At 44.8% G+C, this 57,671-nt stretch carries 52 protein-coding genes and 1 tRNA gene (2 of these 53 running past the window's edge); 21 read left to right on the top strand and 32 right to left on the bottom strand.

The genetic code is table 11. The features are described from left to right. Nucleotides 1–1,815 carry the 3' portion of a molecular chaperone HtpG gene (gene htpG, locus KIH41_RS01345; RefSeq protein ID WP_214161244.1) on the top strand. Its footprint begins 69 nt before the window's first position, so only the last 1,815 of its 1,884 coding nucleotides appear in the window; its start codon lies off the left edge, out of view; the stop codon is at nt 1,813–1,815. Nucleotides 1,816–1,917: 102 nt separating this feature from the next. Further along, nucleotides 1,918–2,121: a hypothetical protein gene (locus KIH41_RS01340; RefSeq protein ID WP_214161243.1), complete on the top strand. Its 204-nt coding sequence runs from the start codon at nt 1,918–1,920 to the stop codon at nt 2,119–2,121. Nucleotides 2,122–2,224: 103 nt separating this feature from the next. Here the strand turns inward: KIH41_RS01340 and KIH41_RS01335 are convergent, their stop codons facing one another. Next, a complete protein-coding gene (locus tag KIH41_RS01335) occupies nt 2,225–3,889 on the bottom strand; it encodes an ABC1 kinase family protein (protein WP_213945142.1) in 1,665 nt (554 codons plus the stop codon). Between the two features lie 139 nt (nt 3,890–4,028). On the opposite strand from KIH41_RS01335, the gene KIH41_RS01330 reads away from it, so the two are divergent. Further along, nucleotides 4,029–4,412 (top strand): hypothetical protein, encoded by a 384-nt coding sequence (locus tag KIH41_RS01330; RefSeq protein ID WP_214161242.1) that lies wholly within the window; start codon nt 4,029–4,031, stop codon nt 4,410–4,412. 114 nt (nt 4,413–4,526) lie between these two features. On the opposite strand, the gene KIH41_RS01325 is transcribed toward KIH41_RS01330, so the two are convergent. Next, on the bottom strand, nt 4,527–5,090 hold the full coding sequence (locus tag KIH41_RS01325; protein ID WP_214161241.1) for a helix-turn-helix domain-containing protein: 564 nt from the start codon (nt 5,088–5,090) through the stop codon (nt 4,527–4,529). A 214-nt stretch (nt 5,091–5,304) separates the two neighbouring features. Between KIH41_RS01325 and KIH41_RS01320 the strand changes: the two genes are divergently transcribed. Together KIH41_RS01320 and KIH41_RS01315 are read left to right on the top strand one after the other, a co-directional pair. Then, nucleotides 5,305–7,308 (top strand): alpha-ketoacid dehydrogenase subunit alpha/beta, encoded by a 2,004-nt coding sequence (locus KIH41_RS01320; RefSeq protein WP_214161240.1) that lies wholly within the window; start codon nt 5,305–5,307, stop codon nt 7,306–7,308. Nucleotides 7,309–7,398: 90 nt separating this feature from the next. Continuing rightward, nucleotides 7,399–8,091, top strand: a complete 693-nt coding sequence (locus KIH41_RS01315) for a hypothetical protein (RefSeq protein ID WP_214161239.1) — start codon at nt 7,399–7,401, stop codon at nt 8,089–8,091. A 37-nt stretch (nt 8,092–8,128) separates the two neighbouring features. On the opposite strand, the gene KIH41_RS01310 is transcribed toward KIH41_RS01315, so the two are convergent. Together KIH41_RS01310 and KIH41_RS01305 are read right to left on the bottom strand one after the other, a co-directional pair. Continuing rightward, a complete protein-coding gene (locus KIH41_RS01310; RefSeq protein ID WP_213945147.1) occupies nt 8,129–8,353 on the bottom strand; it encodes a lipoprotein in 225 nt (74 codons plus the stop codon). Nucleotides 8,354–8,418: 65 nt separating this feature from the next. Then, a complete protein-coding gene (locus KIH41_RS01305; RefSeq protein WP_214161238.1) occupies nt 8,419–9,600 on the bottom strand; it encodes a hypothetical protein in 1,182 nt (393 codons plus the stop codon). 155 nt (nt 9,601–9,755) lie between these two features. On the opposite strand from KIH41_RS01305, the gene KIH41_RS01300 reads away from it, so the two are divergent. Continuing rightward, nucleotides 9,756–10,832 (top strand): cytochrome-c peroxidase, encoded by a 1,077-nt coding sequence (locus KIH41_RS01300; protein ID WP_246538882.1) that lies wholly within the window; start codon nt 9,756–9,758, stop codon nt 10,830–10,832. Nucleotides 10,833–11,045: 213 nt separating this feature from the next. On the opposite strand, the gene KIH41_RS01295 is transcribed toward KIH41_RS01300, so the two are convergent. The 8 genes from KIH41_RS01295 to KIH41_RS01260 all read right to left on the bottom strand — a co-directional run bounded on the left by KIH41_RS01295 (nt 11,046) and on the right by KIH41_RS01260 (nt 24,299). After that, nucleotides 11,046–12,116, bottom strand: a complete 1,071-nt coding sequence (locus KIH41_RS01295; protein WP_214161237.1) for a BF3164 family lipoprotein — start codon at nt 12,114–12,116, stop codon at nt 11,046–11,048. 83 nt (nt 12,117–12,199) lie between these two features. Further along, a complete protein-coding gene (locus tag KIH41_RS01290; RefSeq protein ID WP_214161236.1) occupies nt 12,200–13,381 on the bottom strand; it encodes a hypothetical protein in 1,182 nt (393 codons plus the stop codon). Between the two features lie 154 nt (nt 13,382–13,535). Then, nucleotides 13,536–14,084: an REP-associated tyrosine transposase gene (locus tag KIH41_RS01285; RefSeq protein ID WP_214161235.1), complete on the bottom strand. Its 549-nt coding sequence runs from the start codon at nt 14,082–14,084 to the stop codon at nt 13,536–13,538. Nucleotides 14,085–14,451: 367 nt separating this feature from the next. Beyond that, nucleotides 14,452–17,544, bottom strand: coding sequence for an efflux RND transporter permease subunit (locus tag KIH41_RS01280; protein ID WP_214161234.1), 3,093 nt, complete (start codon nt 17,542–17,544; stop codon nt 14,452–14,454). Between the two features lie 3 nt (nt 17,545–17,547). After that, on the bottom strand, nt 17,548–20,577 hold the full coding sequence (locus tag KIH41_RS01275; RefSeq protein WP_214161233.1) for an efflux RND transporter permease subunit: 3,030 nt from the start codon (nt 20,575–20,577) through the stop codon (nt 17,548–17,550). Nucleotides 20,578–21,099: 522 nt separating this feature from the next. Continuing rightward, complete coding sequence (locus KIH41_RS01270) at nt 21,100–22,182, bottom strand: efflux RND transporter periplasmic adaptor subunit (RefSeq protein ID WP_213945153.1); 1,083 nt, start codon at nt 22,180–22,182, stop codon at nt 21,100–21,102. 304 nt (nt 22,183–22,486) lie between these two features. Next, nucleotides 22,487–23,569: a hypothetical protein gene (locus KIH41_RS01265; RefSeq protein ID WP_214161232.1), complete on the bottom strand. Its 1,083-nt coding sequence runs from the start codon at nt 23,567–23,569 to the stop codon at nt 22,487–22,489. Between the two features lie 220 nt (nt 23,570–23,789). After that, nucleotides 23,790–24,299: a septal ring lytic transglycosylase RlpA family protein gene (locus tag KIH41_RS01260; protein WP_213945154.1), complete on the bottom strand. Its 510-nt coding sequence runs from the start codon at nt 24,297–24,299 to the stop codon at nt 23,790–23,792. A gap of 128 nt (nt 24,300–24,427) precedes the next feature. Between KIH41_RS01260 and sbcD the strand changes: the two genes are divergently transcribed. Beyond that, the gene (gene sbcD, locus KIH41_RS01255; protein ID WP_214161231.1) at nt 24,428–25,657 is read left to right on the top strand and encodes a metallophosphoesterase family protein; all 1,230 of its coding nucleotides are present in this window, start codon (nt 24,428–24,430) and stop codon (nt 25,655–25,657) included. Beyond that, nucleotides 25,654–28,686, top strand: coding sequence for an SbcC/MukB-like Walker B domain-containing protein (locus tag KIH41_RS01250; RefSeq protein WP_214161230.1), 3,033 nt, complete (start codon nt 25,654–25,656; stop codon nt 28,684–28,686). The genes sbcD and KIH41_RS01250 overlap by 4 nt, the downstream gene beginning before the upstream one ends. A gap of 59 nt (nt 28,687–28,745) precedes the next feature. Here the strand turns inward: KIH41_RS01250 and KIH41_RS01245 are convergent, their stop codons facing one another. The 3 genes from KIH41_RS01245 to KIH41_RS01235 form a co-directional block, all read right to left on the bottom strand. Further along, nucleotides 28,746–29,873 (bottom strand): hypothetical protein, encoded by a 1,128-nt coding sequence (locus KIH41_RS01245; RefSeq protein WP_213945157.1) that lies wholly within the window; start codon nt 29,871–29,873, stop codon nt 28,746–28,748. 135 nt (nt 29,874–30,008) lie between these two features. Further along, nucleotides 30,009–31,220, bottom strand: coding sequence for an ATP-binding protein (locus KIH41_RS01240; protein ID WP_317194902.1), 1,212 nt, complete (start codon nt 31,218–31,220; stop codon nt 30,009–30,011). 115 nt (nt 31,221–31,335) lie between these two features. Next, nucleotides 31,336–32,019 carry an arylesterase gene (locus KIH41_RS01235; protein ID WP_214161229.1) on the bottom strand — a complete coding sequence of 228 codons (684 nt, stop codon included), beginning with the start codon at nt 32,017–32,019 and terminating at the stop codon, nt 31,336–31,338. Nucleotides 32,020–32,167: 148 nt separating this feature from the next. Between KIH41_RS01235 and KIH41_RS01230 the strand changes: the two genes are divergently transcribed. Next, a complete protein-coding gene (locus KIH41_RS01230) occupies nt 32,168–32,845 on the top strand; it encodes an ABC transporter ATP-binding protein (RefSeq protein ID WP_213945160.1) in 678 nt (225 codons plus the stop codon). Further along, nucleotides 32,838–35,360 carry an ABC transporter permease gene (locus tag KIH41_RS01225; protein ID WP_213945161.1) on the top strand — a complete coding sequence of 841 codons (2,523 nt, stop codon included), beginning with the start codon at nt 32,838–32,840 and terminating at the stop codon, nt 35,358–35,360. Before KIH41_RS01230 ends, KIH41_RS01225 begins: the two co-directional genes overlap by 8 nt. Here the strand turns inward: KIH41_RS01225 and KIH41_RS01220 are convergent. Together KIH41_RS01220 and KIH41_RS01215 are read right to left on the bottom strand one after the other, a co-directional pair. Beyond that, complete coding sequence (locus tag KIH41_RS01220; RefSeq protein ID WP_213945162.1) at nt 35,341–35,652, bottom strand: nucleotidyltransferase family protein; 312 nt, start codon at nt 35,650–35,652, stop codon at nt 35,341–35,343. The two genes, KIH41_RS01225 and KIH41_RS01220, sit on opposite strands and share 20 nt — an antisense overlap. Continuing rightward, nucleotides 35,652–36,086: a nucleotidyltransferase substrate binding protein gene (locus KIH41_RS01215; protein ID WP_213945163.1), complete on the bottom strand. Its 435-nt coding sequence runs from the start codon at nt 36,084–36,086 to the stop codon at nt 35,652–35,654. Before KIH41_RS01215 ends, KIH41_RS01220 begins: the two co-directional genes overlap by 1 nt. Before the next feature lie 112 nt (nt 36,087–36,198). On the opposite strand from KIH41_RS01215, the gene KIH41_RS01210 reads away from it, so the two are divergent. The 5 genes from KIH41_RS01210 to KIH41_RS01190 all read left to right on the top strand — a co-directional run bounded on the left by KIH41_RS01210 (nt 36,199) and on the right by KIH41_RS01190 (nt 40,710). Continuing rightward, nucleotides 36,199–37,782, top strand: coding sequence for an amidohydrolase family protein (locus tag KIH41_RS01210; protein ID WP_214161228.1), 1,584 nt, complete (start codon nt 36,199–36,201; stop codon nt 37,780–37,782). Nucleotides 37,783–38,013: 231 nt separating this feature from the next. Next, a complete protein-coding gene (locus tag KIH41_RS01205) occupies nt 38,014–38,463 on the top strand; it encodes a MarR family winged helix-turn-helix transcriptional regulator (RefSeq protein ID WP_214161227.1) in 450 nt (149 codons plus the stop codon). A 63-nt stretch (nt 38,464–38,526) separates the two neighbouring features. Further along, nucleotides 38,527–39,042 carry a YceI family protein gene (locus tag KIH41_RS01200; RefSeq protein WP_214161226.1) on the top strand — a complete coding sequence of 172 codons (516 nt, stop codon included), beginning with the start codon at nt 38,527–38,529 and terminating at the stop codon, nt 39,040–39,042. Nucleotides 39,043–39,146: 104 nt separating this feature from the next. Beyond that, a complete protein-coding gene (locus KIH41_RS01195; RefSeq protein WP_214161225.1) occupies nt 39,147–40,097 on the top strand; it encodes a ring-cleaving dioxygenase in 951 nt (316 codons plus the stop codon). Next, nucleotides 40,090–40,710, top strand: coding sequence for an alpha/beta hydrolase (locus KIH41_RS01190; protein WP_214161224.1), 621 nt, complete (start codon nt 40,090–40,092; stop codon nt 40,708–40,710). Before KIH41_RS01195 ends, KIH41_RS01190 begins: the two co-directional genes overlap by 8 nt. Nucleotides 40,711–40,844: 134 nt before the next feature. Here the strand turns inward: KIH41_RS01190 and KIH41_RS01185 are convergent, their stop codons facing one another. The 10 genes from KIH41_RS01185 to KIH41_RS01140 all read right to left on the bottom strand — a co-directional run bounded on the left by KIH41_RS01185 (nt 40,845) and on the right by KIH41_RS01140 (nt 50,158). Next, the gene (locus KIH41_RS01185) at nt 40,845–41,429 is read right to left on the bottom strand and encodes an OmpH family outer membrane protein (RefSeq protein WP_213945169.1); all 585 of its coding nucleotides are present in this window, start codon (nt 41,427–41,429) and stop codon (nt 40,845–40,847) included. Between the two features lie 27 nt (nt 41,430–41,456). Further along, nucleotides 41,457–41,975: an OmpH family outer membrane protein gene (locus KIH41_RS01180; RefSeq protein WP_213945170.1), complete on the bottom strand. Its 519-nt coding sequence runs from the start codon at nt 41,973–41,975 to the stop codon at nt 41,457–41,459. 3 nt (nt 41,976–41,978) lie between these two features. Continuing rightward, nucleotides 41,979–44,729 carry a BamA/OMP85 family outer membrane protein gene (locus KIH41_RS01175; protein ID WP_214161223.1) on the bottom strand — a complete coding sequence of 917 codons (2,751 nt, stop codon included), beginning with the start codon at nt 44,727–44,729 and terminating at the stop codon, nt 41,979–41,981. 4 nt (nt 44,730–44,733) lie between these two features. Beyond that, complete coding sequence (locus KIH41_RS01170; RefSeq protein WP_262897952.1) at nt 44,734–45,501, bottom strand: isoprenyl transferase; 768 nt, start codon at nt 45,499–45,501, stop codon at nt 44,734–44,736. A gap of 48 nt (nt 45,502–45,549) precedes the next feature. After that, nucleotides 45,550–46,305, bottom strand: a complete 756-nt coding sequence (porG, locus tag KIH41_RS01165) for a type IX secretion system protein PorG (RefSeq protein ID WP_246538880.1) — start codon at nt 46,303–46,305, stop codon at nt 45,550–45,552. A gap of 218 nt (nt 46,306–46,523) precedes the next feature. Further along, nucleotides 46,524–47,399 (bottom strand): NAD kinase, encoded by an 876-nt coding sequence (locus tag KIH41_RS01160; RefSeq protein ID WP_213945174.1) that lies wholly within the window; start codon nt 47,397–47,399, stop codon nt 46,524–46,526. Nucleotides 47,400–47,516: 117 nt separating this feature from the next. Continuing rightward, nucleotides 47,517–48,182: a CBS domain-containing protein gene (locus KIH41_RS01155; RefSeq protein ID WP_213945175.1), complete on the bottom strand. Its 666-nt coding sequence runs from the start codon at nt 48,180–48,182 to the stop codon at nt 47,517–47,519. Between the two features lie 390 nt (nt 48,183–48,572). Then, complete coding sequence (locus tag KIH41_RS01150) at nt 48,573–49,175, bottom strand: anthranilate synthase component II (RefSeq protein WP_214161221.1); 603 nt, start codon at nt 49,173–49,175, stop codon at nt 48,573–48,575. Further along, complete coding sequence (locus KIH41_RS01145) at nt 49,156–49,704, bottom strand: CvpA family protein (protein WP_213945177.1); 549 nt, start codon at nt 49,702–49,704, stop codon at nt 49,156–49,158. Before KIH41_RS01145 ends, KIH41_RS01150 begins: the two co-directional genes overlap by 20 nt. A 4-nt stretch (nt 49,705–49,708) precedes the next feature. Next, nucleotides 49,709–50,158, bottom strand: coding sequence for a GatB/YqeY domain-containing protein (locus KIH41_RS01140; RefSeq protein ID WP_214161220.1), 450 nt, complete (start codon nt 50,156–50,158; stop codon nt 49,709–49,711). A 62-nt stretch (nt 50,159–50,220) separates the two neighbouring features. Here KIH41_RS01140 and KIH41_RS01135 point away from each other — a divergent pair, with 62 nt between their 5' ends. Genes KIH41_RS01135 through KIH41_RS01115 form a run of 5 tightly spaced genes read left to right on the top strand, consistent with a single transcriptional unit; the run spans nt 50,221 to nt 54,202 of the window. Beyond that, a complete protein-coding gene (locus tag KIH41_RS01135; RefSeq protein WP_213945179.1) occupies nt 50,221–50,937 on the top strand; it encodes a pyridoxine 5'-phosphate synthase in 717 nt (238 codons plus the stop codon). A gap of 10 nt (nt 50,938–50,947) precedes the next feature. Beyond that, nucleotides 50,948–51,712 carry an alpha/beta fold hydrolase gene (locus KIH41_RS01130; protein WP_213945180.1) on the top strand — a complete coding sequence of 255 codons (765 nt, stop codon included), beginning with the start codon at nt 50,948–50,950 and terminating at the stop codon, nt 51,710–51,712. A 2-nt stretch (nt 51,713–51,714) separates the two neighbouring features. Further along, a complete protein-coding gene (locus KIH41_RS01125; protein ID WP_214161219.1) occupies nt 51,715–52,437 on the top strand; it encodes an SAM-dependent methyltransferase in 723 nt (240 codons plus the stop codon). A gap of 60 nt (nt 52,438–52,497) precedes the next feature. Then, entirely contained in the window at nt 52,498–52,782 is a 285-nt protein-coding gene (locus KIH41_RS01120) for a DUF427 domain-containing protein (RefSeq protein WP_213945182.1), read from the top strand. Between the two features lie 28 nt (nt 52,783–52,810). Beyond that, nucleotides 52,811–54,202 (top strand): mercuric reductase, encoded by a 1,392-nt coding sequence (locus KIH41_RS01115; RefSeq protein WP_214161218.1) that lies wholly within the window; start codon nt 52,811–52,813, stop codon nt 54,200–54,202. A 233-nt stretch (nt 54,203–54,435) separates the two neighbouring features. Here KIH41_RS01115 and KIH41_RS01110 read toward each other — a convergent pair whose 3' ends face one another. The 5 genes from KIH41_RS01110 to KIH41_RS01090 all read right to left on the bottom strand — a co-directional run bounded on the left by KIH41_RS01110 (nt 54,436) and on the right by KIH41_RS01090 (nt 56,875). Then, on the bottom strand, nt 54,436–54,903 hold the full coding sequence (locus KIH41_RS01110; RefSeq protein WP_214161217.1) for a DUF4252 domain-containing protein: 468 nt from the start codon (nt 54,901–54,903) through the stop codon (nt 54,436–54,438). A gap of 27 nt (nt 54,904–54,930) precedes the next feature. Further along, nucleotides 54,931–55,464 carry a DUF4252 domain-containing protein gene (locus tag KIH41_RS01105; protein WP_213945186.1) on the bottom strand — a complete coding sequence of 178 codons (534 nt, stop codon included), beginning with the start codon at nt 55,462–55,464 and terminating at the stop codon, nt 54,931–54,933. An 85-nt stretch (nt 55,465–55,549) separates the two neighbouring features. Next, complete coding sequence (locus tag KIH41_RS01100; RefSeq protein WP_214161216.1) at nt 55,550–55,975, bottom strand: hypothetical protein; 426 nt, start codon at nt 55,973–55,975, stop codon at nt 55,550–55,552. Further along, nucleotides 55,959–56,456: an RNA polymerase sigma factor gene (locus KIH41_RS01095; RefSeq protein WP_214161215.1), complete on the bottom strand. Its 498-nt coding sequence runs from the start codon at nt 56,454–56,456 to the stop codon at nt 55,959–55,961. Before KIH41_RS01095 ends, KIH41_RS01100 begins: the two co-directional genes overlap by 17 nt. Nucleotides 56,457–56,802: 346 nt before the next feature. After that, nucleotides 56,803–56,875, bottom strand: a tRNA-Phe gene (locus tag KIH41_RS01090). 101 nt (nt 56,876–56,976) lie between these two features. Between KIH41_RS01090 and KIH41_RS01085 the strand changes: the two genes are divergently transcribed. Continuing rightward, nucleotides 56,977–57,671: the 5' portion of a 4Fe-4S dicluster domain-containing protein gene (locus tag KIH41_RS01085; RefSeq protein WP_214161214.1), read on the top strand. The gene runs 640 nt beyond the window's last position; 695 of the gene's 1,335 nt are visible here — the first part of the coding sequence; its start codon is at nt 56,977–56,979; its stop codon lies off the right edge, out of view.

Here is a 57,671-nt window from a genome sequence, read left to right as displayed (position 1 = left end):
TCAGACAATGAGATTTTCCTTCGGGAATTGGTATCCAATGCCGTGGATGCTACCCAAAAAATCAAGCGCTTAGCGACATTAGGTCAGTATAACGGCGATTTGGGTGACACAACTGTCGAGGTTAGCTTCGACAAGGATAAGAAGACCATCACCATCTCTGACAGAGGCCTTGGCATGACTGCCGAGGAGATCAAAAAGTACATCAACCAGATTGCTTTCTCCGGTGCTGCTGAGTTTGTTGAGAAGTTCAAGGACGCAAAAGATGCCAATGAGATCATCGGTAAGTTCGGTCTTGGTTTCTACTCTGCCTTCATGGTGGCCCATACTGTGGAAATCAACACCCTATCCTATCAGGATGGAGCTGAGGCAGCCAGATGGACTTGTGACGGAAGCACCGAATTTGAGATCAGCAAAGGTGACAGAACCCAGAGAGGTACAGATGTGATTCTTCACATCAATGAGGAATCTGAAGAGTTTTTGGACAAATGGAAACTTCAGGGCATCTTGGACAAATACTGCAAATTCCTCCCTGTTCCGATCAAGTTTGAAACTAAAACCGAGTCTGTAGAAGACGGCAAGGACGACAAAGGCGAAACCAAGTACAAGTCCGTTGAGGTAGACAACATTATCAACACCACTGACCCCATTTGGACCAAATCACCGAATGAACTGAAGGACGAAGATTACCTCGCTTTCTACAAGGAGCTTTATCCTATGAGTGAAGATCCTTTGTTCTGGATCCACCTCAATGTTGATTATCCTTTCAACCTTACTGGTGTACTTTATTTCCCTAAGGTGAAAAACGAATTTGAACTTCAGAAAAACAAGATCAAATTATTCAGCCGCCAGGTCTTCATCACCGATGAGGTAAAGGACATCGTTCCTGAATTCTTGATGTTGTTGCACGGTGTGATTGATTCTCCAGATATCCCGTTAAACGTGTCTAGAAGCTTCTTGCAGGCTGACAGCAATGTGAAGAAAATCAACAACTACATCACTAAGAAAGTGGCGGATAAGCTGGGTGAACTTTATAAGAAGGACCGCAAGGCTTACGAAGAGAAGTGGAATGATATCGGATTGTTCGTGAAGTACGGAATGATCTCCGAGGAGAAGTTCTACGAAAAAGGTAAAGACTTCGCGTTGCTGAAAAACACCAAAGACGAATACTTCACTTTGGAGGAATACAAAGAAAAAGTGAAAGTGGCCCAAACCGATAAGGATGATAATGTCATCTTCCTTTACGCTACTGATGCTGAAAAGCAGGATACTTTCATACAGTCTGCCAACAAGAAGGATTACGATGTTTTGGTATTGGATTCACCAATCGACAGCCACTTCATCAACCAATTGGAGCAGAAACTGGAGAAGACCAACCTGAAGCGTGTGGATGCCGATGTGGCCGATAAACTCATCAACAAGGACCAAAGCTTTAGCAACGTCCTGACCGAGGAACAGTCGACTAAGGTGAAGGGAATCTTCGAAAAAGCCATCAATAACCAAAACTTCACCGTGGAGGTTGAAGGCTTAAATCCTGAAGAGCTTCCCGTGACCATCACCATGGAAGAATTCATGAGAAGAATGAAGGACATGGCGCAAACCGGCGGAGGCATGGGCTTCTACGGCTCGCTTCCTGACCAATATAAAATTGCCGTGAACGGAAACCACAAAGTGGTGGACAAAATCTTGAATGCTGAAAACGAGGAGGCCCAGACCAAAATCGCCAAGCAGGCAGTAGACTTGGCCATGCTTTCACAAGGCATGCTAAAAGGCAAGGACTTGACTGAATTCGTGAAGAGAAGCGTGGATTTGATTTAACCAAACGCTGATTAAAAATAAAACTAAGCCCCGCCGATTGGTGGGGCTTTTTTATTATGGCAAAATAACCACTCTAAGCAATTTATCGTTAAATTAGTCATCATGAAGATAGAGAAAATTGATAATGAAATTGTAATAAGGGTTTCGGATGAAACTGATCTTACGGGCTTGGAGAGGTTATTGGACTTTCTGAAACTAAGGGAAACCACCTCAAAAAGTAAAATAACCGCCGATCAAATTGATGAGCTTAGCAAAGACATCAAAACAAGCTGGTGGGAAAAGAATAAAGCCAAATTCCTGAAGTGAAGGTAGTAGTTGATTCGAACATAATCATCAGCGCTATCTTGACTTCTACAGGGATTTCACCAAGATTTTTATTTTCTTGAAAGCCTCCCTCTGGGTCAGCCCTCTACTTATCAAAATGATCATGATGGATCAATATCTGATAGATCAAATAAAAGCCAATACAGGCTGCAGTCAGGAATAATATTATCGCCAGGCCGGGATAACCTAATATAGTCCAGTCTGTAGGTATCTGGATAAGCATGGCTGCCCCGATAATCATAGATGCGACAATTAGCCCAAGCGTGATCCTATTGGCCACTTTTTCAAAAGCATCCGTAAACCTTCTCTCATCTATCGCATCAATCTTCAATTTGAGCTCGTTGTCCGCAAGCTTCTGGGTGATTTTATCCAACCGCTGGGGAATGTTTTCCATCAGCCCTTTGGCATCCAATAGCATCTGGAAGAAATTACCAGGCCTCAGCTCCTTCCACATCATTTTCTGCATGAGGCTTTCTACATAGTCCCTCACCGTTTTCTGCAGGTCATAATCCGGTGTCAACACAGCTACGATCTGGTCCATATTCAGCAAAATCTTACCCAAAATATTCAGTTCAACGGGAATATGGATACCGGCTTGAGCCGCCACCCTGTTGATATGAATAAGTAGCCTGCCGGTTTGCATTTCGGTCGCTTTGGCATGCTCCCCTTCCTGTACCAGACGGAGAATATTTTTGCGGAAAGTGTGAATATCAGCTTCATGTTCATCAAATTCACTCATCTCTACCAAAAGATCCGCCACCTTATCCCCTTCATAATCGCTCAAGGCAATCATCAATCGCATGATTTTCTCTTTCAACTTATGGGAAAAGTGTGCTACCATGCCCAGGTCCATCAGGGCCAGGTGCTTGTCTTTGGTAATATGTATATTCCCCGGATGTGGGTCGGCATGAACAAATCCATCTACAATACATTGCTTTAGGTAAGCCTGCACCAAATCATCCACCATGGGTTTGTAATCGGTCTCGGTGCGGCTATAGCCAGAAACTTTCGTGACCTTTTTCCCCTCCACCAATTCCATAGTCAACACCTTGCTGCTACAAAATGACTTAATGGGTGCCGGCACAAATAGGTATTCAAATTCCTCCAGATTCTTTTTGAGAGTTTCAAGGTTTTGGGCCTCCGTAGTATAATCCAGCTCTTTCAAAAGTATATACCTCAACTCTTCTATCACTTCATCCACCGCATATTTTTTGGCCGAATCAGTATACTTGACGGCAAGTTTGGACATCTCAAACAGCGCATCCAAATCCTCCACAAAGCGTTTACGGATCCCAGGCCTTTGGATTTTTACCGCTACAGACTGACCCGAATGCAACACGGCCAAATGGACCTGACCTATGGAGGCACTGGCCATAGGCTCTTTGGTGAAATCCTTAAATGCTTTGGAAATACTCACGCCGAGTTCTTCGTGAAAAATACCTTCCACCTCCTGATAGGAGATTTCCTCCACATCATCCTGCAAATGGGCAAGCTCTTCCAGATATTCATCAGGCAACAGATCCGGCCTGGTGGAGAGCAGCTGCCCCAGCTTCACATAGGTAGGCCCCATTTTTTTGAGGTCTTCAGCAAACTCTTTGGGTTCTGAGGCTTCATGCTCCTTGTGCTCCTCCTCTACCTCTGAATCAACCACCGCCGAAGAGCTTTGTGCAAATACATCACTGTTCCAGTATTTGTATATAAATCCAAAAAACCGGACATACTTCTCGTAATTGTCTGGCAATAGTCCCATAATATGTAAGTGGTTAGTATAAAAAGCTTAAAATGTGAGCAATCCCCTATATATAAGCAATAGCCTTTCCAATTTTTGCGGAAATGCAAAAAATCTACCAAGACATTCTCTTAAGCAGACACGTCTGGATTAAAAACTTATGAAAACAATTATCTTTTTAGCTTTACTGTTTTCTGCAACTTCTTCCTTTGCACAAGAAAAAAGCCTAACATTGGTGCTTTACCCAGAAATTGTAGAGGTAATTGAGCTGGACCAAAATTCCACCCTCAGCATGGCAACGCTCCAGACCTTCTGTGAACAAAAAGGTTACCAGCTTTTAATCGAAGATTTCAATATCTTTTTGGTAAAAGCCCATAAGCCCAATTTCCAGATCGAGCCCCACAAAAATGAATTGCCAGAGGTATTAAAAAGCTATATGGGCCAATCCGCCCAAATCAAAAATATCAACTACTACGGCTGGGAATACCTCCCCTCCACCTACAAAAGCCTATTGGGTCCCTCAAAAGTAAAAAAGCCACAGTAAGTCTTCCATAACCCGAATGGGGACACAGTCACGGAGTTTTTCTTCGCAAAGAATCAGGGGAAGCCTTTGTGTAGACTTAGAGCCCTTCGTGACCCATTTCACATTTCACCCCCCCTACACCTCATCGAGCCCCTTTCTCGGCTTATGCTTCAGCTTTTTATATTCCGAAGGCGTCATGCCGGTCACTTTCTTAAACTGCGTGGAAAGGTGTTGCACACTGCTATAACCCAGCTCCCAAGCCATCTCGCTAAGAGTCAGTTCCTGGTAGAAAAGCAACTCCTTAACCTTTTCTATCTTGAGATTTATGAAATACTTTTCGATGGTCATCCCTTCCAGGCTACTAAACATGTTGCTTAGGCGGCTATAATCTTCTGCCAAGTCGCTCTTAATCATATCTGAAAGATTGAAGTCATCATTTATCTTATCATGCTGAAGCTTTTCCTGAAGCAGGATTTTGATCCGCTCGATTTTCTGAACATCCTTATCTTTCAGGATTTCAAAGCCCATTGACCTAAGCCTTCCTTCAAGTTCAAGCATTTTATCGGGGCTGAGGGGTTCATAAATCACAGCCTTGCCTAGTTCCACCCTTTCAAAACCAATATCCATCTTGGCCAAAATCTCCTCCACGGCCATCACGCAGCGTGGACAAACCATGTTTTTTACAAAAATTTCTGTCATAACCATTCAACAATGCCCTGCAAAATATAAGTTCTAAAATTCGGTATTTTTTATTAAACCACCCTGCTGTCGGTTCTTTTTTCGGTTAAAAATCAAAATACAGAATTTTCAACCCATACCCAAAATCCAAGCCTATCACACCCAAATATCAACTGTTTGCTTTCAGGCAATTAAGGCTTAATTTGGCAGCGTCATTAACAAGCTAACACTACCCATGGATCAGGAAACATTATCGCCAGCGATTAATTTTGACCGAAAAGACTACTCCAATGAAACCCTCATACAGCTATACGAGTCCCTGCTCATGCCGAGAAGGATCGAAGAGAAAATGCTGATTCTTTTGCGCCAGGGCAAAATCTCCAAATGGTTTTCCGGATGGGGCCAAGAGGCCATCTCCATAGGCGCTGTCAATGCCTTAAAAGAGGAGGAGTACATTCTCCCCATGCATAGAAATCTGGGGATTTTCACGGGGCGCAATTTGCCGTTGGAAAAACTATTTGCCCAATTCCAGGGTAAAAAATCAGGCTATACCAAAGGCCGAGACCGTTCCTTCCATTTTGGCACCAACGAACACCATATCGTGGGCATGATCTCCCACCTCGGTCCCCAGCTCGCCATTGCCGACGGGATTGCTTTGGCCAACAAGCTATCCGGTGAGCAGCAGGTTACCTTGGTTTTTACCGGGGACGGGGCGAGCTCTGAGGGAGATTTCCACGAAGGGCTAAATGTAGCGTCGGTGTGGCAATTACCGGTTATCTTCATGGTGGAGCATAATGGCTATGGTCTTTCCACTCCAAGTGAGGAGCAGTTTAGATTCAAGAATTTTGTGGACAAAGGTCCCGGCTACGGCATAGAGACCATCAAAATAGACGGCAACAACGTTCTGGAGGTCTATGACACCATCAAAAGGCTGGCAGAGGACATACGCCAAAATCCTAGGCCAATATTGGTAGAAGCCATGACATTCAGGATGCGTGGTCATGAGGAGGCTTCAGGCACCAAGTATGTTCCGCAACATCTATTTGACACCTGGGTGAAAAAAGACCCGGTAACCAATTACGAAAAATTCCTGATGGACAGCGGAATCCTAAACCAGGAGCAATGGGAATCCATCAATAAACGAATTAAAGCAGAGATCAATAAAGGATTGGAGATCGCTTTTGGCGAAGAAGCAGTGCAGGCCGATACTACGCAGGAGCTGGCCGATATGCACAAACCCTTTCAGCAGGAGGTTATTTTCCCCAAAACCCAAAAACAAACCGAAAGAAGATTTGTGGACGCCATCAGCGATGCACTCAGGCAAAGCATGGTAAAGTACCCTAATCTGGTCCTAATGGGCCAGGATATCGGCGCTTACGGCGGTGTTTTTAAGATCACCGATGGGTTTTTGGAAAAATTTGGCAATGGCAGGGTACGCAACACGCCACTCTGTGAAAGCGCCATCATCGGCACGGCCCTTGGCCTCTCCATCAAAGGCTACAAAGCCATGGTGGAAATGCAGTTTGCCGACTTTGTCACCTGCGGATTCAACCAGATTGTCAACAATTTGGCAAAAAGCCATTACCGCTGGGGACAAAATGCGGATGTGGTGGTAAGAATGCCGACTGGAGCCGGAGTGGCTGCGGGGCCTTTCCACAGCCAGTCCAATGAGGCTTGGTTTTTCCATACCCCAGGTCTGAAAATTGTTTACCCCTCAAACCCCTACGATGCCAAAGGCTTGCTCAATGCAGCATTGGAGGATCCAAACCCATACCTGTTCTTTGAACATAAAGCGCTCTACCGCTCTATTTCTGAAAGCATCCCAGAAGATTATTACACCATCGAAATCGGCAAAGCCAACCTAGTAGCCGAAGGGGATGAGGTAAGCATCATCACTTATGGGATGGGAGTCCATTGGGCTAAAAAAGCTGTGGAGGAGAGTGGAATCAAGGCGGATATCCTGGACCTGAGGACACTTTTGCCCTGGGACAAAGCCGCAGTGGCGGAGACAGTCAAAAAGACCGGGAAAGCCATCATCCTTCACGAGGATTGCCTGACCGGAGGGATAGGCGCCGAGCTTTCGGCTTGGATCAGCGAGCATTGCTTTGAATCCCTGGATGCACCTGTGATGAGGGAGGGCAGTTTGGACACCGCGGTGCCTTTTGCCCCAAGCCTAGAGAAGAATTTCTTGCCCGAAAACAGATTTAAGGAAAAACTAAAATATCTAGCGGCTTATTAACGTTTTAGAAGCGGTTTTCACTGATTCCGCCTATTATACTTGGCATAGGAATTGGTGCGAGCTGCGAAGAAAACTAAACTGATTACTTTTATGAAAAAGCGAATTTTATCCCTTTCCCTTTTATCAGCCATGGCTGTTTCCCTCTTTTCTTGCAACAATAACGAGCAGGATCAATTGGTATCCAACGTGACTGTTAGCGCTCGTGCTATAGCGGTCAACGCGCCTGGACCAAACCAGCGTACCATCAATGGTGCTACCTTTGTGACCATGGATGTAGGTCTTCGTGATGTTGGGCTTTTGGAGCAGGGCGACCAGCCAAATGCTGCCAAAACCATCAGCAACGGACCTCACCACTTCCGTTTGATGAGAAATACAGCTCCTCAAACCGAGCAAATCGGATCTGCTCAGATAAGACATGGGGAATTTGACAGGTTGGCCGTAAGATTAGACCGAAACCAGTCTTTCGGAGTGGATGGAAGTGATGGCACTTCTCTCTTTATTGTAGGAAGTGTAAATGACAGAGATCTTCACATATTCACTACTGCTGAGACCGTACTTAGTGTGGACGCTGATGGCGGTCCGTATTCAATTACTAGCGATGAGCAATTATATTTAAACGTGGATATGAACACCCTCTTCACCGGAATCAATTTTAACGATGCCACAGATGGAAACGGTGATGGAACAATTGAAATTGAGCCTGACAATGTAGATGGCAATGCTGCACTTTATCAGCAGATAATGGGCAACCTCCCTAGCGCAGTGTCGCTGACAAGAGAATAAAAAAAAGGCCCTAACCGGCCTTTTTTTATTTCTATACTTATGGCTCCACTTTTGGGAAGGGGTCTCCAACTTTATAGCTGTGACCATCTTCAAAATAATAAGTGTTGCCCACCCTGTCCCCAAAATTTCGGGTGACGACTTCGTAGTAGACGGTGACGGTTTTATCCGTAACTTCCTTGACCTCTCCTACCGGTCTGGTCATTATTTTATTGCCACATCCTGCCAGCAAAACGATGGACAGGATTGCCAATAGTTTTTTCATATTTTTAAGAAATAGTTGGTCGTCTCCTAAAAACCAAGTGAGCACCTAAACAGTTCACCATCGGATTAATCGAGCAGTCTGTATTTATAAAACACGTTGTAATCCCTTTCAAAATCCGTATTGGTGTTTCCATCAAAAAATAGGTGACCATCTTCCGTTGCTAAGTTAAATATCCCCTGCTGTGGCAGCTGATCTATGCTACCGATCTGCTTTCCATCTTTAATCACCAAAATATAAGGTTTTACATACTTCCTGGCGGCTTCTTTATATTCATCCGACCTGAAATACATATCATCTTTAGCCACAAATTGCTGCATGATATCCGATGGGATTTTGGTAGAAAACATGACCAAAATGTATTCACCCATATGCCTTAAATCCGTGAAATTGGGATAATCAGACGTTCTTCTATCGCTATCACCGGATATTTCCGGTGCAGAAGCAGGTCGATGTCTGTGCGTCAACTCTACGGTGCTTTTCAGAAGAGGAGAATCATCGCTATAATCATAAATAAATAGCTGGTTTCCGACCGAAGGCAAGATCGCGATTTCATTTGTACCACCATGATAGCTCACAAAGGGCAAGCTTTCACCCACATATTTATTCTCAGAACGGGCCGTCCAGTTCTCCGGATATGATTCCAGCATCTGGGTTTCCTGTGACTCCAGGTTATAGGCATATAAAGTATTTGCTTTTCCGTAAAAATCATTCCCCAACTTTTGATGGTTGATGTCCGCAGGGTTGTAGGCATTGACTTCTTCCCCGATCACCATAGGCCTGCCATCTTTTAGAAAAGGAGAAAAGGTAGTTCGGTGCTTATAAACGATTATCCGGTGGATATCCGAGGTAATCGTAGGTGTTTCAGCAATCTTATTGCCATTTAGGTCCAGTCTGTGGAACCTGAAATTAAAACCTTGGGCGACCACCTGCTTATCGTCCAAAAACCTATACCCCCAAGCACCCGAGGCCCCAATGCCATCGGGACCATCATTGAGCACATCGAGTTTTGTCATTTCCCCGGTTGGGGAAACCAGGAAGGGCTGCCGGGTTTTAGAGCCTTTCAAAAGAAATAGGTCCTTGCTAGGCAGATAATCATCCATCAGCAAAGGCTCCAAATAGTCTACTACCAAGGAATCTACAAGCTCAAGCCTCAATCCTTCCACACCCTGAACGGTCTCACTTTTTCCGCAGGAGTAAAATATGCTGCTACCTAGTAGCATCAAACCAAAACCAAATATTCTATACATAATCCCCATAACGTGGTTTTACTTGTCGCGTTGCCCATAGATTAAATAAATCAATGATAGAAACTATCTATAGAATTTCAATTAAATTATGATTTATATCACCCTTTAAAAATACCAGTTTTATTAGTTTTGCATCAGAATAAAACTAAAGTAAAATGACAAGAGGAATAATTATCGCGGGTTTTACCGCGGCTTTTTTAACATTTTTGGTATTTAGAATGGTTTCCGTGGATGAGACCCAAATTACTCCCCGCAAAACCACCCAAATAGCAAAAGAAGACATCCAACTCTGGGCTATCGCCAACAAAGCGCTTAAGGGACTTCCTTCCGTGGAAAGTGTGACCGCTTCCATTGATAATCTGGAGGAAAAATACGAATTGGGTAAAATGCTCTATTACGACCCCAGACTAAGTGTAAACGGCGAGCAAAGCTGTAACTCCTGCCACGACCTGAGCACATTTGGGGTAGATAACCTGTCGACTTCACCAGGTGCCATCAAAGGCAAAATGGGTGACAGAAATTCCCCAACCGTTTTGAACGCAGTGCTACACGACAGCCAGTTTTGGGATGGAAGGGCCAAAACCTTGGAGGAGCAGGCTAAAGGCCCTATCCTCAATCCTGTGGAAATGGCCATTCCGCATGAAGACCTGCTAATTGATAGACTGAAAGAAGTGGAAGACTACGTGAAGAGGTTTAGAAGTGCCTTCCCTGAAGAAAGCAATCCGATCACCTATGACAACGTGGCCAATGCCATTGCTGCCTTTGAAAGCACCCTACTTACCCCATCCAGGTTTGATGACTTTATGGATAGAGATTTTACGGCCCTCAATGACCAGGAAAAAAGAGGCTTAACCGTATTTTTGGATGCCAATTGCCAAAGCTGTCACGATGGTGCAGCCCTAGGCGGCATGCAGTACAGAAAGTTTGGAGAGATCAACGACTTCTGGACCGTAAACAATAAAATCGGACGTGACAAGGGCATGGTCACCCTTACTGACAATCCTGGCGATCTTTATAAATTCAAAGTCCCATCCCTGAGAAACATCGAAAAAACCTACCCATACTTCCACGACGGAAGCATCTGGGATCTGGAGACCTCCATCCACGTGATGGCCAAAAGCCAGCTCAACCTGGACATGAGCAACGAGGAAATTGAAGACCTGGTTGCCTTCCTAAAGACCCTCACAGGGGAAGTGCCTGAAAGGGCAATGACAGTGCCGGAGTTGCCGTAAGATTTCAATTGGGCACAATGGGCTCAAAGAGAATGAAGGACACGAAGGGAATATTAAAAGCCAAGGTTAGGAGCCTTGGCTTTTTTTGGAGGCCCGCCGGAACCGCCGTTGTTCCAATGCTGTGCCTTGGAACAATGAAAATAGAGGCTGTGCTTCTCCTTATCACCCTTCAAGCTGAGAGGATTCGGCAGTCATTACTAAGAATTCTCTTCATCAAAATTGAAATTCCACAATATCTTCGTCTTCTTCAGAAGACAAGCCATACAGAATTTGATTTTCTTCGTCTACGGTAAAATACTTTATTGGTGTATCCAATTCAAACTGTCTTATCATATTTCCTTTATAATCAAAAACAAACACAATTCGACTTTCCACCATGCCAGTTGATCTGATTTTTGAAACTTTATCTCCGCTATATAGCATATAGATATTATCTTCTCCCAAGAAAGAGTCTTGATAGGTTCTTACAGCTTCAGGGTCATTCATATAGTAATATGGATCATCAGCAGACCTATATTCTACCGTATATTCTGGAACCTCAAAAAAAGGCCCCTCTACCACCAATATTTCTTTAGTTGCGTAATCCAGGACCTCAAAATGATCCCGATCCATGGAGTAAAAGCCAAATTTGCTTTTACTTTGGTTTGAAGTGAATTGCATTGCAAAAACACCTAATGCTACATTTGATGGGGGATCTCCCGGGAGCATTCCTTTCCAGCTTCCATAGCCAGCTAAAACCTCTCCCTCTTTACTATATTCTACAAATTTTTCTTCGCTCGACACACGAATTGCCATTAACGTGGTGTCAGTCAGCCATGTAATATCTGTAGCCATAATAAATTCAGGATTTCTTTGTTTTACTTGTTTACCTGCAAGTTTAGCAGTACTGTCTTCTAACGTGAATTCAGAAAAAACCTTGTCGAAATTATATGCCCAAAATTTTCCGGGGGAGGAGCTGTAATCGAACGTCCAAATATAGGAGATCTCGCCTGGACCATATCCTTCTACTCCCAGCCCATAAGCCCATTTTCTATTCTTCACATCAATTACATGAAGGGGTGGTGACATGGCTTTGTCTGAAACAATAATATGCCCATCGACCAAGAAGGGCTTTCTGGTACTATAAAATTTTTCGATCCCAAATGGGATTCCTGTTAAATACTCCTTTTCTGGAAGGTCCCCCTCAATTCTCACCCAAGTTTCTCCTTCTCGATATGCGGAGTATTTATCAGATGTACATTGACATAATATTAAAACAATAAACAGTAATGAAATTCTTAACATGATTTTTGATTAATAGAATTTAAAATAGTGGAGGAGTAATCTTCCACCAACAGTTTGGAATCTCCTGACTCCACTGATTATAATCACTCTCTTATTTTCACCTTATAAAACACATTATAATCCCGCTCTACTGACGGCTTGCGGTTGTCATTGAGATACACCACCCCATCCGAGCTGACATAGTCCATATGCCCAGGAACAGGGAAGTTATTGATGATACCCACCTGTTTACCTGCTTTGGCAAGGATGTAATAAGGCCTGAAATATTTTTCCAAAGCTTCTCTCCATTCCGGACTGACACCATAATTTTCATTGCCTGCCTTCAACTCCCTATGGACGGAAGCCGGAACCTGAGTATTGAACTTTACTATTTGATAATCCCCAAACATTCTCAAGTCATTGAATCTTGGATATGAACCAAATTGGTCATTGAAACCATCTGTGATCCACTCTTGCAAGGGCGCCCTCTCTGGGTGACGAAGGTCAATAGCATATTTAAGGGAATTGCTCCCCAACCCTTCATAAACAAACAGTTGATCGCCCACTCCATGAAGCAAGGCGTACTCCATGGTAGACCGGTTGAAATCAGATAAAGGATAACTTTCTCCCACATAAACTCCTTCTCTTTTTGGCATCCATTGATCAGGGTAGCTCTCCAGGAACTCCAACTCCTCTTCTTCTACCGCATATTGAAAAGCCACTTTTGCCTTTTTATAAAAATCCTCTTTTAATTCAGTGGGATTAATATCACTATAAGAAAATGAATTAATTTCCACCCCAAAAATTGAAGGTTTTTCATTTGCTGCAGCGGTCCTAAAGTTTAACCGGTAATTGTTTATCACTAAGGTGTTGAGTCCTTTCATAGGTGAGGCCAACACGTTGATTTTATTTTTAAACTCGGAATCATAAATATGGAATTTAGAAGAAGCATCCATACACACAATTCTATCATCACCTAAAAATTGGCAACCCACTGCTCTTCCACCAACCTGATCAGGCCCATTTCCGATGATATCAGGTTCTTGCAGCACTTCCCCTTCTTCGTTGACCAAATAAATCTTCCTACTCTTCCCCCTCATCAAATAAAGCCCCTTCTCTTCATGATAATCATCCATTTCCAAAGGATCCAAGACATCCACCACCAAAGAGTCGAGCAATTCGAGGGATACTTCTGATATTTCGGAATGTCCCAGTGTCTCGGACTGACTGCAACTCTGACAAACTAATAAGACGCAAAAGATTGCAAGAGTAAATATTCTAGTCATGAAAATATGGATTTAGTACTCCTAAAAATATAGGAATGAGCTCATATTAACAAGTATTTTAGTTATAAAATTAAGATACATTGTTGTACCAAGTTTTCAGACTTGGTGCCATGAGTTGGGAGTCTCCTGACTCCTCCAATCTTATAATTTCAGTTCAATACAAACTCACCTTCACCAAACCCTTCACCCCGGCATAGTCTCTGGCCGAACTGAACAGATAATGGTGGTCCTCCTCCACGATCATTACGCGGACAGGATTTTGGTGGATGTAGTGGAGTTTTTGTTCGAAGAATTTTGGAGAGAAGATTTCAATAGCATGCACCCCATCTTTCCAAAATTTATATTTCTCAACACCTTTGACGATCATTCCCCTAAATTCCATCTGATTCAGCATCCATTTCTTCCTGGACTCCACAGATTCTTTTTCTAAACTGATCAAGACTTTATAGGCTACAAATTTTTTGAAATCTCTCATTATATCACTCAGCCTCTTGGGTTCAACTGCACGACATAAAAGGTGAAGGTGGTTGGTCATCAAAACCCAAGCATAAATTTCAAGCCCTTTTTTCTCAACACAGAAATTCAAACAGTCTGTCACTTCCATCTTGTATTCCTTTCTGGTAAATACATCCATCCAATCCACGATGGTGAGGGTTAAAAAGTAAACAGCGTTTTGATCACAAATCTTAAAAGGCTTATCCATATTTTTATTTTAAAAAGTAAAGGGACTGTTTGTTGTGCCAAGTCTTCAGCCTTGGTACCATGAGTTGGGAGTCTCCTGACTCCCGAAAAGTTATTATGAATTTACAATTATATAATCAATAGTAAAGGGATAAATGATTGAGAAGTAGAGTCAGAGACTCTCAACTCAAATTCCCAGGTCAGAGACCTGGGAAAACTACCCCTTCCTAACCAAGTCTTCAGACTTGGTACCATGAGTTGGGAGTCCCCTGACTCCAAAAAAGTTATCTGAATTTACAATTATTTAGTGAATAGCAAAAGAGAAAACCGACTGAAAAATAGAGTCAGAGACTCTTTACTCACACTCCCAGGTCAGAGACCTGGGAGAACTACTTCCTCCACAAAAACACCGGCAAAGCCCAAAACACCCCGATCACCGAAAAAACCAGCCCCCCGATCGTCCCTATCGCCAAGGAAAACCAAAATATCTCATTCTGCCCCTCCATGATAAAGGGGATCAGGCCGAAGCAGGTGGACAGGATGGTCAACAGGATTGGCACGGCTTTGCCCCCAACAGATTTGAGCACATTGCGGTTGTAGTTGCCGGAAAAGCTGTTATTGAGGTCATTGACGATGAAGATGGCGGCGTTGACGGCCAGGCCACCGAGCATCACAAAGGCTGCATAACCTCCCTGGTCAAAGTAGAAGTCAAATAACGAGAAGATCAAAAACAGACCGATAAAGGAAATCGGCACAATGGCAATGATATAAAATGGCTGCTTGAGATTTTCAAACAGGATTCCACAGATAAAGAAAATGGCCAGTATCAACACCATAAGCAAGCTGTACTGCCTTTTGGTTTTGTCACTGTTCCAGCTCCAGCTCTGCTTTTCAGCAGAATAGCCAATCGGCATCAGCAGCTTCATTTCCTCCAAAACCTCATCCAAATACTCTCCCCCAAACTTCGCCGAGCCCATGTATTCAAATGAAATAACTCGAATATATTGCCGGTCCTCTTTATGCAAGGCACTGGTCGTAGACTCTTTGGTCAGTTGTCCAAAATCCCCCACTTTGAAATAATTATTCTCCCCGCCGATCAAACTGTTTCTTTCCAGATCAAACTTTGAATAGCGGTTGGCTTGCCTCTCCCGCACCACCACTCCATATCGCTGATCATTTAAAGCCAGGAAAGTTTGGGGTGCGGTAGGCTTGGTGACATCCAGAAGCGCATTGACTACTTCATACTGGTTGGTATTGTGCAGGGCGAGCTGGGACTGGTCAAAGCGGAGGACATATTCCTCTGTTTTACGTTCATTATAGGAAAGCCGCTCATTGGTGTTTACCTCCTGAATCCTCTTGTGGGCGAGTAATTTCTCGGCCAGCACTTCTGACTGCTTTTCCAGCTCATCGAAATTGTATCCCTTCATGGCAACCCTGAATGAAGGAATCCCCTCACCTCCAGGTCCGGCAGAAAAACCCTGGCCAACCCCGAAAATACTCCAATTGGCCCCGCTCCAGTCTGTGGACTTTACCGCCAGCCTTCCCTTGAGCTGATAGGGCAGCGCCCCTCTTTCGTATTCTTCTTTGAAGGTAATCACTATTTGGGCCTGCTGGCCGGAGCTGACATTGGACACATACTGGTCAATCCCTTCAACACCGGCAAGGTAGGTCTCAAACTCCCTTATCAGAAAATCCATTTGGTCAAGGGTATTGCCAAATGGCAACCTTGCATTCACATAAAGTCTGGTTTTTTCCATTTCCCGATAGGAGGATTTTTCGAATACCCCCCGCACAAACATCCGAAAGGAGCCTCCCAAAAACTTATCCACATGGGGCCGCACATCTTCCTGGTATAGTGGGCTGCCCACCGTTTCATTATACCACTCCTGACCATCCCATTTGGCTGGTAGATAAAAAATTGGTATTCCAAAAAGCAGCACCAAAGACGTGATGTAAACCTTCCTGAATCTAGCCGTGCCCCCGATAAACTTTTCATAGCCCCGAAAGAATTTTACCTTTCTGCGAAGTTTTGTAAAAGAAAGCTCCCTTCCACTCAAAGATTTCCCTTTAAACAAAAGTTGATACATCGCGGGAGTGAAAAGTAGCGCCACCAGCAAGGAAACCCCCAGCATTACGGACACCACCTGGGAAAATTCGGTCAAGTTCTTCCTATCCTCCTCCGGCAATAGCAACACCATTAGCAATGCGGCAATGGTGGTCAGTGAGGCCGCTAAAAGCGCCAAAAACACCTTCCGGTTTTTATGCTTGTGAAGGTGGTCGATCATGATGATCGCATTATCCACTATCAGCCCAAATGAGATGGTCAGTCCTGCCAGTGAGTAAAGGTGAATGTCTACTTTCAGCAAATACAAAATAATCCCCGTCACACTCAGGTTCACCACAATTCCCAAGAACAGCACGGTTAGATATTTCCAGTTTCTATTGATCAAGAAGATGAATACAATTAGGCTCAGGATAGAAAGCCCGGAACGCTTATAAATCTTTTGGAGCTCTTTATCCAAAAATTCCGTATCATCATTTTCAAGCCTCACCTCAAACCCGGCCGGCAGCTGTGCACCGGCCTCATTTACCGCATCCTTTACCTGTTGGGCCAATACAACCTTATTCACACCTTCTCTATTGAATACAGATAAGGTAACTGAGTTATTGCCGTTAATCCGGTAATATCGGGTGGGCTCGGCTTCTTCAAGAGTAATGGAAGCCACATCCCCTAGATAAACTTCTTTTCCTTCATTGCTGCCCACCAGCATGGTTTCCAGCTGACCCAAATGCTGAAGCGACTGGTCTACCTGAACAAAAAGCGTCTGATCCGCCCGGTTGAGAACATTCCCGGGAAAATTTCTGCCAAAAGAACTTTGAAGGGCTTCCAAAAGCTGGTTTCTGCTGAGGTTGTAGGCCTGCAGTTTAGCCACATCATAGGTGATATAAAGCTGCAGATCATTTGCGCCGAGCACCCGTAGTTCCTCGATTTCCTCAAACCTATTAAGCGCCGATTTTAATACATCCTCGGCGATTTTTTTGATTTCAAATGAAGCGAAAGGCCCATTTATGCTGTACGTAAGGATCGGTACAGACTCATTTTGGTTTTGGGCGCTTTGAAAAATAATGGGGTAGGATACTTTGGGATCCATCGAGGGATACACTTGCCGGACCAAACTTGCCAATTCAAATTGCTTGAATTCCATATCGGTGTTCTTATCAAACCGCATGGTGATGTAACCCCGGTCATAGTTTGACACGCTGTTGATGCTCTTTAGATCAGCCAACTGGGAAAATGCACCCTCCAACGGGGCAGTCCCCAATTTTTCCACCAGCTCGGGGCTGGAACCGGGCACATTGTAAGAAACTCTCAATATCGGCTCGCGCTCCCTCGGGTTGAGGTCTACCGAAAGCTTTGGCACCAAGGCAAAGCCTATTACGGTTAAAATGATGAACGATATGATGATCCGAAATGGCGTCATGGGTTATTTCTTTGGGGTCAAAAACCAATAAGCCAAAGGCACAAAATATAGCGCTGTAAAAGTCCCAATGGTAAGCCCACCAATCACACTGAAAACCAATGGCCGCTGCAGATCCGCACCCAGCCCAGCACTAAACACTACCGGCATCAGTGCCAGCATCGTGGTAATGGAAGTCATCAAAATAGGTTTCAACCTGATTTCCCCAGCCTCGTACATGGCTTTATCCAAGATCTGGGTTTTGCTCAAGGAAAGCTTTTCGGAATATTTCACCCTCAATCGGTTGATGGTATCAATTTTCAGAATGGCATCATTGACCATAATCCCCAACATCACCACCAGCCCAATGGCGGACATTACATTCAACGATGTCCCCGTAAGCCAAAGAACCAAAAAGGCACCGCCAATCCCCAAGGGCAAGGTGAAAATCACAATCAAGGGCTGCACAAAACTCTCAAACTGGGCCGCCAGAATAAAATATAGAAGCAGTATGGCGATAAACAATATGCCAACCAGCTGCTGAATGGTTTCCCTATCCCTAAAATACTGACCTGCAAAATCAACATTAAGCTGTCTGTCATAACCCCAGTCCCGAATTTGGGATTGGGCAGAAATGCCCTCACCGGCAGGGAAAGCTACTGATTGGTAAACCCCGCTTTTATCAGCTGTAATGAATTTATACTGGTCTTCATAATCAAATTGGATAAAATGATGCAACCCGTACTCCACTCCATCCTTGCCTCTAAGCTTCTGCCCTTGGATAAGCTGCTCAAAATTCACCTGATCTTCCTTAAGCAATATAGGCGTCACTTCACCAAACCGCTTGATATCTGTAATATTGAAATTGCCGAACAGCTTTTTGAGTTTATCCTGTAGCTGATGGGGTTCTATGCCATAAAGGGCCAGTTTTTCCAAGTCGAGTTTGAACACCACCGAAGATTCCTGCTGCAAGCCCGGCCCCCTTTCCCAGGTTTGGGAGGGAAAAGTCATCAGGTATTCATCCATTCTGTAACTTGGGATGGGCCGCTTGCTCTTCAGATCCTTCCACCTGGCTTCAAAAAACGGGGCATCTGAGCTAAACAGCTGATCAAAAGCATTGGGAGCATCTTCCAGCCTCAACATTGCCTTAGGGTAATTTTCCCTAACCCAATCCGATAGCCTGCCTGCCTGCCTATTTTTCTCCTCCTGATCGGAAAACAAAAGATACAGCGTAGCCTGTTGAAGTGAATTTTCTCCTTCAAAAAGCAGAAACTGGCTGACCCCGACATCACTTTCAGCTTTCTCAAAACCTCCATCCAAGGCAGCAAGCATTTCCTGAACCCTCAACTTGTTTTGGGTGGCCGAAATGGGCTCCTGCCAATCCACAGCCACCAAGGTATCCATTTTCTCGATTGGCGGCAGCCCCTCTACTTCCAGAATTTGGCTGACCGCAAGCAATAGTGGGATTAAGAGAAACAACAGGGCAAGGTTCCTTTTGCGGTGCAGGAAGATTTTCCCGTAGAGGTATTTGTATCCCTTCAATACAGAAAGATAAAGCTTGCTGTCTTCCTCACTTGCATTCAGTTCTTTATTCTTAAAAAACAGCCAATAAAGCATAGGCAAAAGGATAAATGCCACCAGCAGGGAAACACCCAGAATGGCAGCCACCGAAACCGCCTGGTCAAAAAACAGGGCCCCGGAAATACCGCTCAAGAACACCAGTGGCACAAAAACCGCCAAAGTGGTCAATACTGAACTTATCAAAGCCGACATGACCTCATTTACACCTGCCACACAGGCTTCAATCAAGGGCAGCCCCTCTCTCCTTTTTCTGGTGATGTTGTCCAACACAATGATGGCATTATCAATCAACATCCCAAGGCCTAGCGCCAAACCACTTAGAGATATCACATTGATGGAAATATCGAAAAACCAGAAGACCAAAAAGCTGATAATAAGCGAGGAGGGCAAACTAATTCCTATTATCAATGGCGTACGGTAATTTCCCATGAAAATAAACAGTACTCCAAAGGCGAAAATCCCCCCAAAGAGCAAACTGGTCTGCAGGTTGCTTATCCCCGCATTGAGCAACATGGATTGATCCTGTGTGATATCAAAATCCACTTGGGGATAATCCGATTTGAATAACTCAACGGCTTCGTAAATTTTGGGCGTCAATTCATTCATTTTGGCGGCAGCCTGCTTGTGCACGGTGACCACCAGTCCTTCTTCACCCTGATAAAGGTGATAGCCCATCACTTTGTCGGTATCATACTGGACCTGCGCCACCCTCCCAAGGTTGACCACCTGCCCATCATCTGACCTTACGGGGAGCCTTTTGATATCATCGGGATGGTCCACCCGGGTGGCCAACCTGAGGTAATACCTAAATTGACCGTCTTCCACACTGATACCTGGAAGTTCACTGTTCCCGGCTTTGATGGCATTAATAACATGGTCTTCTGTCAGATTCAAGGCACGAAGTGCATCCTTATCCGTCTGCACGGTGATTACATTGCTCTTTTTCCCATTAATATCCACTAGGGACACCCCTTCGAGCTGCTCCAGCCTTTTCTTGATGACATTTTCAGTTAGCAGGGTCACCTCCGTATGGTCGATGCCGGGCCGGGGAGTCACCTGTACCCGCACCACGGGGATATCGTTGGTATTGATTCTGATGACCTGCGGCCGGGATAGATCCGTGGGCAGAGAGTTGGTGAGCCGGTCAATCTTTTCGTTGACATCAATGTAGGCAAGTTCCATCTTGGTGCCGTAATCAAAAGTCAAGCGGATAGTCCCCACTTCGCTTCCGGCTTTGCTCTCCGTATCTTCCAGCCCATTTAGCGTCACCAGGCCCTCCCGGATGGGCCTTAACACATTCTGTTCAATCGCATCGGGAGAAGCGTTTTCATAACTTACTTTCACCACAATCTGGGGCACATCGATCGGGGGCAAAAGTGTAATAGGCAGAGTGCGAAAAACAATCACGCTGAAAACTATCAGCGCGACAAAGGTCATACTAACCGCAATGGGCCTATTTAATAAAAATCTAACCATTTTTTACTTTATGAATTCTTCGTACTTAATTTTGGGTACCAAGTACTAGGTACCAAGTACTAAGTACACCGCAGGACAAGCCCTTTTTCTTGCACCTCTGACTGTTATGCTGATATTTACCGCTCTTACATTCGTGGCCCTCCCTCTGAGCTTCGCTCTTCGGATGGGGCATCAGTGTAACGAGAACTAACTTCATTATTCCCGCCGCGGCGGGCAAGCATCATTCGACATTCATCATTCATTATTGCAATCCGTGACTGGCTTTATAGCCTCTTCGTACTTACCAATGGGTACCAAGTACTAGGTACCACGTACAGTACACCGCAGGACAAGCACTTTTCCTTGCGCCTCTGACTGCTTTGCTGATATTTCCCGCTCTTACTTTCGTGACCCTCCCTCCGAGCTTCGCTCTTCGGATGGGGTATCTTTGGTACTTCATTATTTCTCTGCGAAGAAGAGAACTCCGTGAAACTCTGTGCAAAACTCTGCGAAACTCCGTGTCCCATTTAGGCTTCGTACTTTTTATTCCTCCACTATCATCACCGGGGCCTGATGGGCCAGCTGCAGGTTGTTAGTTGTGATCACGGTCATGTTGGGATCAATGCCTTTTAGGATCTCTACTTCACGGCCGTTATCTTTTCCCACTTCCACATAGTTCCACTTGGACTCTTTGCTTCCATTTTCGAGGGTAAATACTACCGGGCGACCGGAGCGGTACACCAATGCATCCTTGGGCACCACAATGCTGTTATTCTGCGGGGCACGGATCACCGCACGGGCATTCATCCCCGGAAGAAGCTTGCTGTTTGGAGCCAAGGCAATGGAAACCTGGACCAAGCCGTTTTCATCCACCTTGGGATTGATGCTTCTTACTGTTCCGCTTATCTGGTTATCCTTGCCGGATACCGGGAAAACCTCTACTTTTTGATTGGCACTCACATACCCTATATCCGCTTCCAGCACTTTCACTTTTAGTGTCAGTTGATCGGCACTGATGAGTTCACAAAGCTCGTCTCCGCTGTTGACCAGCGTGCCTTTTCTTATGGACAAGTCCGCGATTTTGCCTGATATTGGCGCCTTTATGACGGACTTTTCCAATTCAAGCTCAGCTTCCCTGACTTCTAGCTCAGCTGCCAGAATCCCCGAATTGGCGCGAAGTTTTTCGGTAAAATCTTCCACATTTACTGAAGTGTCCTGACCGGAAAGGATCCTTCCAAAACCCATTTTGCGGTCATCAAAATCCGCCTCGGCCACCCTTTTTTGGATGAGGGCCTTCTCAAGTTTAAATTTTGAATCGGAATTGTCGAGCCTGGCGATTACCTGCCCCTGGGACACCATTTCCCCTTCTTTGACCAAAAGTTCGGTCAGATAACCGTTCCTTTCCACTACCACCTTAAGCTGGTTATCGGCCTCCACTTTGCCTGAAGCATTGATGAGGTAATCAAAAGTTCGTTTCTCTGATTGGGCTACCCGCACTTGGGTGGCGGAGACTTCCTGGCGGAAGGAATCCATTGGCTGTTCCTTTTGGGACTCATCCTCCTGTTCACAGGAAAAAAGCATAAAGGAAGCCAGCAGTAGAGAGGCAGATCCAAAAATTCTATTCATATTCAGTTAATTAAACACCGGGCATCTAATTAACTAAAGATTTAAATAACTTCAAAGCAAGTTTAGAAATTATTTTTATTTGATTAGCGGCAATGATGCCAATCGCCTATTTTCCTTTGATTGACAGGACGGAAGACTGAAGTCCGATGCCTGTTCGTGGCGGGACCGATGAAAGCTAAATTTTTGCATCAGACTAAGATTCTGGCAATTTCAAAAGGTTTACAAGTGCTATTGCGGATAAACTTCAATTTTTAAAGTGAGTCAAAGTTGCATTTTAGTGGAGCCTTTATATATAAATGCCTTTTCAATCAAACAACAGCCTTTTGAGGTATAGCCCCTCATCTTCATTCCTAATCAATATTGAGACAGTATCTCCTTTAACTTGTGGAATAAGGCTTCGCACTTCTGATAAATGCCAAGCTCCTGCAATCTTATGCTCTTTGATAGTTCGCTCTTTCAAGTCGATTTTCATGAGGACCCATTGATACGTCTCTAGTCCTTCTTTTCTATCGCGTATATCAAAACTGCTGAAAGTGGCGTAAATGATGTCATCTTGCATAAGCACATTACTTCCCAATCCATTAAATTGATCTGTAAGTGGCCCAGAAAAAGGGTCTCCTTGAAAATATCCAATTTGAGGATCAAAATTTTTACTTTTCAAGACATCCAAACTCATCAAGTTACCGCTAAGCGAATATTTCTTCAATTTAGGCACGCCAGCAACATTTAAAATAATTAGAATGTCATTAGTTAAAATTTTATTTTCGTCTTTGCTCAATACAAGGTTTCCTTCTTTATATTCTTTGGGATATGAACCAAAATCATGCTGAAAAACACCACTTCTATTGAAGACCGAAACAATTTTAGAATATCTAAATCTATCCTGTAAAGGGCCTGAATATATACTGCTTGTATAAACACTACTGCCATTTACTTCAAAAAGTGTCTCATATTCGGACTTTTGCATTACATCTAAAAACATCAGCTCAGTTTTGTCTATAAAAGTTTTATCAAATAAAAAACTATAAACTGTGTTATTTAAACTGTTTAATATAAAAACCGTATCTCCCTGAATAGAAAAATTCCCATAATTCTTTTTGGGCAATTGAAATGTCTCAATACTATCTGATTCAAAGGACACTATAAATTCACCTGTTTTTGCATTAAATAAATGAACGCCCTGAAAGGACCCATCTCCCATACCCAATATAGTATCGTTATAAACTTTAGGATTTATAGCCGACATAAAGCTAAAACTCTCATCGTCAATCTTAACTGAATCCAGATAAACCACCCTACCTTGTGTAAGTTCAAAATCAGAGGTGTGCTTATTAGAATTGCAACTCAATAAGACCCAAAAATAAGAAAACCATAACAACAACCTCATTATTAATTATTTAAATAAAAAAGATAAAACTATAATGTAGATAATGTCCCCGGCTTAGACACATTATTAAGATTTGCCCAATCACTAACTTACAAAAAATAAATTTCAAACCAATTTTTAACTAATAATTTTACAATTAACCAGTAGAGTCAATATTTTGACTCGTTTGGAAAACGGAAAGAGGCGCTTTAAAAAATATTTAATGGATATAATTCGAACTTTAATCTATGCTCATTGTAAAAAGCATATCGGGGTTTTTTCTGTAGGTGACCGATTGAAGTGGGGCTCTCAATCGGATGTCTTTGGGTATTTCTTCGTAATAATCCTGCAGCTCCTCAATCTTTTGGCGGGTTAAGACCGCAATCCTAACGGGTACTACGCCATCATTGATCATGCCCAGCTGCCTGGCGGCCTCGCGGGAGAGGTCAATTACTCTTTTTGAATTTTGCGGCAGCCGATCATTGATTTTGACGATCACTTGCTTGCCATTTTTATTGTTTGTCACCCTCAGGCGGGTACCGAAGGGAAGGTGCTTGTGGGCCGCGGTAAGCTCATGCATATCAAAAATCTCCCCGCTGGCCGTTTTTCTCTGATGAAACTTCTTCCCATAGAAACTCGCCACCCCTTTTTGGATCACCAATAAAGAGTCGTCTTCAGTAAGAACACGTGCCTCAGCGAGGTTAAACTTACAGAAGAAAATGAGAAAGCCTATGAAAAGAATTTTTTTCATAGGGGAACCTTTTTCAATTTTTATGCCACCGGAGCGACAACTTTTGTCACGGATATTGCCGGTACCGAAATAAGGCCTTAAATTGAATCCCAAACCTTGATTTTACGCATTTTACATTGACGCTTACCATGCTGAAAATACTACACACCGCCGACTGGCATTTGGGGAAAAAGCTCCAAGAATTTCCCCGAATTGAGGAACAAAAACTCGTTTTGGAGGAAATCTGCGAGATTGCAGAAAGCGAAAATATCGACCTGGTCATGTTGGCCGGAGACATCTTCGATTCTTTCAACCCCAACCATGAGGCGGTGGAGCTTCTATACAAAACATTGAAGCGACTATCCAACCATGGGAAAAGACTGATCATCGCCATATCCGGCAACCATGACAGTACCCAGTTTGTCGAAGCACCTGATCCGCTGGCTAGGGAATTGGGAATCGTGTTCTATAGCAAATACGACTCTATAGTCCGCCCTGGCCCTGTGGGAGACGGCATAGAAATCACCAAAAGCGAGGAAGGCTTCATTGAGGTCAGGTTTCCACACCTGGATTTTCCAGTACGCGTAATCATGGCGCCTTACGCCAATGAGGTGTTGTTGAAAACGTTTCTGGGTGACGGCGACAAGGAAGAATCCCTTCGTCAAGTCTTGGAGGATAAGTGGCAAAAACTGGCCGACAGCCATTGCGACTCCCAGGGGGTCAACCTTTTCATGGGGCATTTTTTCTTCATAAGGGAAGGTGAAAAACCGGAACCCGAACCCGAAAGTGAGCGTCCTATCCTCCACGTGGGTGGAGCACAGGCGCTTTATACCAAAAACATCCCTGCACAAATCCAATACGCAGCTTTGGGTCATTTGCACCGCTACCATGCGGTACAAAAGGATCCTTTCCCGGTAGTGTACAGCAGTAGTCCCTTGGCCTACAGCTTCAGCGAGGCAGACCAGGATAAAAGAGTGGTCCTAATAGAGGCGCAACCGGGAAAAGATGTGGATCACCGCCCCATCACGCTCAAGCAAGGCAAACCGCTTTATAGAAAAAGGTTTGAGGATCTGCAGGCCACTTTGGAGTGGCTCGAGGAGAACCCATACTGCTTCGTGGAGCTGACCTACGTCACGGAAGAATCCATCGATGCCCAAACGCGGAAAGCCATCATGCAGGCCCATGAGGGGATCGTCAACCTTATCCCCCACCTGAAAGCCGGCTTTGGCAGCGCCAACGGAGAACTCCAGGCAGAAGATTTGAATGAAGATATGGAAACGCTTTTTATCAAATACTTCCAAAGCCAGAAAGGCATGGAGCCAAACGAGGAACTTTTGACCCTTTTTAGGGAAATCACCAGCCAAACACCAAGCGAATGATTCCAGTAAGATTAGACATTGAAGGGCTTTACTCCTACAAGGAAAAGCAAAGCATAGATTTCACCCAACTGACCTCAGCGGGCCTTTTCGGGATTTTTGGGGCAGTGGGCAGCGGAAAATCCTCCATCTTGGAGGCCATCCTATTGGCACTCTACAGCCAAACCGAGCGCCTTTCCCCTAAAGGAGAAAGGGCAAGTATGGTCAACCTACAGAGCGAAAAAATCTCGATTGAATTTGAGTTCCTGGCGGGTAAAAACAATGCCATTCGCTACAAAGCCCAGTACTTGGCCAAAAGAAACCGTAACAACTGGGAGGATGTGAAAACTGCCACCCATACTTTCTACCGGGCAACCAATGATTCTTGGGAACCCCTAGAGGAAAGAGGTGAGGATATCTTGGGTATGAAGCTGGACCATTTCCGCCAAACGGTCATCATCCCCCAAGGCAAGTTCAGGGATTTTATTGAGCTTGGTCCAAAGGACAGGGCGACTATGATGAAGGACCTCTTTGGCCTTTCCCGTTTTGAACTTTCACCCCAGACAAAGGCCTTGCTCTCGGAGGTGTATGCCCAAAAGCTGAAGCTCAAAACCCAGCTGGAAACTTTATCTGATTATACCAAAGAGAAGCTGCAGGAACAGTCAACCCTGCTCAAAAATCTCAAGGAAAAAGAGAAGGGCAGCGCCAGTGAATTGGAAAAACTGGAGGCACAATTTTCCCATGCCAAGCAACTTAAAGATAAACATCAGGAATATAAGGAGATACAAAAAAAATGGAACGAACTACAAACGCGTTCCACAGCCATCGAAAGGTCCAAAGCCAATCTTCAACAGTACCAAAAAGCAACCCTACATTTCAAGCCTCTTTTTACCCAACTCGAGGAATTGAGGATAGATTTGGAGAAATACAAGGTAAGTGTGACCGATTGCCAACGCTGGAAGGATGATTTTGAGAAGGAGGTCAGTGCCCTTTTGGAAACCGAAACCAGCCTTCAAAAGGAGTATCAAAAGAAAGGTGAAAGGGAGGCCAAAATCAGGGATCTGAAAAAAGTCATGGAGATTAATGCCTTGGAAATTGATTCCAAGACCAACCAGGCGCTGATCGAAAAACTTTCTCCCACCATCCAGGATTGTCAGGATAAAATCACTCAACTTACCAAGCAAATTGAGGAGCAAGAAGGCCTATACGACAACCTGCAAGCGCCAGATCCTAACGAGTTGGCCAACCTGAAAAACATGGTTTGGGAAATGGAAGAGCTTATCAAGCAAATTACCCAACTGGAAAAGGAATTGCAGCAGAACAAGCTGCAACAGGCGGAGGTAAATGAGCAAGCCATTGCCATTCGGAAAGCGATGCCAGAGGGAATAACTACCCTGGAAGACTGGATTCAAACCGTCGAAAACCAAATCCGCCACCTGGAAGTATTGAGGGAAAAACTCTTGCAACAGCAGAGCCTTACCGCTTATGCCGGCCACCTGCATGATGGGCAACCATGCCCCCTGTGTGGCTCCGAAAGCCATCCCATGCCATTGCCCGCTGATTTTGACAATTTAGAATTATCCACCAACGAAAGTCAAATCAAGGAAGCCAAAACCTTCCTTAAGCAAGTCAGGCAAAAAGGCTCTTCCATGGACAGGATTCTTTTTTCACTCCAAGACCTTGGAGAAAAGATATCGGAAAAGGAAAAACAGCTTGCAGGCTTGTCAGAGCGAAAGAAGCAGCTTCACCACCAACTGGCGGAAAAAGGATATTCAACTGTTCACGAGGTGCAAGAGGCCCTTTTGGAAGCCAACAAGACCACGGAAAAGCAAAGTAAGCTTTTAAGCAGTCTAAAAGCATTGAGACAGGACTGCAGCAAGTTGAGGGAAGATTCTTCCTCTAATCAAGAAAAGCTGCAAAAGGCTCAAAATGAATACAGCTCCCAACTATCAGCCATCAATAGCAAAAAAGATGACCTACAGTTTAAAGATTTCTGCCAGCCGTACTTTGCCCAGACCAATGAGCAGATCAAAACCACCATCGACAAGGTGCAACAGGCCATCGATCAGTTGGAGGTGAAAATAACCCGAAACAAAGATGCCCTCATTGATTCCCGCGGACGCCAATCCACCAACCTGGCCAACTTGAAGCAGTTTTCTGAATTGCTTAAAGGCTGCGAGGAAAAACAGGTGGCCCAAAAAGAAACCCTAAAAAATAAAATGCAAGAAATGGGTTTCGGGCTGGAGGAAGAACTCAAGGCCATACTTGATCAGCAGCTGGATACGGAAAAGCTAGAGGCCCAAATCAATGAATTTGAAAGACAATGGCACCTGACCAAGGATAGGCTGGAAGCTTATGTGCAGAACAAAGAAGTTACCGGGTTTGAGGAGGAGTGGTTTGCCCGACTGTCATCCGAATTAAGCCAGTCCAAAGAGACCTTTGACCAACTCAAAAAGGAAATAGCGCTGACTCAAAATCAGATGGAGACCACCCAGCAAAAGCTGGAAGAAAAAGCCGGATTAAACAAATCTTTGGATGTGGTAGAAAAAAGGGAAAGTAATCTAAGGGAATTGGAGGGGCTATTCAAAGGCAGTGGCTTTGTAAAATATGTCAGCAGCATCTACCTCAAAGAACTCAGCCATACGGCCAACCGACGCTTCATGAAGCTGACCAAGAACAACCTGAGCTTGGAAATCGACAACGACAACACTTTCTGGGTTTTGGATCATTTGAATGGAGGAAAAAGAAGGTTGCTCAAGACACTTTCCGGTGGACAGACCTTCCAGGCTTCACTTTGCCTGGCCCTGTCGCTTGCAGAGAAGGTAAAATCCCTTAACTGGGCGGATCAAAGTTTCTTTTTCCTGGATGAAGGTTTCGGTTCCCTGGACAAAAACTCTCTGCGGGTAGTATTTGAAACCCTCAAATCCCTGCGTCACGAAAACCGCATCGTGGGCATCATCTCCCACGTGGAGGAACTGCAGCAGGAGATAGGGGTCTATGCCGAAGTGGAGCTGGATGGGGAGAAAGGGAGTGTGGTGAGGTACTCATATTGATGAAAAACCTGCCAGGTTTTATAGTCAACCTCGAAAACCTGGCAGGTTTATTTCTGAAACTACTGCTTTTGCTTTAACTTCAAACGGTAGAAAGTAAGATAATCCTGCTCCTCTCCCAAATAATCATCATACCTCATCGCCCAAAAATCTTCAAACAAATCGCTGATTCCTGAAACTGCTCTCATGTGCGGGGGTAGGACAATCTCATTGGACCATCCGTTTTCTTTCTGGTAAATCTTCAAAATATTTCCATCAAAATCAGGTCGTCTAGACCAATTTTCCCTCTCATGAAGGCCTTCCCGCTGATATACTTCCTCATTTATACCTTCTGAGTAATACACAACCACCCCACCGGGCACCGCATAAAGATTTTTCACCCCTCCCTTCATTTGCTTCCCGTAAGAACTAACAAACTCCTCTTTAGAACCTTCCATCTGGACAAACTTTGTGGGTGCAAAATCCAATGTTTCTAGAGACTCCTCTTTCGCATTGGGATCAAAAACATGGATAAGAGACTCTGTATCCAAAGCCAAATAAATCAAGTCGTCATTAGAGGATACAGCAACTGTTGGATATTCGTAAGTCAGGTCCGATAGGTACTTGCTATTATCTGGGAGTTGAAAAACAGCTTCAGTAGATCCGGAAGTTAGATTTAATTTTTCGAGTACTTTATGGTTTTTATAAAAATCATTCAAATATGGGACACCTCCGTCCCTTCCAGGGTAAAAAAGATACACATCATCATTGTGCAGGGCAAACATCCGCTGGAAATATGCCGCACCTTGCAATTCTGATTTGAACGGCATTTCATAGTACTTTTCTACCTCTAACTCATTGTTTAAAAGCGGCAATTTGTGGCTATTAAACGGATAAAGTAAAAGCTTGCCGTCTTCTAGTATCTTTAGATCAGTAATAAAGCTTACTGATCCCGGACCATCTTGGGGGAAAGTTTTGGAGTTGATTATACTTCCATCAAACCCGAAAGTAGTGAGTGTCTGGGTCTGGATTCCAAAAATAGCCCCAAAGTCTGAGTTAAAATCAATAGCGGAAATGCTTTCCATTACCCCAACCTGGATTGAATCGACAACTTCCAATTCAAATTCAAATCCTACATGTTCATTTTGACTGTTATTTCCACAACCACTTAGAATACATACGGTCAGCAGAATTACCAAAAAATCTTTCATAGCTCATAATTTTTGAACTAATTAAATAAAATGTTTTGATAAAACCTACTTTGAACAACCAATACAAAAAAATTACTCAATGCACTGAGTAAAATTACTCAATACATTGAGCATTTTGGAAATAGGATTTGGACCTCACTTGTATAGATCAATGACGTCCATCTCCAAAAACTCCTGCCATGTAATCCCCCCGTTGCCCACTAGAAGGGATTTCTCGGGTTTGAATTGCTTGGCAAAGGCATTTAGGCCAGTCAAAGCGCCTGACTTCCCGGTTTTGACTTCCAGGGCAATGACACGCTTTTTGTATTCCACTACAAAATCAACTTCATCATTTCCCTCTCGCCAATAGTAAATATGAAGCTTCTTCTCCTTCAATGCCTGATTGATCAAGTGGGCCCCTATGGCAGACTCTACCCAGCGCCCCCAGTTTTTCCCGTTGGCGAGCAGGGTTTCCAGGCTCTCATTGGATATGCCGGACATGATGGCCGTATTGTGAACCATGAACTTTGGACTGGAGGCTCTTTTCCGTACCGCATTGGGACTGAATTTCTCCAAGCCACCCAACAGACCGGCCGCATGGAGCAATTCAAGGTAGTTTGCCAACGTAGTGGTATTTCCCGCATCTGCCAACTGCCCCATCACCTTGGTGTAACTCAACACCTGCCCAGAATACATCGCCCCCAGCTCGAACAGCCGCTTCATCAAAGCAGGCTTGTCAACCCTGGTCAGCATCAGAATATCTTTGGAAATACTGGTCTCCAACAAAGAGTCCTTGATATAGTCCTTCCACCGATCCTCGTTGTCTTTTAAAGAAATCGCACCCGGATACCCTCCAAACCATACGAACTCCTCTGGAGATAACCCAAAAGCTTCTTTCATTTCCTTATAAGACCAGTGCCCTAGATAGGTAGCCTCAAATCTCCCCGCCAATGACTCAGTAAGTCCCTGCTGCAGCATCAACCTCGATGAGCCCAACAGGACTACTCGGATATCCAGCTCCTCGAAGGTATCCTTGTCCCACTCTGCCTTGATTTGTTCACTCCAGTTATCTATTTTCTGCACCTCATCTATGATGAGCAGGTAGGGCTTGGCTCTATTGGACTTATACTTTACCCTCGCGCTCTCCCATTGCTGAGCTATCCAGACTTTATCGCCTGCCGGCACCGCATCAGCAGCCACCATGCTGTGAGGGCAGTCCAAATCTTTCAGAATTTGCCTTACCAAGGTGGTTTTGCCCACTTGTCTAGGTCCATAGATTACCTGAATGAACCTTCTAGGCTCATTTTCCAACCTGCTCTGAATGAGCTTTTTTTCTACCCTTTGATAAACCATAACACAATTACTCAATATACTGAGTAAATTTACTCAATGCATTGAGTAATTCCAATAAAATCCACCATATTAATTGATAATCAATACTTTACAAAACCAATATTAAGCAAAAAAAAGCGACTTATGTCGCTTAATTTATCATGGGTTCTAGATATTCCCATACCGTTTCGGCCACTATCCGGTGGCCTTCTTCGGTAGGGTGTATGCCATCGGGAAGGTTGAGGCCCCTCACTCCACCGACCCCCTCCAGCAAAAAGGGAATAAGTTTGACGTTTTTCTCAACGGCAATCTCTTTATACATCAGCTCAAAGTTTGCCGCATATTCCCTGCCCATATTTGGGGGGATTTGCATTCCTGCCAGAAGAATCCGGGTATCGGGATATTTTTTCCTGACCATCTCAATCATGGTTTCCAGGTTTTTGCGGGTTTCTTCGACTGCTATTCCCCTCAGACCATCATTTCCCCCAAGTTCCAATACAAAAATAGATGGCTCTTCCTCCAGAAACCATTCAAGCCTATTGATTCCACTTGCGGAGGTTTCCCCGCTCAAGCCACCGTTGATTACTTTATATGGCAATTCAAGGCTATCGATCTTATTTTGGATAAGGCCTGGAAAGGCCTCATCCTCATCGATACCATACCCTGCAGTAAGACTATTACCAAAGAAAAGAATGGTTTTCCGCTCTTCCTTGATCGTCCTTTCCACAGCAGAGGTGGTAACCTCTCCCTGCTGAGATTGCTGCTCCTGCGGTCCACATCCAGGAATCGTGAATAGATAAATAAGAAGAATGTACAATGGTTTAATCGTATTCATAAAAATGCTTAATCTAGGGTGAGTGTGCTTGCAATACAATTATAAGGGTAAATTGTTTCCCCATAAAAATTAAGCCATTAATTTTAAACCAAACGATTATATTCATATTTGCGTTTAGCACTTGAAATCCCATAACAGACCCTTTTCCATGAGCATACTTTCCGTCCAGCAGGTCAGCAAAATCTACCAAAGCGGCAGCCGTAAACTTACCGTCTTAGACAATGTCAATTTTTCCATTGAAGCAGGCCAAACTGCTGCCATTGTAGGCCCCTCCGGAAGCGGAAAAACCACGCTGCTGGGCCTTTGTGCCGGGCTGGATTATGCCACTTCGGGCAGTGTGGTGCTCAATGGCCATGCCTTAGAAAACCTTTCCGAGGACCAGAGGGCTGAAATCAGAAACCAACACGTGGGATTCATTTTTCAAAACTTCCAGCTGCTACCCACACTTACCGCATTGGAAAATGTAATGGTGCCTTTGGAGCTCAAAAAAAGAAAAGACGCCAAGAAGAAAGCGTTGGAGCTTTTGGAAAAAGTGGGGCTGGCCGATAGAGCGACCCACTACCCCACCCAGCTCTCGGGCGGGGAACAGCAGCGGGTATCCATAGCCAGGGCTTTTGCCAATGAACCCAAAATCCTATTTGCCGATGAACCTACCGGTAATCTGGATACTGAAACAGGGGATATGATCGAAAATCTCATTTTTGACCTCAACAAACAACTTGGGACCACCCTGATCCTGGTCACACACGATCCTGAATTGGCCAAAAAAACCAATAGAATCATCAGAATCAAGGGCGGCAAAATCCAGGAGGAGCAATATGTATAATTTCAAGTGGACCTTATTGATGGCCTACAGGGATTTTCGTCAAAACAAATCCAAGTTGGCCCTTTTCATTTCCTCCATCGTCATCGGCATTGCAGCCTTGGTGGGCATCAGTACTTTTGGGGACAACCTCAGCAAAGACATCGATGGGCAGGCCAAAGAGCTACTGGGAGCCGACGCTGTATTGAGCACCAACCAACCTCTGGGCGACCAGCCCCTGGACACAATCGCCACCCAAAAAAGTACCGAAATAAATTTTGCCTCCATGGTTATTTTCCCCGAGACAGGGGAAAGCAGACTGACACAGATCCGAGCTTTGGACGGCCAATACCCCTATTATGGAAAATTTGAAACCACTCCTATTGAAGCGGATTCAGTTTTTCGCTCCGGCGGCAGAGAGGCATTGGTTGAAAAAATACTTTTGGCCCAATTCAACGCAGAAGTCGGGGACAGCATCCAAGTCGGCGAGGTCACTTTCCGCATAGCTGGTGAGCTGGAGGGAGTACCCGGGCAAACGGGGATCACCGCCACCGTGGCCCCTGCTGTATATATCCCCATGGGTTTTGCAGAGGAAACGGGATTGATTCAGGTAGGGTCTAGACTAAATTATGTCAATTATTATCAGCTGGAAGCCGAAAATCTGGATGAGGTTTTAAAGCCCTATGAAGAGGAATGGGAAATAGACAATGTCAGACTGGAGACTGTAGAGTCACGCAAGGCCAGCACGGGCAGGGCATTTGCAAACCTTTCCAGCTTTCTTAGCCTAGTGGCTTTCATTGCCTTGCTATTGGGCTCGGTAGGAGTGGCAAGTGCGGTCAATGTTTTTGTAAAGGAAAAGCTGGCCTCTGTGGCTGTATTGAGATGTTTGGGAGTTTCTTCCCGCCAGGCTTTTGTTATTTACCTTACCCAGATCATGCTAATGGGTCTTGTTGGGTCCATTTTGGGAGCTGTTTTGGGCTCATTTTTACAAATAGCGCTGCCGAATGTTTTCAGCGACTTCCTGCCGGTGGAGGTTTCCACTGACGTATCTTGGAAAGCCGTGGGTTTTGGCTTAGGCACGGGCTTGTTGATAGCCTTGCTGTTTGCCTTGCTTCCCTTGCTGAAAATCCGGAAGGTATCCCCCATGATGACTTTAAGACCTGATGATGGGGAGAGCAATAAATTTTCCGCCGATCCATTCCGCTGGCTGGTGATGTTTGGCATTGTGCTATTCATTTTCTCGTTTAGCTTCTACCTTTTGAGTGGCTGGAAAGAGGCATTGGGATTCACCGGTTTTGTTTTGTTTGCATTTGCAGCGCTTTGGGGTGTTGGCACGGGGATTATGTGGCTGATCCGGAGATTCCTGCCATTGAGTTTGAGCTATCCCATCCGTCAGTCATTGGCAAACCTTTACCGCCCAAACAACCAAACCATTTCCCTGATTGCCACGGTGGGATTGGGCACTGCAATGATTAGCACCCTGTTTTTTGTCCAAAACCAACTCTTGGAAGAGGCCAAGTTTGCCGATAAAGAGGACCAACCCAACATGCTGATGTTTGACATCCAGACCCAGCAACTGGAGGCAGTCAGCCAAAAAGTAACCGACAAGGGATATCCGATCATGCAACAGGTGCCGATTGTCACCATGCGCCTATCAGAGATCAACGGCAAGACAAAAAAGGACAACGAAAACTTGGTAGAGGATGACAGGCTGTCCAGATCTTTATACAATCGGGAGTTTAGAGTTACTTATAGAGATACGCTGATTGATTCAGAGAGGCTTGTAGAGGGGAAATTACGTACCTACAATTCTCCTCAAGACAGCATTTTTGTGAGTTTTGATGCGGGCTATGCAGGTCGTACAGGAATTAATCTAGGTGACGAGATCGTATTTAACGTTCAGGGTCGCCCTATCAAAACCTATGTAGGAAGCTTTAGAAACGTGAAATTCAACCAGGTTTCCACCAATTTTCTGGTTCTCTTTCCCGAAAATGTTTTGGACAACGCCCCAAAATTCCATGTCATCATCACCAAAACAGGATCGGACAGGGAGTCGGCAAATCTACAGGCAGAAGTCGTAAGGGCTTTTCCCAACATTTCCGTAATCAACCTGGGCACCATCACTGAGACGCTTGAGAACATCCTCGGCAAAATCAGCTTTGTCATCCAGTTTATGGCCTTATTCAGCATTGCCACAGGGTTTCTAGTCTTGATAAGCTCACTTATCCTAAGCAAATACCAGCGAATGAAAGAAAGCGTGTTGCTCAGGACCATCGGAGCCAGCAGCAAAACGGTAGGAAAGATAAACACGATGGAGTACTTCTTCCTGGGCACCTTGGCATCTCTGAGCGGCATACTGCTGTCCTTCCTGGCCACTTGGCTATTGAGCAGGTTTGTCTTCGAACTCCCATTTAGAGGGGCCTATGAGGAGGCAGTCCTAGTCTATATTGGGATCACGCTGCTGACAATTGTTTTGGGCTGGCTAAACGGCAGAAAAATCAACAACCAGCCCCCCATGGTCATTTTACGCGAAGGCTAAAAACATCTATCCCAACCTGATCAATATGCTTTTTCAGGTTGGGATTTTTTATTGTTTTATAATTAGTCAAATCAAATTTAAAAGGATAATCAAGTTCTTCTAAACGCTCATATAAATCCAATATATCATTCAAATCCATGTCTTCCCCATAGAGGGCTAAATCTATATCGGAGCCTTCATGATAAGTCCCCAAAGCTCTGGATCCATACAGCTTACAACCTTCAATGGTTTTCACCGACTCCAAAGCTTTTAGAATTTCATCCCAGACGATATTTGACAACCCAGTATCCATTAATTAAAAATACTTTTTCCACCACCATTTTTATAACTTATCAATCTCTTTCTCAAAAATAAAAACAAGTCTAAGTATTCATTGCAAATGGATCTCGCTATAATTTCTGCAGTTTCATTATCGTAGGTGTGGGAGCTTAATTCCCTACTTCTATTTAACCTTTTCCAACCTTCAGCATTTTGAATTAGGCCCATTTCAAAAGCCTGCCCTAGTACAGGTCCAGGGCCTTTAATATCATTGTACCCTTGATGCTTTATAAAGTCCTGCAAAGTTTTCCAAGCTAATTCATAGGTATACTCAAACCTTTGAATCAAACCTTCAACCTCCAATTCACTTAATTGGTTGCTTTCAGAAAGCGAAACGGCCTCATCAAGTTTGTTTAAAGCTTTTTGAAAGTTCTCAAATCTTTGTTCCCATCTAGGTAAGTTATCCATTGAATACAAGTCTTTTTGATAAAGATAGTAAATTCAAACATTTTAATTGTTTTACAACCGGTTTTCATTCTGCAACAAGAAACCTTAAATTAAGCCCTTCAATCAAGATCCTATGAGAAAACACTTACTATCAGCTTTTCTATTTATAATTAGCGCAGCCCTGCAAGCCCAGGTAACACCTTCTCCTGACCGTGCCGAAGGCGAGGGACCCTATGACAGGCTCATTATCCGCGGAGTCACCCTCGTGGATGGCACTGGCGCTCCCCCGATGGGACCAGTAGATATAGTGGTTGAGCAAAACATCATCAAAGAAATCAGAACTGTCGGCTATCCGGGATTGGAAATAAAGGATGAAAGAAGACCACAAGCTGGAGAGAATGATGAGGTATTAGATTTAGAGGGGCATTATCTCCTTCCGGGCTTTGTGGATATGCATGGGCATATTGGCGGACGAGGCCAAGGCACTCCGGCAGAGTATGTTTTCAAGCTCTGGATGGCTCACGGCATCACCACCATCCGCGACCCATCCGCTGGAAACGGCTTGGATTGGGTGCTTGAACACAAAAGCAAATCAGCAAACAACAGCATCACTGCCCCCAGGATATTTGCCTACACCAGCTTCGGCCAGGGAGCAGGCAAGACCATATCCAATGCCCAGGAGGCAAGAGATTGGGTAAATGAAAATGCCAAAAAAGGCGCGGATGGCATCAAATTCTTTGGTGCAAAACCCGAAGTGATGCAGGCGGCTATGGAGGAGAACAAGAAAATCGGTCTGCGGTCAGCCATGCACCATGCCCAGATGGACGTGGCACGCTGGAATGTCCTCCACTCTGCCAGAGCCGGATTGACTACCATGGAGCATTGGTACGGATTGCCAGAAGCACTTTTTAGTGACCGCACCATTCAGGATTACCGACTGGACTTCAACTACCAAAACGAGCAACACCGGTTTGCTGATGCTGGAAAGCTTTGGAAGCAGGCTGCCAATCGGGGTTCTGAGAAATACGAGCAAGTTATCAAGGAACTTTTGGAACTGGATTTCACCATTGACCCCACATTCAATATCTATGAGGCAAACCGGGACCTGATGCGTACCAGAAGGGCCGAATGGCACGATACCTACACCCTACCCTCACTGTGGAAATTCTACCAGCCCAGCCGGGAATCACATGGAAGCTACTGGTTTGACTGGGGTACCGAAGAGGAAATCCAGTGGAAGGAAAACTACAGAATCTGGATGGATTTTGTCAACGACTACAAAAACCGCGGTGGCAGGGTTACTGCAGGCTCCGATTCAGGTTTTATATATCAGCTGTACGGTTTTGCTTTTATCCGCGAGCTTGAACTTTTGAGAGAGGCCGGTTTTCATCCACTCGAGGTCATCAGATCTGCCACCATGTATGGAGCGGAGGCTTTGGGCTGGGAGGATAAAATTGGTACTGTTGAAGTAGGCAAGCTGGCTGATTTCGTGATTCTGGAGGAAAATCCCTTACAGAACCTGAAAGTCCTCTATGGCACCGGAGCCATTCGGATAGCCGAAAACAACGAACCCATCCGTGTAGGCGGAGTGAAGTACACCGTCAAGGACGGCATAGTCTATGACGCCAAAAAGCTACTGGAAGATGTGAAAATCATTGTTGATCAAAAGAAAAAAGAAGAAAACACCACCATCAAGCAACCCGGCCTCGATTGGTGAAAATGTCGGATGCCCGATGTCGGATGTCGGATGTCAGATGTAGTACATTAAATTTTTCTCCGCGAAGTAGCCTTTGTGAAACTTCGTGGAAACTTCGTGTTCTTTGTGGCCCATTTCCTCTTCGGACATCGGGCATCTGACATCAGTCATCAAAAAATTTTGAAAAAAACTTAATATTTTGAAACTTTACAGGTGAATTAAATGTATATACATTAAATACACTAAAAAGACATGAAGATAGAAGAGGCTATAAAGCAGAAGAAATTTAAAGACCCATACAATAAGGCCTTGGTAAACATGCTTTATACCAACAGCTATATCGTGTCGCACCAAGGCAAACTGTTTAAGCCATACGGATTGTCACCAGAGCAGTACAACGTGCTCAGAATCCTCAGAGGCATGCACCCTGAGCCGGTTACCGTTTCGACCATTCAGGACAGAATGCTGAACAAAATGTCGAATGCGTCTCGGCTGGTGGAGAAGCTGAAGCAAAAAGAATTGGTCAGGAGAAGTGAATGCCCAACTGACCGCCGTCAGGTGGATATTACCATCACCGAAGAAGGCCTGAAAATGCTTGCTGAACTTGAAGAGCAAGTGAACCAATTCAACCGCCAGATCCTCCAACTGGATGAACAGGAGCTTGACCGATTAAATGACTTATTGGACAAATTAAGAGGGTAAAAAAATTTTACCTATTATATGTATAGACAATTATTGTAAACACCTAAAAACAAACAGCACAAGATGAGTACTACAAAATGGACTATCGACCCAACACATTCAGAAGTTTCTTTCAAAGTGAAACACCTGGTAATCTCAACTGTAACTGGATACTTCAAATCATTCGAAGGAATGGTAGAATCGCCTAACGGTGATTTCAAGGATTCCAAAGTTGAGTTTACTGCCAAAATCGACAGTATCAATACCAACCAGGACGACAGAGATGCCCACTTGAAGTCAGCAGATTTCTTCGATGCAGAAAAATACCCTGATTTGAAGTTCACCAACGGAGTATTGGTAGGTGATGTATTGAAGGGTGACCTTACTATTAAGGATGTAACCAAGCCGGTAGAATTGGCTGTAGATTTCGGTGGAGTAGCCGACGATGCATACGGAAACACTAAGGCAGGTTTTGAGTTAGAAGGTAAGATCAGCAGAAAAGAATTCGGCCTTACCTGGTCACCTGTCACTGAAGCAGGTAGCGTAGTCGTAGGCGACCAGATCAAGCTATTAGCCAGCGTACAGTTGCTTAAGAACTAATTCAAATCATAAAATTCAACCGCAGAGAATCAGAGGACACAAAGAAATAAACAAAAATTTCTCCAAGACTCTGGTCCTCTGTGGTTCTTAAATTTACCCCTACCATGACCCCACTTGTAACCGGAATCCACCATATCACAGCCATCGCGGGAGATCCTCAGAAGAACGTTGATTTTTACACCGGGATCCTCGGTTTGAGGATGGTGAAAAAGACCATCAACTTTGACGCGCCGGACGTGTACCATTTGTACTACGGCGATGAACTTGGAAGCCCAAGCACGATCTTGACCTTCTTCCCATTCAAGGGAGCACGAAAAGGCACCAAGGGTGCAGGAGAACTGACCTATACGGCATTTTCTATTCCCAAAGATGCCCTGGATTACTGGAAGTCTAGGCTGGATAAATATCAGGTGACCTATTCAGATGAGCAAACCCGCTTTGGCGAGGCTTTGATCAGGTTTGAAGATCATGATGGTCTGGGAATAGAATTGATAGCCACTGACAAGGACAGCAGAAAACCTTGGACATATGGCCATATCCCTGCCGACAAGGCCATCTTAGGTTTTTATGGGGCAACCCTTAACCTGCGGGCAAAAGACCTTACAGAGAAGCTTTTGACCGAACTGATGGACTACCGCTTTATAGGAGAGGAAAATGGAAGGTACCGCTATGGCACTAAAGGCGAGCCGGGAGATATCATTGACATTGTATTGGACAAAAGCGGCAGACCGGGTATGCAAAGCGCCGGAACAGTGCACCACATTGCTTTTAGAAGTGACAATGAAGACACCCAGCTTAAAATTCAGCGTAAGCTGATGGAAAATGGCGTGCAGGTGACTGAGGTCAAAGATAGAAATTACTTCAAATCAATTTACTACAGAGAGCCAGGAGGGGTGTTGTTTGAAATTGCCACCGACGAGCCAGGCTTTGCCGTGGATGAAGAAGTCGAGCATTTGGGCGAAGCGTTGAAACTCCCATCTTGGGTAGAGCCGCAGCGCCAAAAGATCGAATCCCAACTTCCAGAAGTGAAATTAAATATAAACCAATATGACTGAAATCAGCCGAGAAGGACTTTCATTGCAGGAAGCCAATAAGGTAGCCATCTTGATACACGGCAGAGGCGCCAATGCAAACAGCATTCTTAGTCTCAAGGATTATTTGCACCTTGAAGGCTTTGCTTTGCTCGCCCCCAATGCTCAAAACAATACTTGGTACCCCTACAGCTTCATGGCCCCTGATGCCCAAAACGAACCTGCTTTCAGCCAAGCCATCCAACAGATTCAAAGTCTAGTAAAAGAATGCTTGGATCAGGGCTTTAAAACGGAGGACATCTACTTCATCGGTTTCTCCCAAGGAGCCTGTTTGGCTTTGGAGTATGCCACCCAAAATGCCGCCAAATACGGTGGGGTGATTGCCTTCACCGGTGGTCTAATAGGCGAAAAGATCCTTAAGGAAAAGTACAAGGGCGATTTTGCTGGGACTAACGTATTTATCGGGAGCAGCAAACAAGACATGCATGTCCCGCTGAGCCGAATTCAGGAGTCAGCCAAGCTCATGAAAGAAATGGGCGCCCAAGTCAAAACCTTAATCTTTGAAGACCCCCAACACACCATTCGTGAGGAGGAAATCGAATGGGTGAATAAATACATCCTATCGGGGGAGGTTTAAGGGTTTAAGTAGCCTGTGGCCTGGATTATGGGATTAACGCAAGGATATTCTACTACGGACTCATGAGATCCTAGGTAAAAACGGAAAAAGCCGATCATTTTCATGATCGGCTTTCTTATTTGGAATTAATATTCTTACTGCTGGTTCTGACCTGGAGCTGGTACGTTCTGGCCTGGGGTAGGCTGTCCGTCAGCTGGTGCAGAGATACCAAGCTTGGCTAATACTAGCTCAGTGAAGTTGTCATCGTCTCTAGTGTAAAGCAAAACTGGAGCCTGACCCGCAGTTTCAGAGAATACGTGCGTGTAGTTGTTCTCAGCAGCTACAGAGTTGATAGCATTGAATACTTTAGTCTGTACCGGCTCAAGAAGCTCCTGAAGTTTTCTTTGGTAAGAAGACTGAGCATCTCTCTCATAACGCTGGATTTCTTCAGACATCTTCTGAAGCTCCTGCTCTTTTTGCGCTCTGGCCTCTTCAGTCATAGTTTGAGCAGACTGCTGGTAAGTCTGTACTTGTCTTTGGAAGTCCTGCTGCTTAGTCTGCATTTGAGTTCCCAATTGAGTACTGTAATCTTGAATATCAGCGCCGATTTGCTCCATTTCTGGCATCAAATCCATCAGGTAATCAATGTTAGTGTATCCGATTTTTAAATCTTGTTGGGCTTGAGCCACAAATCCTAAGCAAAATACAGCGATAGCTGAAAGGATAATTCTTGCTTTCATAGTCTAGGTTTTAATTTGTTGTTTATTTTAGTTTTCTTCTAATCCTAATTCTTCAATTACAAATTCCGAATAATCATGCCTCGGATCGGTGTAAATCATCGAAAGACTGGAGGCTTTGTCAAACAGGATGGCCAACCCATTTCTCCTGCTCACCCGCTCTATGGCGTCAAATATCTTTGACTGCAGCGGCTGAAGCAATTCGGCCTGTTTTTGGTAATACTGCCCGTTGGCACCAAAAACACGGCTGTTGAATGCGTTGGCGGCTTTTTCTTTTTCTTTGATCAAACCTAGCCTTTCTTCGTACATCTCTTCCGTAAGCAGGACTTCTTCCGCTTTGAGGGCATTGTACATCTCACGGATTTCATCTGTCAGCGCTTTCGCTTCCTTGCGCCACTCTGAGCCGATGGCCTCCATTTCGCTTTGTACTTCTTTGTATTCTGGATGTTTGTTTAAAATATACTCCGAGTCTACATAGCCTATTTTCTGCCCATAAGAAGCAAACGAAAATATGCAGAACAAAAGTAATAATTTTAGACGATTTAACATATTTTATCTAAACTGTTGCCCGATGGTAAAGTGGAATTGTCCTCCACTTGGCTGCTGTTGACCAGGCATCGGGTCAAATCCGTAACCCCAATCAATCCCTAGAAGACCGAAGGCTGGCATAAAGATCCTCGCACCAAAACCTGCTGATTTTTTCAGGTTATAAGGGTTGAAGTCAGCATAGTCGCCCCACACGTTACCCGCTTCAGCAAATCCTAAAAGGAAAATCGTCGCAGATGGGTTTGGTGAAACCAGGAATCTAAGTTCCATCACATGTTTGTTATAGGCAACACCGCCACCACCTTGTCCAGGTCGGCCCATTTGGTTGGTCCCTACTATGGATTGGTTTTCATAACCTCTCAAACCAATTATCTCTCTACCCAGTGCAAAGTTGTTGAAGGTCATACCATCACCACCCATCACGAATCTTTCAAGTGGGATGATCCCTACTCCGTCGCCATATGATCCCAAGAAACCCATGTGCGTTCTGGCACTCACCACAAGTTTGTTGAGACCCAGTACCGGAGTATAGAAAGTCGCATCAAACATCCACTTGTGATATTCCAACCACTGGAACCTTTCCTCATCTGGAGATTCACGGTTTACATTTGGATTCAAAGTAGCATAAGGAGGAGTAAAGTCCGTACTCAAGGAAATGTTGGAACCAAACCTTGGGAAGATTGGGCTATCCACGTTGTTCCTTGATATGGTAGTGTTCCAGTTCAAACTGTTAGCCCTACCTGTATTATAGCTTAGGCCAAACATGTTTCCAAATTCATTGAATTCATAAACCTGGAACTGCAGCGAGTTACTGAAGAAGAAATAATCATCAGGCCATGTCACCCTTCTGGCAAGACCCAAGGTCGCACCGGTGATTTTAAAATAACCCAACTCTTCTCCGAAGCCTGGACCACCGGGCATTCCCATACCCATACCCATGCCACCCATGCCCATCATGCCACCCATACCCATGCCGCCCCAGTTCATCTGACGCTGGATGGAGTGATTGACACTAAAACTTAATGCGTTTGGCTTCTTGCCACCAAACCAAGGTTCGGTAAGTGAGAAACTATAGTTTTGGAAGTTTGGACCATTTGCTTGTACTCTCAAAGAAAGCTTTTGCCCATCCCCTACCGGAAGCGGTCTCCACTTGCTGAAGTTACCGATATTTTTTACCGAGAAGTTATTGAAGACCAATCCGACAGTACCTACAAATCCGAAGAATCCTCCCCAACCACCAGAAAGTTCGATCTGGTCATTTGGTCTTTCCTCTAGTTTGAAAATGATATCCACCGTAGCATCTTCAAAATTAGGACGCATATCCGGATCAATCGTTTCTGGATCAAAGTAACCCAATTGGGAAAGTTCCCTGATAGTTCTTACCAGTGCGGCTCTGTTGAATTTCTGACCAGGAAGAATTTTGATCTCCCTCATCACCACGTGATCAGACGTACGCTCGTTACCTTCTATAGCCACACTGTTTACAGTAACCTGCGGACCTTCAAAGATTCTCATTTCTATATCAATGGAATCGGCCTGCACATTTACCTCAACTGGATCAATCTGGAAGAAAAGATAACCGTCATCCTGATACAGGGAGCTGACATCATCACCTCTCTGCGGATCATAGTTTAGGCGTTTCTCCAGTCTCTCTTTATTATATATATCACCTTTGCTAATTCCCAATTTGGTTCTCAACACTTCATCATCATGGATATAGTTACCCGTGAAGGTGATATTTCTATAATAATACTGATGTCCTTCCTCAACATCGATATCGATGTTGATCGTATTTTTACCAAAGCTATAAACAGTATCTCTCAATACTGCGGCATCCCTATAGCCTCTGGTTTGGTAGAAATTGATCAGGCTCTCTCTATCGTCCCTAAAATCCTTAGCGACATATTTGGATGAGTTGAAGAAGTTAAGTTTGAAGTTTTTGTTCATGTAAAGCTTCACGTCTTCGTCAGAAACCGGGTTTCTGTAGGCGATAGCTTCTTTTACATCTCTAGGCCTTGCATTGGTAAGTCTAGAGTAAATGTCTTTGAAAATATGAACACGGGCGTGCTCATTGGTATTTTTCAGCTTTCTCTTAATTCTTCCGTCAGAGATGTTCTCATTTCCGGAAATGCTGATTTCGTTGATTCTTACTTTGGAGTTCTTGACAACATCAAATCTTAAAAGAACGCTGTTAGGTAGGGTCTCATCCCTTACTTGGGTAACTTTGACCTCGGTATTGAGAAAACCCTTGTCTACAAAATACTGTCTGATATTACGCTGGGCGTTGTTCAACACATCATCACGCACTACCCTACCCCTAATTTTGATCTTATCCCTTAGCTCACTTTCCTGAGTTTTGTTCACTCCGGTGAATTCTACCCTACTGAACCTTGGTCGTTCAGTAAGTTCCAACAACAAATGGATCTCCTCACCTTCGATCTTGGTCACCAAGATTTTCACGTCACCGATAATCCCTTGACCCCAGAGCTTTTTCAAAGCTGCGGAAACCTCATCGCCCGGCACGCTGATCTTGTCACCAACGCGCAAGCCCGAAAGAGAGATAATAGCATTCTCATCCAAGGTGGTCAGACCCACCGCAGAAATGCCGGCAATGGTAAAACTTTGGGGTTTGGTATAATCTAATTGTAATATGTCTACCGGCTTCTGTGGGGTGAACCTGCTTTGTCCCAGGCGAATCTGGCCGAAGGTGTTTCCCGCATAGATAAGGAAAAGTAAGACTATTAAAATTCTTTTCATCAAATTATGATTTAATCTGCGCTCCGGTCTTGCCAAAACGTCTTTCTCTTTTTTGGTAATCCAATACGGCCTCAAACAAATGTTCTTTTCTAAAGTCCGGCCAGAGCACCTCTGTGAAATAAAGCTCTGTATATGCCATCTGCCAAATGAGGAAATTACTTGTCCTCAGCTCCCCGCTGGTCCTGACCAACAATTCCGGATCAGGCAGCCCCTTGGTGTTCAAATGTTCGGAAATCAGCTCTTGAGTGATCTCTTCTGCACACAGTTTTTGATCAGCGACTTTTTTGACAATCTGTTTTACCGCCTCCTGGATTTCCCAGCGCCCACTATAGCTCAAAGCCAGCACCACGGTCAAACCCGTATTGTGGGAGGTTTTATCTTTTGCGTCCTGAAGGTTTTTCTGGCATTTTCGGGGAAGGCTCTTAATATCCCCTATAGAGATGAGACGGATGTTGTTTTCCATCATGTTGGGCACCTCGCCGGCAATGGTATTGACCAAAAGCTCCATCAAGGCATTGACTTCGTCTTTGGGTCTTGACCAGTTTTCGGTCGAAAATGCATACAGGGTCAGGTATTCTACACCTAGGTCACTGGCACCCTCGATAGTGTCCTTTACGGCAGTTAGGGCGTTTTTGTGCCCAAATATCCGCATTGCACCTTTCTTTTGTGCCCATCTCCCGTTGCCATCCATGATGACAGCTATATGACGGGGGATGTTGTCCTTGTCAATCGCTTCTATCATTCCTTTTTGTTCCTGTCTTCTAAAATTCAGGGTACAAAAATGCTATTTCTTTTTCAATTATCTATTTTATATAGCCAATTAATTAAAATTAAAGCATTTGACTTGATGGAAGGAGTAACTGACGGTGACGCCTAAAAAGTAATACCAGTCCTTATTATCCCTATCTCCGAAGGTATAGGTGTTAGGATTGGTTATGTATTCTCCACCGCCTATGGGAACGGCGCGTGGTTGGAAATATTCCGGATTGTGCTCAATCCGGTCTAGATAATCCGTGAAAGTTGCCCGAGCCCCAAATTCCAGGGTCATGAACAGCCTGTCCTTCAGCTGGTATTTTACCCCCAGCCCAAACGGGATTACCGGTGTGCCTACATAGTAATTGGTGTTGTTGAAACCCAGTTGATCTTCCTTGCCCATGAAGAAGGCGAACCCAAAGCCGAACATGGCAAATGGGGAAAACCTCACTGTGGACTGTGGATTGAGAAAGTCCAGAAAGTAATATTCCATCATCAGGTGGGTTTCCACTAGGGTTCCCCTAAATGCGGCATTTCTTTCCAGGGCCATCGGATCAATCGGGCGGATGCTGTCCGTGGCGTTGAGCCGGCCTATAGCCAGACCCCCACGCAAGCTCCACACATTGTCAAAATTTCGTCTGCCAAACAACGTTCCTTGAAGGCCGGATTGTGAGGGATCAATACGCCGGATCATATCTCCGGTATAAGTGGAACCGCCCAGTCCGAAACCAATTTCATACTGTTGAGCAGCGGTTTTGTGCGACAGCACAAAAGTTGCTAAAATCATTCCCAAACAGACATAATAGAATTTGGCTCTTTTCAAGTCGATGCAATTTATAAAGTAGTAAACGAATTAAAAACCTACCCTGGTATTTACCGGGTTAATATATGTTAAAAGCTTATATTGTACTAAGTACGATGTACTAAGTACTAAGTATTCCGGCTACAAACCTCTCACCTTCTCATAACTTCCAGTCATCGGTCTCCGGTCTTCCGTCCCCCCATCTGTCATCGGTCATCCGACACCCGACATCCGACATCCTAATTCCTCATATCCAACCCCCAATTCAACTTTTGCCTCAAGGTGTCAAAAAAATTGTAATCATTGAATTTGACAAGCTTGGCCACAAAGTCTTCTTTTCTGATTGTGAGCTTTATTCCAGCGGCCACAGCAGTGGACCTGGAGTCCAGGGAAACCAGAAACTTCTTGCTCCTCCCCTCTATATCAAAGCTGATCTTACAATCATCCGGCACAATCATGGGCCTGACGTTAAGATTGTGAGGACTTACGGGGGTTAGAACAAAGTTTTTGGCCCTTGGCGTGATCAGCGGACCTCCACAGCTCAGCGAGTAACCTGTACTGCCGGTAGGTGTGGACACTATCAACCCATCTGCCCAATAACTATTGAGATACTCCCCGTCAATATAGGTATGTACCGTGATCATGGACGAGGTGTCACGCTTGTGAATAGTAAACTCATTCAACCCGTAAGTGATCCCGTTGAAAAGTGACTTGTTAGTCTCCAGGCCGATCAGGGTCCTGTCCTCAATCGTATAATGTTTTTCAAAAAGAACCTGAATGGCCTTTTCCACCTCCTCTTTGGCTATTGTCGCCAAAAAGCCAAGCCGGCCGGTGTTGATCCCCAAAATGGGAATCTGGTAGGCCCCTACCCACGACACTGTATCAAGAAAAGTACCATCTCCGCCCACTGATATGATAAAATCCATACTCTGAAGGTGCTTACCCTTAGAAAGCACCTCAAAATCAGGGGATTTGGCCCCCGTTTTCTTGAAGAATTTATGAAAAGGTTCTGTAAAAAAAATTTTTGCACCGTGATGATGCAAAACCGAAAGCAATTGTTCAATATAAGGCACAAACTCCTTTTGGAAGTTCAGCCCGTGAAGGGTTACATTCATTTCATCCTATTATTTCACCCGCATAATTTTAATACTCCGCTAAGAAGCCTACTCTATTCCCTCAGCCTAACTTTGTGCTACTTCTTTAAAACTTTGTGCCCTTTGTGGCCAATTTACCTATATATCCAAAAATCTCAGCAAATTCCCCAGTCGGTCATGTTCACCGCTTGTGCTGGGTTCTTCCTGATAGTGGTCAATGACTTTGTAGCCAAACCGCTCCAAGGTGGCCTTGATGTGCCTAAGCTCGCTTTTATCCACCTTAAGGGTCACTTTGATCTTGCTGTCATCCAATGGATCATTGCTTATAAAACTGCTTAGGATTTTGGCGTTTTCCGACTCTATCACCCGGGCAATCTCATACAGGCTGTAATCCGTCATATACATGGAAAGGATCAATACCCCTCCCTGCGACTGGATAGAAAGCGTATCGGCAAAAGCAGATATGGCGTCCTCCAAAGTGATCACTCCATGGTACACACCTTCACGATCAATCACGGCCACCATGTTGGATTGGAATTCGGAAGCCACCCTGAGCACATCGTAAATATGCTTGTCTTTATAAACAAAGCAGGCCTCAGATTCCATCTCCACTTCCTGAATAGTCAAGTCTGGATTGTTGAGGTTATAAATCTGCTCATCGGTCACCAAACCCCTGAATTGCCCTTCATGCACTACAGGCAACACATTGGTCCTGATTTCCTCCATCCACGATAGCGCCATCTTCACCTTGTCAGTAAATTTCAATGGGGGAATCATGTTATTGATAAATTCGTATGCCTGCATGGTTTTAAAGATATGAAATTGGATTCATAATATAAAACGTGATTGCGATGTGGGTTGTTTGGATTTGGGAGAAAAGTTGGGGAGACGGAGGACGGGAGACCGAAGAAAGGGGAAACAGACCAGTAACCTAAAAAACCTAACCGCAAAGAGCAAAAAGGTTCGCAAAGAAAACTTGAAGAGGTTTAATTTTCTTTGTGTCTCCCACATCCTTTTTGGTTTGACTTTTTTCTCTGGGAGCTCTGGGTCTCCGTGGTTTCTTTTTGGATTCTCTTTGCGTTCCTCCGCGTCCTTTGCGGTTTATTTTTTTCTCTGCGAACTCCTCTGGGCCTGCGTGGTTGTTTTTTTTGTATTTCCTTTGCGTTTCTCCGCGCCCTTTGCGGCTTTATTATTTTAATGCTGTAACTCTACTTTTGCGGTTAACCTTTTTTCCTCCACATAAATCCTAACACAATTCCTCAATATCTCCAACCCATATTCAGTCAAATGCGCTTCGGGGTGAAATTGGATCCCAATTAGGGGTAGTTCGCGGTGCGCAATGGCCATCACCTCCCCCGAATTGGTTTCCAACAGTACCTGCAGTTCAGCTGGCAATCCCTTTAACTCCAAAGAATGGTAACGGGTAACTTTAAACCTATCGGGTAAACCATCCAGCAGAGGATGTTCGGTGACTTTACTTACTTCATGAACCTTCCCATGCACAGGCACTTTTCCCTTGGTGAGTTTGGCTCCAAAAAACTCACCAATCGCCTGATGGCCCAGGCAGATACCAAGTACCGGCAATTTGTCGTAGTAGTAACCCAAAATCTGCATGAGATTACCGGCTTGGCTAGGGGTTTCCGGACCTGGGGAGAGGATTAACGCCTCGTAAGAAACTTTTTGAAGCTCTTCCAGAGACACGTCATTGCGGACCACCTTGAGCTCGGCCCCTGCCTGCCTCAGGTAGTCAGCCAATATATAGGAAAACGAATCGAAATTATCTATCAACAACAGCACCGGTATCTATCTCTACAAGTTTGCGAATCGAATTAATGGAATGGTCAATCATGGGCGTGTAGGTTTCCAGGGCCTCCACCGTAGCCGGGGCTATTGGGGCTATCCATGGGTACACCACCGCATCGGCCACCCGGCTTTCCGGGATCTCGTACTCAAAGGATTTGCCCACCCAGAACAGCAGGCTGATCATAAACGCCCATTTGAAAAAGCCCAATACCGCACCGCCAAGATTGTCAAAGGAACCCAAAAGCGTAAAATCTATCGCTTTTTTGATCACATAAGCCAAGATTCTCAGGGTGATGGTGACGGCAAAAAAGATGATGATAAAAGCCACAAAGGGCAGCATGAAGGTAAAACTCTCCACATTCTGCGCCAGGATCTCGGCTCCCCAATGCATGAATTTGAAGCCCAGCAATATGGCTATAAAAAAAGCAACGATAGACAACAACCCTATGAATAGCCCCTTTCGGTAACCGCTAAAGGTTCCTAGGAGCAATAAAAAAAGGATAATGATGTCTACCGTATTCAATATATTAGGCTAATAAAGATTTTACTTTTTGGGAGATCAATTTGCCATCGGCCTTGCCTGCCAGTTGCTTGGTAGCCACACCCATGACCTTGCCCATATCCTTGGGACCATTGGCACCTACCAGGGCGATGATCTGCTTCAGCTCTGCTTCTAACTCTTCCTCGGTCAGTTGCTTAGGCAAGAATTCGTTGATCACTTCCAATTCCGCAAGCTCAACACTAGCCAGGTCTTCCCGGTTCTGTTGCTGGTAAATTTCTGCGGAATCTTTTCGCTGCTTGGCCGCACGGGTCAAGAGTTTCATCTCCTCATCTTCAGAGATTCCCTTATCCCCACCGGATTTGGTTTCCTCCAGCATGATGAGTGATTTGACCGATCTCAAGGCTCTCAACCTGTCTTTATCCTTAGCCAGCATGGCCTTTTTAATTTCGCTTTCTACACTTTGCTTTAGACTCATTTCCCGATTTTTGTGTTTAAATGTGTAAATTTAAAGCAAAATTAGGGTTTTAATTCTTCAAAATGACCAAACTAAGTGTAAATATTAACAAGATTGCCACTTTGAGAAATGCCCGTGGGGGCAATAATCCCGATGTGGTAAAAGTGGCTTTGGATGCTGAGAAATTCGGCGCACAGGGCATCACCGTCCACCCAAGACCTGACGAAAGGCATATCCGCTATGATGATGTGATGAAGCTCAAAGACGTGGTGACCACCGAATTCAACATTGAGGGATATCCCGACGAAAGGTTCATGGAGATCATCCGCATAGCCAAGCCGGCCCAGGCCACCCTGGTGCCCGACCCCCCTCATGTGCTTACCTCCAACTCAGGCTGGGACACCATCAGCCACCAAAGCATGCTGAAGGATATCATTGCCGAGCTGCACCAATATGGCACACGGGTATCGATATTCATCAACCCGGAAGAAAAGTATTTTGAACCTGCCAAAACCGCTGGTACTGACAGAGTGGAATTGTATACCGAACCCTATGCGGTGAACTTCCATCAAAACAGGGATGAGGCCATAAAACCCTATTTGAGGGTGTCGGAGTTGGCCAAAGAGCTTGGCTTGGGTTTAAATGCCGGCCATGACTTGGATCTTCATAACCTTAATTTTTTGGTAAAAACAATCCCTTACATCGACGAGGTTTCAATCGGCCACGCGCTGATATGCGATGCGCTATATTATGGCTTGGAAAACACCATCCAGATGTACCGTCGCCAACTTGAAATATAAACCCCAAAACATGAAGCTGAATTATAAAAAAATTGGGCAGGGAAAGCCCTTGATCATATTGCACGGATTATTTGGCTCGGCCGACAACTGGCTGACCATTGCCAGAGACCTTGAAAAAGAATACACCTTATACCTGGTAGACCAACGAAACCACGGAGACTCCCCACATTCCGAAGAATGGAATTATACGGCAATGGCGCAGGATATCGCAGAACTTATGGAAAGTGAAGGGCTCGACAGTGCATTCTTAATGGGCCACTCCATGGGAGGCAAGACCGTCATGAATTTTGCCATGCTCTACCCTGAAAAAGTGGACAAACTCATCGTGGCCGACATCGCGCCAAGATACTATCCCGTCCACCATGAAAGAATCCTGGAAGGCCTCAATGCTGTGGATCTCCAAAATGCCAAATCGAGAAAAGATGCCGATGATATGTTGGCCAAGTATATCAATTCCGCCCCAATCCGCCAGTTTTTGATGAAAAACCTCACAAGAAAAGACGGCGGGTTTGCCTGGAAAATCAACTTGCAAACCATTACCAAAAACATTGAGGAGGTCGGCAAAGCATTGGAATCAGACAACACCTTTGACAAGCCCACCCTTTTCATGGGGGGAGCCAACTCGGATTACATCACGGAAAAAGACAGGGAAGACATCGAAAGATTTTTCCCCAACAGCCACATCATACACCTCAAAAATGCCGGGCACTGGCTCCACGCAGAGCAACCAGAGGCAGTAAGTAGGACGATCAGGGCTTTTTTGGAAAAAGAATAGATATGGCAAAGAAAAAAGGAACCCTATACCTCATTCCCAGTGTGTTGGCCGAGGATACGGCGGGAAAAGTCATTACCCCTCAAGTGAAGGAATTGCTCCCACATATCCAACATTATGCGGTGGAAAACCTGAGAACTGCCAGAAGGTATATCAGCAGCCTTCGTCTGGGCATAACCATAGAGGATCTCCAAATGGATATTTTGGATAAGAAAACCAAACCTCATCAGTTGGATCAGCTCCTGAAGCCCCTCATGGAAGGGCATGACATGGGGGTGGTCTCTGAGGCCGGTTGCCCGGGGATCGCCGATCCTGGAGCTGTAGCTGTAGACTTTGCACACAGAAAAGGTATAAAGGTGGTGCCCCTCACGGGTCCATCGTCCATGTTTTTGGCCCTGATGGCATCAGGGTTTAGCGGGCAATCTTTTGCCTTTCATGGCTACTTGCCCATAGATAAAAAGGCCAAAATAGAAGCCATCAAAAACCTCGAACAGGAAGCGCTGAAATTAAGAAGGACGCAAATCTTCATGGAAACCCCTTTTCGGAACAACGCCCTGCTGGAAGACCTGAAAACCACCCTGCATCCCAACACGAGGCTCTGCATTGCCAAAAACATCACAGGAAGCGACGAAATGATCGTTACCAAGACCATCGCTGAATGGAAAAAATCGAAAATTGAGCTTCATAAAATACCCACGGTTTTTTTGATTGGAGAAAGTCAGGGATAGCCCAAACAGTTTGGTTGCGGCTATGTTACAACTCTAACCCGAACCTAAACCCTTACTGATATGAAAGCCATCTGGAAGGACACCGTATTAGCTGAATCCAATGAGACCATACTCTTGGAAAACAATCATTATTTCCCGGCCAAGTCTGTAAATATGCAGTACTTAAAAGAGTCTGCCAACACCAGCACTTGCCCTTGGAAAGGCCACGCCAAATATTACCATGTTGAGGTGAACGGGGAGCAGAATGACAACTCGGCCTGGTATTATCCAGAGCCCAAAGCAGCTGCCGAAGATATCAAAGGCCACATAGCCTTTTACAAAGGGGTTGAGATCGTGACAGAATAGTTTCCCTACCCATTAAATCCCCTGAAACATGCAGAAATTCGACGCAATCATCATTGGCGCCGGCCAATCCGGAATGCCTTTGGCCAAGAAAATTGGAAGTCTGGGCAAGAAAGTCGCCTTGATTGAGAAAAGGGTCGTAGGCGGCACCTGCATCAATGATGGATGCAGCCCTACCAAAACCATGGTAGCTTCTGCAAGGGTTGCCCACCTGGTCAGCCGGGCATCCGACTTTGGGATTGAAGTACCCAACTATTCGGTGGACCAAAAAAAGATAAAAGCCAGAAAAGACCATATTGTGGAGCTTTTTAGGGGCGGGGCGGAAAAGGCCCTGGTCAAAGCCGAGAACGTAACTATCATCATCGGCATGGCCAGATTTACAGATTGCCGAAAAGTGGAAGTAATCCATGAGGGCAAGGTCATCGAGGAACTGGAAGCCGAACACGTCTTTATCGACACCGGCGCCCAGCCGATTATTCCCAATGTGGAAGGCATCGAAGAGGTTCCCTACCTAAACTCCACTACTATCATGGAGCTTGAAGAAACACCCGAACACTTGGTCATCATGGGTGGCGGATATATTGGGCTTGAGTTTGCCCAGATGTTCCGCAGATTCGGCAGTCAGGTCACTATTTTGGACAACGGCCCAAGGCTTGTGCCCAAAGAGGATGAGGATGTCTGCGAAGAAGTAAGCAGGATTTTTCAGGAGGAAGGCATCTCCACCAGTTTCAATTCTAATGTGGTCAAGGTATCGAAAGATGGCCCTAAGCTTGAAGTGACCTATATCAAAGAGGGCCAAAAAGAGACGGTCCATGGTTCCCATCTCCTAGTGGCAGTGGGCCGCAGACCTTCTACCGATAAACTACAACTCGAAAAGTCCAATATCGAAACCGACGAAAAAGGCGATATCCTGGTGGATGAATATCATGAGACCAGTTGTAAAGGCGTATTTGCCCTAGGCGATGTAGTTGGCGAGACCCCCTTTACCCACATGGCCTACCATGATGCCCACACGGTGTTTAAATGCGTATACGAGAAGGAAAAGATCTCCAAAGTGGATAGGTTGATGCCCTATTGCATCTTTATAGACCCGCAGCTCGCCCGGGTGGGCTTAAATGAACAGCAGGCCAAAGAAAAAGGCATCCCTTACGAGGTAGGTAAATACTGGATGAAACATGCCGGCAGACCCTTGGAAGTTGACGAAAAACGCGGCTTCTTCAAAGTGCTGGTCAACCCTGAGAATCGGATGATTCTGGGCGCTACTATCCTATCAATTGATGGCGGGGAGATCATTGCCACCATCCAAATGGCCATGCTTGGAGGCATCACCGCCGAGGTGATCCAACACCTCCCCATCGCCCACCCCACCCTGGCAGAGAATCTAAATAATGTGATGGGGATGATAGGGAAAGATAATAAATAACCGCTGAGGCGCAGAGGCCGCAGAATTTTAGGGTAAACCGCAAAGATAAGAAGTAGCGCAATGGGGGTTGTGTTAATTAGAAATTGAGAATTAAGAATGAGGAATTGGCGCCCCATGCCTCATTCCTAATTTCTAATTCTCCGTTAATGTCCCCTCTGTGAAACTCCTTTTAAACTCCTTTAAACTCTGCCTGGCCGCCGTGGCGGGTGTCCCAGTTCAACCCCTGAGAGTCACTATCTAACCTCAGACAAGGTTTTGGCATCGAAGTCCCCTTGGAGTGATACCACGATGTAGTCATTTCCCTCCCCGCTGATCAGCAGGACGAGATCCTGGATTTTCTTGGCGCCTTTAGAATACATGTATACTCCCTTGTTCTTCTGCGAGGTCTCCATCATCAGCTCGTATTTTTCTTTGGCCAGGCCTTTTTGTAGGCTGAGAAAATCTGCAGCGGCGGTACCGCTATTAGCAGGCAGCTTGAAGAATTTTACTCTTTCTACCGACTTGGCAATCGCATCCATATTCCCCTCATCAAGTGAAATATTCAGCCCCTTGGCAAAATTCATAAAGCTCCCCCCCAGATCCATATGAAAGAAGTCCTTGTTCCCCTTATATTTGTCAAAAAGGCTATCCACGCTTTTACTCTGGGCAAACGCGGAGAAATTAATGGCCAATAACAAGGCCGCTAAGATTAGATTTTTCATGTTGTATTTTTTTTAATTCCTATTTCCCTATTTCCTATTCCCCTTCTCATATTCCTTCATCCCCGGCATATTCGTATTCTCGGCCAGGATATTCAAATCCTGATAAGTAAAATCTCCCAACATACTCAGCAGTGTAAAGCTGTCGCCGGAACCCGTGATCATCAGCAGCTCCTTGACCCGGCCCCTTTCTTCCCGAACCATGAACTTCACGCTGGAGGATTTGTCCTGTACGTCCATGAGGTCCTCGTACTTGTTTCGAGTCAGCGTGCCCATGGCTTCCTTGTAGAGCGGAAGACCGTCGATTTTGTCGGCCGTTAGGATGCGGATGCCCCGTACCTTGCTGATCAGCTCGCCCATGTCCTTTTCGTCCTTTTTGGTTTGGCCATCTGCATTGGATTTCATGAATCCCCCTGCCATCTGCATCATCTTGGGACTGATATATACCCTGGAGAATCGCTCATCCTCCATATATTTGGAGAAAAACCTCACAATGGCATCATCCTGCGCCTGCACTCCAGTGAAGGCCAGCAGGCAAATCAAGGTTATTAATATCTTTTTCATATTTCTTTAATTATGAATTAGCAATTGAGAATTAAAAACAGCTCCATTCTCCTCATTCTAATTCAACATTCATCATTCATCATTATCAATCCTCCTCAAACAACTCCATAGGCGTCCCCAGGTATCTGAATTCCTCCATTACATCCAGCTCTTTTGTCCCCTTGTTCATATTTTCATTGATGAGCGCAAAAGCCTCCATCACCTGGGCATAGGCCAGGGCCTCTTCCTGCCGTTCCTGATATTTCTGAAACTGGAACACCAATGCCGTCACCGATAAAAACACCACCAACACAGCCGCAAACTTCAACCATTCCCATGGGCTAGACTTTTTGGCTGGGTAAGTCAGATTTTCTGTATGCTCTTCCTGAAGAAGATTTAATTCTCCGAAAAAAGCTTTTTCCTGCTCATATCCATTGGCTTGCTGCAAAAGGTTTCGCAACTCCTTTTCCTCTTCCAGGCTGCTTTCCCCCTCCCAGTATTTTTCCAATAAGTGCTCAATTCTTTCTTCCATGATTTGCTTTGTTTAACAAATGCTCCCTCAATGTTTTTCTGGCCCGAAATAGGTTGACTTTGACCTGATCTTGGCTGATTTCCAGGTAGTCGGCTATTTCCTCATAGGTCAACCCCTCCACTTCCCGCAACATAAAAACCTCTTTTTGTTTATCCGGGAGGGTTTCCAAAAACCGAAACACCCTTTTATAGGCCTCCGGAAAATCCGTATCTACCGTCTCACTTTCCGCAAACTCCCTCTCCCCTATGGGTTCCCACTTTTTGTCCTGCCGAAAATGTTGCAGGCATTGGTTCTTCAGCACCCGCACCAGCCAGCCGGCAGGATTGTCCATTTTCTGAAGGGCTTCTTTGTTTGCCCACGCTTTTTCCAGCACCTCCTGAACAGCATCATTGGCCACATCCCGGTCTTTCACCCAGAGAAAAGCCATGCGGTACAGCTTGTCCTTCATAGACCAGATTTGTGCTTCAAAAAATGTCTTCATGCATGGAGATGATGAATAAGAAATGGAAATGTTACAGAAAGATGGAAATATTTTATAAAGATGGGAAATTTAGATAGAAGGACCGAAGACGGAAGACCGAAGAAAAAACTTAAACCTTACAATTGAGTTTCCATATGTCGGGGAATTTGGTTAATTTAAAACGGCCAAACCGAATGATCTTAGATTCATTTTAAATTAGGCACACAAATAGTATGCATGCGCACTATTGACTATTTTGCAAAGGTAAATTCAAAACAATGATGGGCTTTAAACCAAAAAATACAACAATGCTTTTGTCCCATGGGGAGGGAAATAAAAAAGCCTTGCTCCAAAGGAACAAGGCTTGTGGTGATGAGTGGATTCGAACCACCGACTCACGGATTTTCAGTCCGATGCTCTACCAACTGAGCTACATCACCGTTGTAATGTGATGCAAAGGTAGGCAAACATTGTTTAGGTGCAAATCATTTAAAGAAAAAAAATCATACTAAATCAACCCAAATAATTTAATCATTTCAATATGAGTATTTTACCGCAAATAATTTTTCTGCTGATTTTTATCGTGGCAGGGTACTTCCTCTACAAAAGGATCAGCTTCCTGAGAAGGGCCATCATGCTGGGTAAAAAATCCGGACGGACGGACAATCCCGGCGAGAGATGGAAAACCATGGGCTTGGTGGCCTTTGGACAAAAAAAGATGTTTAAGCGTATCGTGCCGGCCATCTTCCACCTCTTCCTATATGTTGGTTTCATCATCATCAACATAGAAATCCTGGAATTTGTAATCGACGGGCTATTCGGACAGCACCGCTACTTTGCTCCGTTTACCGGCACTTGGTATGTGGTGGCACTTAATATATTTGAATTCCTTGCTTTCGGTTCCCTAGTGGCCTCAGTGATTTTCCTCATCAGGAGAAATATCATCAAGCTTCGAAGGTTTACCGCAAGGGAACTTATAGGTTGGCCAAAACTGGATGCTAACCTGATCCTGTTTGCCGAAATCACCCTGATGACCGCCATTTTGGTGATGAATGCAACCGACCAGGCCTTGGCTGACAAAGGTTACTCCCACTACGTGCAGATCGACGGTCTCTTTTTCAGCAGCATGATCAAGCCCCTGTTTATCGACATGGGAGCCACTACCCTATTCTACATTGAGAGGGTCGCTTGGTGGCTGCACATCATCGGCATATTGGGCTTTGCTATTTACATCAC

The sequence above is a fragment of the Litoribacter ruber genome (assembly GCF_018500185.1).
GTDB classification, from domain to species: Bacteria; Bacteroidota; Bacteroidia; order Cytophagales; family Cyclobacteriaceae; genus Litoribacter; species Litoribacter ruber.
The sequence above is the reverse complement of the archived record's forward strand: the minus strand, read 5'-3'. Positions and strand labels throughout refer to the sequence as shown.

What these genes read in the sequence shown, in the direction of transcription:
- KIH41_RS01325 (WP_214161241.1), bottom strand. Translation starts at nt 5,090, where the DNA reads ATGACAGAAATTTTTGTAAAAAACATGGTTTGTCCACGCTGCGTGATG.
- KIH41_RS01260 (WP_213945154.1), bottom strand. Translation starts at nt 24,299, where the DNA reads ATGAAAAAAATTCTTTTCATAGGCTTTCTCATTTTCTTCTGTAAGTTT.
- KIH41_RS01270 (WP_213945153.1), bottom strand. Translation starts at nt 22,182, where the DNA reads ATGAATAGAATTTTTGGATCTGCCTCTCTACTGCTGGCTTCCTTTATG.
- KIH41_RS01195 (WP_214161225.1), top strand. Translation starts at nt 39,147, where the DNA reads ATGACCCCACTTGTAACCGGAATCCACCATATCACAGCCATCGCGGGA.
- KIH41_RS01095 (WP_214161215.1), bottom strand. Translation starts at nt 56,456, where the DNA reads ATGAAGACATTTTTTGAAGCACAAATCTGGTCTATGAAGGACAAGCTG.
- KIH41_RS01130 (WP_213945180.1), top strand. Translation starts at nt 50,948, where the DNA reads ATGAAGCTGAATTATAAAAAAATTGGGCAGGGAAAGCCCTTGATCATA.
- KIH41_RS01225 (WP_213945161.1), top strand. Translation starts at nt 32,838, where the DNA reads ATGTATAATTTCAAGTGGACCTTATTGATGGCCTACAGGGATTTTCGT.
- KIH41_RS01115 (WP_214161218.1), top strand. Translation starts at nt 52,811, where the DNA reads ATGCAGAAATTCGACGCAATCATCATTGGCGCCGGCCAATCCGGAATG.
- KIH41_RS01125 (WP_214161219.1), top strand. Translation starts at nt 51,715, where the DNA reads ATGGCAAAGAAAAAAGGAACCCTATACCTCATTCCCAGTGTGTTGGCC.
- KIH41_RS01300 (WP_246538882.1), top strand. Translation starts at nt 9,756, where the DNA reads ATGACAAGAGGAATAATTATCGCGGGTTTTACCGCGGCTTTTTTAACA.
- KIH41_RS01250 (WP_214161230.1), top strand. Translation starts at nt 25,654, where the DNA reads ATGATTCCAGTAAGATTAGACATTGAAGGGCTTTACTCCTACAAGGAA.
- KIH41_RS01155 (WP_213945175.1), bottom strand. Translation starts at nt 48,182, where the DNA reads ATGCAGGCATACGAATTTATCAATAACATGATTCCCCCATTGAAATTT.
- KIH41_RS01330 (WP_214161242.1), top strand. Translation starts at nt 4,029, where the DNA reads ATGAAAACAATTATCTTTTTAGCTTTACTGTTTTCTGCAACTTCTTCC.
- KIH41_RS01190 (WP_214161224.1), top strand. Translation starts at nt 40,090, where the DNA reads ATGACTGAAATCAGCCGAGAAGGACTTTCATTGCAGGAAGCCAATAAG.
- KIH41_RS01135 (WP_213945179.1), top strand. Translation starts at nt 50,221, where the DNA reads ATGACCAAACTAAGTGTAAATATTAACAAGATTGCCACTTTGAGAAAT.
- KIH41_RS01160 (WP_213945174.1), bottom strand. Translation starts at nt 47,399, where the DNA reads ATGAATGTAACCCTTCACGGGCTGAACTTCCAAAAGGAGTTTGTGCCT.
- KIH41_RS01335 (WP_213945142.1), bottom strand. Translation starts at nt 3,889, where the DNA reads ATGGGACTATTGCCAGACAATTACGAGAAGTATGTCCGGTTTTTTGGA.
- KIH41_RS01210 (WP_214161228.1), top strand. Translation starts at nt 36,199, where the DNA reads ATGAGAAAACACTTACTATCAGCTTTTCTATTTATAATTAGCGCAGCC.
- KIH41_RS01200 (WP_214161226.1), top strand. Translation starts at nt 38,527, where the DNA reads ATGAGTACTACAAAATGGACTATCGACCCAACACATTCAGAAGTTTCT.
- KIH41_RS01320 (WP_214161240.1), top strand. Translation starts at nt 5,305, where the DNA reads ATGGATCAGGAAACATTATCGCCAGCGATTAATTTTGACCGAAAAGAC.
- KIH41_RS01285 (WP_214161235.1), bottom strand. Translation starts at nt 14,084, where the DNA reads ATGGATAAGCCTTTTAAGATTTGTGATCAAAACGCTGTTTACTTTTTA.
- KIH41_RS01245 (WP_213945157.1), bottom strand. Translation starts at nt 29,873, where the DNA reads ATGAAAGATTTTTTGGTAATTCTGCTGACCGTATGTATTCTAAGTGGT.
- KIH41_RS01120 (WP_213945182.1), top strand. Translation starts at nt 52,498, where the DNA reads ATGAAAGCCATCTGGAAGGACACCGTATTAGCTGAATCCAATGAGACC.
- KIH41_RS01185 (WP_213945169.1), bottom strand. Translation starts at nt 41,429, where the DNA reads ATGAAAGCAAGAATTATCCTTTCAGCTATCGCTGTATTTTGCTTAGGA.
- KIH41_RS01305 (WP_214161238.1), bottom strand. Translation starts at nt 9,600, where the DNA reads ATGTATAGAATATTTGGTTTTGGTTTGATGCTACTAGGTAGCAGCATA.
- KIH41_RS01230 (WP_213945160.1), top strand. Translation starts at nt 32,168, where the DNA reads ATGAGCATACTTTCCGTCCAGCAGGTCAGCAAAATCTACCAAAGCGGC.
- KIH41_RS01105 (WP_213945186.1), bottom strand. Translation starts at nt 55,464, where the DNA reads ATGAAAAAGATATTAATAACCTTGATTTGCCTGCTGGCCTTCACTGGA.
- KIH41_RS01290 (WP_214161236.1), bottom strand. Translation starts at nt 13,381, where the DNA reads ATGACTAGAATATTTACTCTTGCAATCTTTTGCGTCTTATTAGTTTGT.
- KIH41_RS01235 (WP_214161229.1), bottom strand. Translation starts at nt 32,019, where the DNA reads ATGAATACGATTAAACCATTGTACATTCTTCTTATTTATCTATTCACG.
- KIH41_RS01175 (WP_214161223.1), bottom strand. Translation starts at nt 44,729, where the DNA reads ATGAAAAGAATTTTAATAGTCTTACTTTTCCTTATCTATGCGGGAAAC.
- KIH41_RS01220 (WP_213945162.1), bottom strand. Translation starts at nt 35,652, where the DNA reads ATGGATACTGGGTTGTCAAATATCGTCTGGGATGAAATTCTAAAAGCT.
- KIH41_RS01280 (WP_214161234.1), bottom strand. Translation starts at nt 17,544, where the DNA reads ATGACGCCATTTCGGATCATCATATCGTTCATCATTTTAACCGTAATA.
- KIH41_RS01275 (WP_214161233.1), bottom strand. Translation starts at nt 20,577, where the DNA reads ATGGTTAGATTTTTATTAAATAGGCCCATTGCGGTTAGTATGACCTTT.
- KIH41_RS01340 (WP_214161243.1), top strand. Translation starts at nt 1,918, where the DNA reads ATGAAGATAGAGAAAATTGATAATGAAATTGTAATAAGGGTTTCGGAT.
- KIH41_RS01265 (WP_214161232.1), bottom strand. Translation starts at nt 23,569, where the DNA reads ATGAGGTTGTTGTTATGGTTTTCTTATTTTTGGGTCTTATTGAGTTGC.
- KIH41_RS01100 (WP_214161216.1), bottom strand. Translation starts at nt 55,975, where the DNA reads ATGGAAGAAAGAATTGAGCACTTATTGGAAAAATACTGGGAGGGGGAA.
- KIH41_RS01180 (WP_213945170.1), bottom strand. Translation starts at nt 41,975, where the DNA reads ATGTTAAATCGTCTAAAATTATTACTTTTGTTCTGCATATTTTCGTTT.
- sbcD (WP_214161231.1), top strand. Translation starts at nt 24,428, where the DNA reads ATGCTGAAAATACTACACACCGCCGACTGGCATTTGGGGAAAAAGCTC.
- KIH41_RS01110 (WP_214161217.1), bottom strand. Translation starts at nt 54,903, where the DNA reads ATGAAAAATCTAATCTTAGCGGCCTTGTTATTGGCCATTAATTTCTCC.
- KIH41_RS01315 (WP_214161239.1), top strand. Translation starts at nt 7,399, where the DNA reads ATGAAAAAGCGAATTTTATCCCTTTCCCTTTTATCAGCCATGGCTGTT.
- KIH41_RS01140 (WP_214161220.1), bottom strand. Translation starts at nt 50,158, where the DNA reads ATGAGTCTAAAGCAAAGTGTAGAAAGCGAAATTAAAAAGGCCATGCTG.
- KIH41_RS01310 (WP_213945147.1), bottom strand. Translation starts at nt 8,353, where the DNA reads ATGAAAAAACTATTGGCAATCCTGTCCATCGTTTTGCTGGCAGGATGT.
- KIH41_RS01205 (WP_214161227.1), top strand. Translation starts at nt 38,014, where the DNA reads ATGAAGATAGAAGAGGCTATAAAGCAGAAGAAATTTAAAGACCCATAC.
- KIH41_RS01295 (WP_214161237.1), bottom strand. Translation starts at nt 12,116, where the DNA reads ATGTTAAGAATTTCATTACTGTTTATTGTTTTAATATTATGTCAATGT.
- KIH41_RS01215 (WP_213945163.1), bottom strand. Translation starts at nt 36,086, where the DNA reads ATGGATAACTTACCTAGATGGGAACAAAGATTTGAGAACTTTCAAAAA.